The sequence below is a fragment of the Dietzia cercidiphylli genome (assembly GCF_039531545.1).
Classification (GTDB): Bacteria; Actinomycetota; Actinomycetes; order Mycobacteriales; family Mycobacteriaceae; genus Dietzia; species Dietzia natronolimnaea.
The window spans coordinates 84,152-129,611 of record NZ_BAAAQG010000013.1 but is presented as its reverse complement, the minus strand read 5'-3'; the positions used below and the strand labels follow the sequence as shown (position 1 = coordinate 129,611).

Genomic DNA, 45,460 nt, shown 5'->3' with positions numbered 1-45,460 from the left:
GGGCTCCGGGTCCGTTGACCGGACTACGGCGTCAGATGTTGGCGTGGATCTCGACAGCCTGCGCGACGCCGGCCACGGTGCCGGCGATCTTCACTGCCTCCCAGGCCTGCTCCTTGGTGATGCCCTCCTTGCGGATGACGTCATCATGGGCGGCGGTGCAGTTCTCGCACCCGTTGATCGTCGAGACGGCCATCGACCAGAGCTCGAAGTCGGCCTTCTCCACCCCCGGGTTCGCGATGATGTTCATCCGGAGGCCCATCCGGACCTGAGCGTAATCGTCGCCCAGGAACTCCTTGGCGCGGTAGGCCACGTTGTTCATGGCCATGATGGACGCAGCACCGAGGGCGGCGTTGAACGCCTCGTCGGACAGGTGCTCGCGCGCCTCGTCGGCGATCTCGGACAGCACGGTCTCGGACCGGGTCGCCGCGGCGGTGGCCAGGAAGGTCCCCCACAGCTGCTGCGGCGACAGCTCCGTCGAGCGCGCCAGGGAGCCGAGGTTCAGTTTGAGATCCTTCGCGAACTCAGGGAGCCCGGACTTCAGGTTCTCGATGGTCACTTGATGCCCTCCTGCAGCATGTCCATCTTGTTGATGTTCTTCGTCGGGTCGTTCTTCTGCCAGTTGCAGGCGCAGACCTCGGACGACTGGAGGGCGTCGAGGACACGGAGGACCTCGTCCACGTTGCGGCCGACGGCATCAGGCGTCACCGAGACGAACTGGATGACGTTGTCCGGGTCGACGATGAAGGTCGCGCGGTCGGCGACCCCGTCCGCGTTCTCGACACCGAGCGCGCGGATCAGCTCGTGCTTGATGTCCGACAGGAGCGGGAACGGGACACCCTTGAGCTCGTCGTTGGTCGCGCGCCAGTTGAAGTGCGCGAACTCGTTGTCGATCGAGCCACCGAGGACCTGCGTGTCGCGGTCCTGGAAGTCCTCGTCGAGCTTGCCGAACGCGGCGATCTCGGTGGGGCAGACGAAGGTGAAGTCCTTCGGGTAGAAGAAGATCACCCGCCACTTGCCGGCGTACGACTGGTTGGTGATCGTCTCGAAGTAGTCCTCGGGCTGCTGGGCGTTGACCTGCTGGAGGTCGCCGCCCTTGAGTGCGGTGAGCTCGAAGTCGGGAAACTGATCGCCGATGGTGAGAAGTGCCATGTGATCCTCCTGGGTTATGGGCCGTTCTTGAACGGGCAGGGGAGACTATGCCCGACGCGCAGTGAGAGGTAAAGCCTAATGAGGTGAAGATCACCCATAGGGGAGGGTGAATAATCATCGACGTGGGGCTATTGATCGTCCTACACTCATCGACATGGCCAATCAGCGGTTCGTTCCGAGCGTGACCCAGCTCAGGGTGTTCCTCGCTGTCGCGGAGCGTCTCCACTTCCGCAGTGCCGCTGAGGAGCTGGGAATGAGCCAGCCGTCGCTCTCCCAGGCCCTGGCGACTCTGGAGGAGGGACTCCGGGTTCACCTGGTCGAACGGAGTACCAGGACGGTGCTCGTCACACCGGTCGGGCACCAGCTCCTCCCGTTCGCACGGGCCGCGGTGGGCGCGATGGACGCGGTGGCCGACATCGCCGCCGATAGCGGGGGGCCGCTGTCGGGCGACGTCCGCATCGGTGTGATCCCCACGGCGGCGCCCTACCTCCTGCCGGGGCTGCTGCCCGCCCTGACCGAGCGTTTCCCGGATCTGCGGCCACGGATCGTCGAGGATCAGACCGCCAGACTGCTCGAGCAGTTGCGCTCGGGGGCGATCGACGTCGCGATCATGGCCCTTCCCACCGATGCCGCGGGTGCCATCGGTATGCCCCTGTACACCGAACCGTTCGCTCTCCTCGTCCCGGCCGACCACCCGCTCGCCGGGCAGGAGGGCCTCTCCCTCGAGGCCCTCGTGGATCTCCCACTGCTGATGCTCGACGAGGGGCACTGCCTCCGTGACCAGACCGTCGACCTGTGCCGGCGGGTCTCGGCTCCGATCCTGGGTCGTGGTGGGTCGCGGGCGGCGTCCCTGACCACCGCGGTGAGGTGCGTCGCCGGGGGGCTGGGGGTGATGATCGTGCCGGAGTCGGCCGTGGTGTCCGAGAGCCGCGACCCCGGCATCGGGGTCGCGAGGTTCGTCGAGCCCGCACCGGGCCGGACGATGGGTCTGGTGCTCCGCACGGCCACGGCCGGTGACGACGCCTACGCCGAGCTCGGGAGCGTCATCACCGAGGTGGCCCAGCGGCTGTTCGGGGCGGTTGCCGCCTGACCGGCGGTCGTCCGGCGCCGGCCGGGCAGGTGGGGTTCGTCGACTCCAGGGCCCGCGCCGCCTCCAGGTACCGGGCGCGGAGCCCCTGTGTCCGCGCGACCCATCCGCGCTGGTGGGCGACGAAGACCGCTCGTCCCTCGGGGGACTCCACCGGGATCGGGTCGAGTCCCCAGGCGGACAGGTCATAGGGCGAGGACCGCATGTCGACCTCGCGGGCGTCGAAGGCCGCGGCCAACGTGTCCACCAGGAGCTCGCCGGGGGCGCCGGCCTCCATGTCCACCACGTACGAGTAGAGATCCATACCGGCGTGCAGGCAGGCCGGTTGCTCGTTGCGGACCTGTTCGGCGCGGGTGAGGACGTCCTTGTTGAGGGGGACGGCGGCCTCGGTGAAGAACCGGAGGGCGTCGAAGTGGGTGCACCGCAGCCGGGATCCGTCGACGACGTCGTCGATCAGTGGCTGAGATACCCGGAGGGGCACCCGGGGATGACGAACGGCATCGTCGCCTCCCCGGTAGAGCATGGCCCACTCGTGAAGGCCGAAACAACCCAGTGCGCCCGGCCTGGACGCGGTGGCCTCGACGATCTCGCGCGCGCGGGACAGGCGGGGGCCGCATCGGGACAGGACGGACGTGGGATCCACGATCAGTCCGGACCGACCGCGCAGGGAGGTCCGCTCGTAGTGGCGCCACTGCGCCCGTTCGGTCAGGTGGGCGTTCTCCAGGATGATCCCCGGGCCGGGATGCCAGCGTCGGACGGTGGCGACGCTCGTCCGGTAGTAGGTGAACAGGAAGTCCGCGACCGGGTGCGGCTCGCCTCGTCGTCGACGCTCGAGGTGGTCGGTGGTCAGCGAGTCGACGGCCTCGGTGTGCCGGCGCTCCAGCGCCCGCCAGAGGCGCTCGGGCACCAGAACCGGGTCGGCGGGTTGGCGCCGCGGGCTCACGACCGTCGCTTCTTCTTGGGGCGGTGCACCCGGGACTGGGCGGGCCGTCGGGATCGCGCCGGGGGAGCGGACTCCCGCCGTCGCCGGGGTGGCGCGATCTCCGGCCCGAAGAGGTCGTCGAGGAGGCGCGCGGCCCGGGGGCCGGAGGGGTCGACGAGCTCGACGTCCATGCCGACCTCGCGTGCCAGCGCGCTGATCCGGGCGACCTCCGAGGGTCTGACAATCGCGGCCACCACGCCGGCGGTGTCGTCACCACGTCCGGTACGGCCGGAGCGGTGGACGAGGTCCTGGACCGAGTGGGGAGGCCCGACGTGGATGACGTGGCCGATCCCGTCGAGATCGAGGCCGCGTCCGGCGAGGTCGGTGCTCACGAGCACCCTGACGGCGCCCGAGGCGAGATCGGCGAATGCGCCGGCGCGCCTGGTCGGGGAGGCGGAACCCGCCACGCCGGCCGCCGTGACCCCGGTCGCCGCGATGGAGGCGCGCAACTCCTCGACCGCGTCGCGGCGGGGGACGAAGAACAATGCCCTGCGGCAGCGGGCGGCGAGTGCGATCGCGTACTCCTCCGGGTCCGGTGCGGAGACGACGATGAGCTGGCGGGGGGCGCCGGCGGCGACCGTCACCGGGGTCGGGTCGACGGGGGAGTCCACGCGGTGGACACACAGTCCGTGGCGTCGGCGGCGCAGATCGTCCTCGACGGCGGCGTCCGCCGTGGCCGTCGTCGACAGGAGCGTCGCGTCAGCACAGTCCGCGAGCAATGAGGCGGTCTGCTCGCCGAAGGAGAGCCCCATCAGGTGATCCGCCTCGTCCAGGACGAGGACCTGCACGTCGGTGGTGGACAGGGCCCCCGTCCGGATCAGATCGGTCAGGCGTCCAGGGGTGCCCACCGCGATGTCGACCGGCGCCACCAGGGTTCTGCGGTCCTTGGACAGCGGTTGACCGCCGACGAACGTGGCGACACGGAGCCCGGCGCCCGCGCCGACCTCGGCGAGGATCTCGGCGTTCTGCACCGCCAGCTCGCGGGTCGGGGCCACCACGACGGCACGCGGCCGGAGAGGCCGGCTCGGGGCCCCGGCCAGTCGGTGCGCCACGGCGATCGCGAACACCAGGGTCTTGCCGGAGCCGGTCGGCGCGACCGCGAGGAGGTCGCGGCCCGCGACGGCGTCGTCGAGCGCGGCGATCTGGATCGCGCTCGCCGGGCCGTCGACGACGGTGGAGACGGCGTGTCTGACCGGGACCGCGACGCCGAGCCCGGCGAGTAGACGGCCCAGATCGGTCCGAGCCGGCCCGGTCAGGCCCGCACCTCCGTACGGTCGCCGCTCCACTGAGTGTGGAAGCTGCCCTCGCGGTCGGTCCGCAGGTACGTGTGGGCGCCGAAGAAGTCGCGCTGTCCCTGGATGAGCGCGGCGGGCAGTCGTTCGGTCCGGAGCCCGTCGTAGTAGGCCAGGGCCGCCGAGAACCCGGGCGCCGGGATACCCGCGGTCACCGCCGTGGTGACGACGCGCCGCCAGCTGTCGACGCAGTCGGCGAGCGCCTCGGCGAAGTAGGGGGCGGCCAGGAGAGTGGGGAGATCGGCGTTCTCCGCATAGGCCTCGCGGATGCGGTCGAGGAAGGTGGCGCGGATGATGCATCCCCCACGCCAGATCGTGGCCAGGTCGCCCCTCGCCACATCCCACCCGTACTCGGCGGTGGCAGCGGTGATCTGGTCGAATCCCTGAGCGTAGGCGATGACCTTCGACGCGTAGAGCGCGCGCCGGACGTCCTCGATGAACTCTGGGCCGGTGCCGCTCGGGGTCGACACCGCGCCGGAGGGCAGCGCGCGGCCCGCCTCGCGCTGCGGTACCGAACTGGACAGGGCGCGGGCGAAGACGGCCTCGGCGATACCGGTCACCGGGACTCCCAGATCCAGTGCGGACTTGACCGTCCAGCGGCCGGTGCCCTTCTGGCCCGCGCGGTCGACGATCACGTCGACCAGGGGATACCCGGTCTCGGCGTCCACCTGGGCGAGCACCTCCGCGGTGATCTCGATCAGGTAGGAGTCGAGTTCGCCGGTGTTCCACTCGCGGAACACCTCGGCCATGGCCGCCGGCTCGATCCCCGCCACACCGCGGAGGAGGTGGTACGCCTCGCCGATGAGCTGCATGTCCGAGTACTCGATCCCGTTGTGCACCATCTTCACGAAGTGGCCGGAGCCGTCCTCGCCGATGTGGGTGCAGCACGCGGTCCCGTCGACCTTGGCGGAGATGTCCTCGAGCATGGGCCCGACGACCTCGTAGCTGGAGGCCGGGCCACCCGGCATGATGGACGGGCCCTCGAGGGCGCCCTCCTCGCCGCCGGAGATCCCGGCGCCGATGAACCGGATCCCGCGGTCGGCCATCGCCTTCTCCCGGCGGATGGTGTCGGTGTAGAGGGAATTGCCCCCGTCGATGATGATGTCGCCCTCGTCGAACGCCTCGGCGAGGGCGTCGATCACCGCGTCGGTGGGTGCTCCGGCCTGAACCATGACGAGCGCACGTCGCGGCGACCGGAGTGCGGCGGCGAACTCCTCGATGGTCTCGGTGCGGACGAAGTCCCCGTCCCGGCCGTGCTCGTCCAGGAGAGCGTCGGTCTTGCCGGCGGAGCGGTTGTGTACGGCGACCGTGTACCCGTGGCGGGCGAAGTTCCGTGCGATGTTCGAGCCCATCACGGCGAGTCCGGTGACTCCGATGTCGGCGGTCCCGTTGGTGTCTGAGGTCGGCTGCGCGTCCTCGCGCTCAGTACTCATGTGTCTCAGAGTAGTCCACGGGTTCCCGGGCAGTGGACCTGCATCGATGGGGGAGACGGGCCGTCCGGCGGGCATCCGCGAACCTGAGTGTTTGCTGACAGGTCAGTGGTGCACTGAGTGCAACGATTGCCGGAACCGGTCCGAAATCCTTGGTTGTACGAGGTGGTGTGTTGTATCACTTATTACCGGGCCGGGACACCGGTGCACCCGCGGAACGGGGGGAAACGCGCCGCGGTGTGGCGCCGGTGTGCAGGCGGCCCGAGTGAGAAGTGATCAGCGAGGGGGAAGCAGCAGACATGACCAGCTCCATGCTGCCCACACAGATCGTGGGTACGCGCACGGTGTTCGACGACACGGTCGAGATACTCGCCGGGTTCAGACCGGGATACCCGAAGTTCTACTCGATCGCGGATCTCGGTACCCAGTCCCGCCGCCGGTGGGTTCCGCTGGAGCGTGCGGTGGACGGCGGACGTGTCGAGACGATGTTCCGCAACTACTTCGCGGAGTCCGGGGACATCCGGTTCTCGACGTACCTCGTCGCCGACGCGTTCGCCCACGGGGTGATCGGCCGGGCGGTCGCGAGCTTCGTCACCATCGGCCGGGTGTGGGACACGGGTGCGGAGAACCTCGCGGTCCGCACCGACATCGAGGGAGGGCTCGACTGGGCGGGCGTCCGGGACACCACCTTGCGACTGCTCTGTGATGATCCGTCCGCGGGTTCGCCGGGGACCGTTGTCCTGCCGTGCGAGCAGGCCCTCGCGCAGTGGCTCGCCTGCCGGTCACGCATGACCCTGAGTCCGGTGTTCGACGATCTCTCCCGCGTGAGCAACTGCAGCGTCGACACCCTGTGGTCGGTGGTCGGGGAGTGCGTGCTGGGTGCCGCGACGATCGTCCCGACCTTCGCCGACACGAGTGCGGAGACCGGATACCGCCGCGGACAGCTGGTGCTGCAGGCGCTCCACGACTCCGGCCTGGCGGTACGGCGGCGCAGCGCCCTTCCGCGAACGCCCGGATCGGGACCGATCCCGGTGCGCGACAGGGGTTGGCGCTCGGTCCGCTGATCCCGCCTGACCCCGCCTGACCCCGCCTGACCCCGCATGGCTCGCCTCCGCGGACGCGCAGGCGCGGTAGCGTCTGTACCCGAATCGCCCGGACGGCCCGGGCCGGGAGAAGAGGTCCGATGTCCGACGCGGTCGAGAACGAGTTCATCCAACTGATCCGGGGACGGTCCGGAACCGGTTTCGGCGGCGGGATCGGCATCGACTACCGGGAGATCACTCCCGACAGGGTCGTGGTCTCGGTCGACATCGCGCCGCACCTGCACCAGCCCTACGGGATCGTCCACGGCGGCGTCTACTGTGCCATCGCCGAGGAGGTCGCGAGTGTGGCGGGCGCGGTGTGGCTCGGTGGTGAGGGCAAGGTGGTCGGGGTCAACAACTCGACCGACTTCCTGCGGGCCGTCACCGAGGGCACGCTCACGGCGACAGGTACCCCCGTGCACCGGGGACGCAGCCAGCAGCTGTGGCGTGTCGAGATCACCGATGACGAGGGGCGACTCGCTGCCGTGGGTCAGGTCCGGCTGGCGAACCTCCAGTAGGCCCGGTCGCCGGGCGAGAAGCCCTGTCCGGCCCGGGGCGCGCGGCGACAACCGGGGCAGAACTGCGAGAGCGCCCGGCGGGATGTCCCGCCGGGCGCTCGTCCCGGAACCGATCGACTCGCCGAACCGGCTGAGTCGTCGCGCCTCAGTCGCCGATCGACGTGGTCTCCACGGCCCGGTCGCGGGCCTCCTCCGCCGAGCGGGCCTTCTCATGGGCCGCCACGCGCTCGATGGCCTGTCGACCGTAGACCCACTGTTGCGTGGAGGTCAGCTGGGAGCGGTGGTCACCGCCCATGTGCATTCCCCAGGAGAACATGGTGGTCAGGCGGTTCTTGAACCCGATGAGGTACGCGAGGTGCACCACGAGCCACATCACCCAGGCGATGAAGCCGGAGATCTCCAGCCTGCCCACCTTCACCACCGCGCTGTAACGCGACACGGTGGCCATGGAGCCCTTGTCGAAGTACTTGAACGGCGGTCGCTCGGCGGGGGACCTGCCCTTCTCGACCTCGGCCATGATCTGTTTCGCGGCGTACTTGCCGCCCTGGATGGCGACCTGTGCGACGCCGGGGAGCTTGTCGAGACTCATCATGTCGCCGACGACGAAGATCTCGGGGTGCCCGGGCAGCGAGAGATCCTTCTGCACCAGGACCCGTCCCGCGCGATCGATCTCGGCCTCCGTCTGGTCGGCGAGCATCTTGCCGAGCGTGCTGGCCTGGACGCCCGCGGACCAGATCTTGCAGGTGGCGTCGATCCGGCGGACCGAACCGTCCGGGTCCTTCACCTCGATCCCGCGCTGGTCCACATCGGTGACCATGGCGTTGAGCTGGATCTCGACGCCCATCTTCTCGAGCCGGGCCCGAGCCGCGTTGCCCAGTTTGTTGCCGAACGGCGGGAGGACGGCGGGGGCCGCGTCCAGGAGGATCACCCGGGCGGAGGCGGGATCGATACGGCGGAAGGTGTTCTTCAGGGTGTGCTGGGCCAGCTCCGCGACCTGCCCGGCCATCTCGACACCGGTCGGTCCCGCGCCCACGATGATGAACGTGAGGAGGCGGCGGCGCTCCTCGTCGTCCTCGGTGACCTCCGCCTGCTCGAAGCAGCCGAGGATCCGGCTGCGCAGTTCGAGGGCGTCGTCGACGGTCTTCATGCCGGGGGCCCAGCGTTCGAAGTGGTCGTTGCCGAAGTACGACTGATTGGCGCCGGCGGCCACGATGAGGCTGTCGTACTCGAGGTCGAACTTGATGTGACCTGCCGAGGCGTAGACCGTCTTGGCGGCCACGTCGATCTTGTTGACGTCACCGAGGATGCAGGTGACGTTCTTCTGATCGCGCAGGATGAGCCGGGTGGGCGGGGCGATCTCGCCCACCGAGAGGATGCCGGTCGCGACCTGGTAGAGAAGCGGCTGGAAGAGGTGGTGCCCGGTCTTGGCGACCAGGGTCACGTCCACATCCGCCTTCTTCAGTTGCTGGGCCGCGAAGAGCCCGCCGAAGCCGGACCCGATGATGACGACTCGGTGCCGGCGTCCGGCCGGTGCGGTGGCGGTGACCTGGTCGTGTGCGGGCTCGGTCATGGCGGCTCCTGGTGAAGGTGAGACTGTCGTGGTGAGCGCGGGGCTCGCCGATCGGGTCCCCGGGCGGGTCACGCGCGGGAACGAGTCCCCAGGGTAGTGGTATGCGGTAGCCGGTGCACACGTAGTGGGCTCGCCGCGGTGAACGCTCCCCCCGTCGCGCCTGACCCGCCCGGGCGACGTGCGGCGGTACCGTCCCACTGACGACACCCCTGAGGAGGGACCCGGTGGTCAGACTCGAACCGCAGACCGTCGACCTCGATCGTTGGCCCGCGCTCGCGGAGCCGGACGGGATGGGCGGACAGGCCGCGGGGGAGGTCGCCCAGGCCCTGAGGAGGTCGACCAGGGACCTCGGTCTGAGGATCGACTACCCGGATTCGACGGCGGCGGGCGAGTACGACGCCCCCGTCCGAGTGGTCCTGCGGGAGCCCGAGCGCTTCTGGGCGCGCCTCGCGTCCGCCGGGGTGCTCGGCCTGGGAGAGTCCTACATGGCCGGTGAGTGGACGACCACCGACCTCGGCGCGGCCATAGGAACCCTCGGCCCGTGGATCGCGGGGAACTCCGACTGCGCCCACCCGGGTGAACGAGCCTACGGGCGCGATGGTCGCGGGAGCCCCGGTGGTGGGCGACGGCGCGGGGGACCGGTGGTGGTGGAGCTCGAGGATTCCGTTCCCGGTGCGCTCACCTCCCTCTACACCGACGAGACGATGTCGACGGCGGGCGCCGTGTTCGCCTCCGGTGCACGCACCCGTGCACGGATGGAGGACGGGACCGACGTGGTCCACCTCGAGGTCCCGGCGTCGCCCCCCCGGCGCAACGACCTGGGGGACGCCCAACGGCGGTCGGCCGACACGCTGCTCACCCTTGCCGGCGTCGGGGCCGGCACCCGGGCCCTCGTCGCCACTCCCGGGTGGGGTGAGTTGCCGATGCGGGCCGCCGAGCGCGGGGCCCACGTACGGACGATGACCGCGTCGACCGAGCGCCTGGCGGCCCTCGGGTCGAGATTCGCGGCGGCGGGGCTCGACGACGAGATCACGCTCTTCCTGGGCGGGCCGGCGGACGCGCGGGGGAAGGTCGACGCGGTGGTCGCGGTCGATCCCGGGGTCACGGCGGGTGTCGCCGGATACGCGGAGGTCCTGGACGCGGCTGAGAGGCTGCTGGTTGACGGCGGCAGGCTCGCGATCGCCGCGGTGGTGTCCCCGGAGCGCCCCCGACCGGCGGTCGTCGAACTCGCCGCGTGGGGCTCGAGGTACGTCTCCGAGGCGGGCCCCGTGGTGCCCTGGTCGGAACTGGTCTCGGCCATCGACCGCTCTCCGCGGCTGCGTCTGCTGGGGCGGATCGAGGCGACGTCGCACCACGCCGAGACGGTGAGGTTGTGGTCCGAGACGTTCGCCCTCCGGGGGCGGGACGCGGCGGCACTGGGGTTCGACGCCGTGTACCGGCGCATGTGGGCGTTCCATCTCGCGGCGCTCGAGGCCGGGCTGCGCAGGGGGTGGCTCGAGTCCGTCCAGGTGGTCGCCACGGCGAAAAGCACCCTGACCCACCGTGATGGTCCGCCCACGTCTTAGGGTTCGTTCATGAGCAACTTTCTCACCCCGATCGCGATCTGGTTCGGACGTCAGGACGCGACGCGGGAGAACTCCCACCTCGTGGTGACGGTCGACAAGTGGATGAACAGGATCTCCGGTGGCCGCGTCCCGCTGCTCCGGGTGGCGGGGCTGCCCACGCTCACGTTGCACGTCCCGGGCAGGAAGTCTGGTGAGCCGCGCGACACCCCGCTGCTGTTCGCATCGTGGCGCAACGGCCTGGTGGTCGTCGGCTCCAACTGGGGGGGCGAGAAGGCTCCTGCGTGGGTGCACAACCTCCGCGCGGCGGGGGAGGGCGAGGTCGACGTGTCGGTCTACGGCGCCAGGCTCACCGTGGACGTGCGGGAGGTGGCCGAGGACGAGCGGGCGTCGGCCTGGGACGCCGCCGTGAAGGTGTGGCCGAACTACGAGATCTACGCCACCCGCACGACCAGGCACCTGCCTCTCTTCCACCTCACGCCCAGGCTCTGAGACGGCTCAGCGGCGGGCGACCATATTGAGCGCCGTGGCGGTGAGGACCGGTTCGTCGTCCTGGTTGACCAGCGTCACATCCGTGGTGAGCACCCCGCGGTCAGGCTTGCTCCTGGAGGGGCGGACACCGGTCGTCTCGCAGATCAGGGTGAGACGGTCGCCGGGTCGCAGCGGCCGGACCCAGCGGAGCTCGTCGATCCCGGGGGACGCCAGGCTCGCGACAGCGGTGAGGTAGTTGTCGGCGAACAGGCGCATCATGAGCGCCGCGGTCTGCCAGCCGCTCGCGATCAGTCCTCCGAACGGGCCGTGAGCGGCCGCCTCGGGATCAGTGTGGATGCTCTGCGGGTCATACCTGCGGGCGAACTCCATGATCTCCTCGGCGTCCACCGACTCCTCACCGAAGCGGTACGTGCGTCCTTCCTGATAGTCGTCGAGGTACCTGTCGTCGACAGGGGTGTCGAAGGTGTCGTACTGCTCGGCGGTCATCTGTCACTCCTGGGCGCAGGGTCGGGCTCGTGCTTCCGGATCAGAGTCAACCGCACGCGGGTGACGGTGGGTGCCGATTCACGGTCGGTCCCCTCATCACGTGGTAGTCAGTTAGTGACAGTTCACTCGATGGGGGCATGCGTGGCGTACTTCGAGCGACTCGGTGACCGATGGTTCGACCCGACCTCACACACCACCGGGGCCTGGGATCCGGCGGTGCAGCACATCGGCCCGTCGTTCGGGTTGCTCGTGCACGAGGTGGAGGGTGATCTACGACGTCGGCGGGACGATCCCATGGTGATCTCGCGCCTGACCTACGAGATCCTCGGCACCGTGCCCATGGACCCGGTCGCGGTGGACGTGCAGGTGGTCAGACCGGGGCGCACCATCGAGCTCGTGGAGGCCACGTACGGACTCGCGGATCGCGTGGGAGTGCGCCTGCGCGCCTGGCTGCAGCAACCGAGAGACACCACGGAGCTCGAGGCCGTCGGCCTCGACCTGATCCCGGGACCGACCGACATGCCGCAGTGGGACCCCACCTCGGTCTGGCAGGGCGGGTACCTGGCGTCCGCGGAGGTCCGCCGGGACTCGGTCGGGCCGGGGAGGGCTCGCTACTGGGTGCGCACCGACGTCCCGCTGGTCGCAGGCGAGTCGGTGGGCGGGCTGGCCCGGTCGGCAGCACTGTTCGACATCGCCAACGGAATGGCGGTCCGCGCGGCTCCCGAGGACGTGCAGTTCCCCAACATCGACCTCACCGCCCACCTCTTCCGCGAGCCACGAGGGGAGTGGGTCGGGTTCGACACCCGGGTGAGCTTCGGTCCGGGCGGGCTCGGGCTCACCTCGAGCACCCTGCACGACGAGTCGGGCCCGATCGGTACCCTCGCGCAGACCCTCACCGTCCGCCCTGTCACCCCGGGACGGTGACCGCGGCCGGGGAGTCGTGGTCCCGGGGGGCGGATTGCGTCATACTCGGGGAGTCATCCACATCGACACACGAAACGGAGTGTGTGAGAAGCCCTGATGGGTACCCCCTCTGAAAGGACCGGGTCGGACGACGACCCGGGGCCTAGTCGCCCTCCTCGTTCTTCTCAGGTCCACGGCGCTCGAGTGCCGACACGGCGTCTCCCGAGGGGGGAGGTGGCCCCGTGGTCATGACCCTTCTGATGTTGTTGCTGGGAATCCTCGCGATCCTGGCCATCATCGCCGCGAACGGCTACTTCGTGGCACAGGAATTCGCCTACATGTCCGTGGACAGGAACAGGCTCAAGGCACTGTCCGAGGCCGGAGACGTCGCCGCCCAGCGGGCACTGAGGGTCACGCAACGGACGTCCTTCATGCTGTCGGGTGCCCAGTTGGGCATCACGGTCACCGGCCTGCTGGTCGGGTACGTGGCCGAACCACTGGTCGGCGAATCGCTGGGGACCCTCCTGGGCGGGGTCGGAGTCCCCGCGGCGGTGAGCGTCACGGTGGGCACCGTCCTGGCGTTGGTGGCCGCGACCGTCGTGCAGATGATCTTCGGCGAGTTGTATCCCAAGAACCTGGCGATCGCGAGTCCGGAGCCCCTGGCCCGCGGGCTGGCGCGGTCCACCACCCTCTACCTGACCGTGTTCGGCTGGCTCATCGTGGTGTTCGACCGGGCGGCGAACCTGCTGCTCAGGTTGGTCGGGGTCACACCGGTCCACGATCTGGACTCCACGGCGACCGCCGAGGATCTCGAGCGAATCGTGGCGGACGCCCGGGAGAGCGGCGATCTGCCCGAGAACCTGTCGGTCCTCATCGACCGGATCCTGGACTTCCCGGATCGCACCGTCGAGCACGCGATGATCCCGCGTCCCCAGACCAGCGTGGTGGGCCCGGATGACACCGTCGGAGAGGTCCGGACGTTGATGGCCTCGGGACACACGAGGTATCCGGTGGTCTCGGAGACTCTGGAGCCGCTGGGGGTCGTTCAGTTGGCCGACCTCCTCCGCGTGGGAGCGAAGGTCGACACCCCGGTCTCGGAGATCATGCGCCCACCGGTGGTCCTGCCCTCGTTGATGTCCCTGCCCCATGCGCTGTCGACGCTGACCCGGTCGAAGACGCAGCTCGCGGCGGTGGTCGACGAGTACGGGGGCTTCGCGGGCGTGTTGACGATCGAGGATCTGGCCGAGGAGTTGGTGGGGGAGCTGACCGACGAACACGACACGGAACCCGAGTCGGTCATCGCGGTCGTGGACGAGGGGATCTGGCGGATGGACGGTGACGTCCACGTCGACGAGGCCGAGAGATCGCTCGGTCATGAGCTTCCGCACGGAGATTACGAGACCATGGCGGGGTTGACCATCTCCGCTCACGGCGAATTCCCGGAAGTGGGTCAGACCGTGCGGGTCGAACTGCCGATCGAGCCCCGGGAACTGATCGCCGAGACACCGCTTCAGTTCGCCCTGGAGATCGAGGTCCTCGAGGTGACCCGGCTGGTCCCCGGCGAACTGCTGGTCCGGTTGGTGGACTCCCAGGAGGAGCACTCCGGGCGTCCCGGGGACGACGGACACCCCGCGACGGGACACGGGCTCGAGCCGGGACGGGGGGAGGAGCAGTGATGGACAATCCACTCGTCGTCGCCGCGATCACCGTGGCGTTGATCGTCCTGAGCGCCTTCTTCGTGGTGATCGAGTTCGCGCTTCTCGGGGCTCGTCAGCACCGGCTCGAGAAGGACGCGGAGAGGAGCGCCTCGGCGCGGGCCGCCCTGCGGGGGATCAACGAGCTGACCGTCATGCTCGCGGGCGCCCAGCTGGGGATCACCGCCTGCACCTTCGCACTGGGCGCGGTCACCAAGCCGGCCGTCGACGCCTGGCTCGGGCCTGTCCTCGCCTCCCTGGGCGCGCCGGTACAGGTGGCCGGGGGCGCCGCGTTCGCGCTGTCACTGCTGTTCGTGACGTTCCTCCACCTGGTGGTGGGGGAGATGGCCCCCAAGTCGTGGGCCATCGCGCATCCGGAGTTCTCCGCCAAGTTCATCGGGATTCCCTCCCGGGGCTTCATCTGGGTCTTCCGGCCGCTCCTGCGGTGGGTGAACGAGGTCGCCAACCGACTGGTCTCCGCCAGCGGTGTCACCCCGGTCGAGAGGGCCGCGGTGGGAGGTCAGGATGCCGCCACGATCCGGCAACTCGTCGAGCATTCGGCGTCGGTCGGCGCCCTGGACGAGACGTTCAGTTCCCCGCTGACCGGAGCGCTCGGCCTCGATCAACTGACGGTGGGGTCACTCGTCGACACCGACAGGGCACCTACCGCGGTGGCCGCGGAGGCCACCGTGGCGCAGGTCCAGGAGGCCGCGGCTCGGACGGGACACATGCGCATCCTCCTCCTCGACGGGGATTCCACTCCGGCGGTGGTGCATGTGCGCGACACGCTGATGGAGCAGGAGGGCCACCCGGCGCGGGACCTGGCCAGGCCGGTGATGCTGCTCGACACCCGGACGCCGGTGTACGAGGCGCTCGCGGTGTCGCGGGAGCGGAGCGAGCAACTCGCCGCGGTCATGGATCACGACCGGTTCGTCGGCGTGATCACGATCTCGGACATCCTGCGCCACATCCTTCCCGAGGAGTCCGGAACCGTCGGCTGACGCGGCGTGAACCCTCAGGGGTCAGAGCTGTCGCAGGTAGCACCGCATCCCGGAGCCGGTGTCCGGGTCGTGGTCGGAGAAGCCGTGACGTTCGTAGAACCGCCGGGCGCCGAGATCGTCCGAGTCCACGTTGATGAGTATCTCCTCGCAGCCGCGCCGTCGGGCCTCGGACACCGACCGGTGCAGGACCCCGGTTCCGATGCCGGCGGCCCTGAGGTCCGGACGAACGTAGAGGTCCTCGAGCTGGGCCAGGGGACCGTCCCAGTACGGGGTCGGGCGAAGGGTGAGAAAGGCGAAGCCGACATCGGTCCCGGCCTCGCGGCCCCGGGGGAGTCCGGCGACGACGGCGAGGACGTCCTCGCGCTCGAGGAGTCGCTCGAACCGTGTCGCCGCCTCTGCCGCGCTCGGGGTGGCGCAGTCGAACTCGGTGTTGAAGTCGTGGAGCATGCGCCCGAGTGAGGTCGCGTCCGCCGGACCCGCCACACGGATATCCGCCTGTGCGGCGGGACGCGCAGAAGACGGGGGGACCGGAATACGTTCCCCCTCGAGGAGGCCCTTGAGTCGATCCAGGTCGGCTGCCACGGTGGCAGCGTCCTGCTCGAACTCGTCGTCGTCGTCGGAGAGCTGACGGACGGTCATGACCACCTCCGCGCCGTCCGGATGGGGCAGGACCCGGAGCGGATTGTGGACCATCGCGCCGTCGGGCAGGGTGACCTCGTGGTCCAGGACCCCGAAGTCGTTCCTGGGGACGAATCGGACGCTCACCCTCCCCATGGGGGAGTCGACGACCAGGGTGTCGCCGTCCACGGAGGCCTGCGCGGTGGCCAGCCCAGACGCCCAGGTGGCGAGCTTCGTGTGGTCGGAGGCGAGGTCGTAGACGTCCGCCGGGGAGCGGTGGATCACCGTGCTGACGTGGCGCGTGCGCATCTCGTCAGTGTCCGTCACTCGCCGGCACTGCGCCAGGGGTACGGCGTCAGGGGTTCGGCGTCAGGGGTTCGGCGACAGAGCTCCCGCGTCGGGACACCGTCTCCGGGACACCGCGGTCGGGATCGGCTCAGGCAGAGGGCGGATCGGTGTGGCTGCCCGTTCCCTCGATGCCGGTGACGGTGGTGAGGAGGAAGACCGAGTCCTCCAGGGCCGTGACGGCGTGCCGGTGGTGGGTGAGGGCGTGGAGTTCGCCGGCGCCGATGTCGACCGTGGTCTCGCCGGTCACCCGCACCGCCCCCCGGAGCAGGTAGAGGCTCGCTGCCGGGGGAGAGTTGTGCTCCTCGAGTTCGGTGCCCGCCGTCAGGGCCAACAGCGACTGGCGGAGAGGTCCTTCGTGGACGATGATCTCGGCGTGTCGGCCGTGCGGGGCGTCGGCAGCTCGGGCGAGTATGCGATCGGCGGTGTCGTTGACAGTGTTCATGGGTCGATCTCCCAGCCTTGACGGGTGCGTGCCCCTGACGCTACGCGCATCCCCGGGGCCCGGACCCGTGGAGACGGAAGCGTGTGGCGCGGATCCCGCGCACGGCCACACCCGGTGGCGTCCGGCCCGTCGGCTCGGGCCGCCCATGCACCCGAGACGCTGCCCGCCAGGCGAAGGGATAGCATCCGAGCACGGCGCGCGGTGCCGAGGCGGCGTGAGGACGACCCTCGACGTCCGCCGGGTGGGGCCACCCTGTGCCACCCATGACTGCGGCCCGCCGCCGCCCGTTCACACCGTGGTCGGCGCCGGGATCATCGCTCTCGGCCTGATGGACGTGTTTCGCGCGCTGATGCACCCACGCAGCGAGGCGGCACTCAGCAAGGTGGTGTTCTCCGCACTGTGGGCGGTCTCCCGGCGGTTCGGGCACCGTCTGGGCTCGATCGTGGGCCCCGCGGGGATGGTGGTCACTGTTCTGGTCTGGGTGTTGCTGCAGGCAGTGGGGTGGGCGCTGGTCTACCTCCCGCACGTCCCGGACGGATTCGACTACTCCTCCGGAATCGACCCCGGTCGACACCCGGTCGCCGCCGAGGCGCTCTACGTGTCCCTCGTGACCCTGGCCACCCTGGGGTTCGGGGACGTGGTGGCCACGGAACCTCTCATCCGTTTTCTGGCCCCGGTGGAGGCACTGACGGGGTTCGCGCTGCTGACCGCGTCCCTCACCTGGTTCATGCAGATCTATCCGCCGCTCTCGCGTCGTAGCGCACTGGCCCTGCGGCTCCACGGATTGGCGGAAGCCGACTTCGCCGCGGCGGTTCGAGACCTCCCCCGGACACCATCTCGCGGGTGACGGAGGGCCTCGCCGCGGAGATCAACGTCGTGACCGTGGATCTGACACAGCATTCGGAGACCTACTATTTCCAGGAGGCCAATCCCTACCAGGCGTTGCCCCGCCAGGTGCACTACGCGCTGGAGCTGTGTGATGCCGTCGCGGAGGTCGACACCGTGGAGGCGCGTGTCGGGGCTCGTACCTTGTCGGCGTCGCTGGACCGCCTCGCGGTGCCACTCAGCCAATTCACCGGCCGGGAGGGGGACGCCGGAGTCCGAGAGGTCCTCGCCGCGTACACCGCGGATCACCAGCGGGCCGCGCGCGGCTGAAAGGCCGTCCCGAACGGTGACGACGCCCTAGCGCGGACGTGGCCCGTGCTTCAGATGCGGTCTCAGTCGAGGGGGAGCGGGGACTGTCCCTCGGCGGAGTTCGGTGATGAGGTCGTTTGCGTGGGTGACCAATCCGGCGGCATCGATCCCGTGGGGTGCCGGGCCGTCCCGGCCACCGATACGGTCGGCCGCACGCTCGAGCAGCGCCAGGGCCCCCGTGGTGTTGCCACGCTGGATGTGGGTGATGCCCACTGCCAGCTGGGCGAGGCCCTGCCAGAGCTCCCGCTCGTCGGCGGGGGAGCTCTTCCACGCGCCTTCCAGCACCTCGTGCGCGTGGAAGGCGAGGCCGCGGTCCAGCAGGTCCTGCGCCCACGCCAGCGATTCGTCGGGGGACAGGTCCAGGTCGTCGGGAATGCGCTCGACTCCGACGCTCCCCGGTGGCAGAGGTCGGCCGAGTTCGTCGCGGGGACGCGCGTTGCGCGCGCGGCCGTCCTCGTCACGATCGCGGTCGATGCCGTCCGGGGTGCGCATCTCTCGATCGTCCCATCCGTCGTCGCCGGTCTGCCACCTCGGACCCGGGCACCGGGCCCCGATCGTGGCACGTCGCACGCGACCTGTCCGCCGCGCACTCCGTAGGCTTGACTGATGACGTTGCATCATGTTCGACGCGGTCAGGGCAGTCCACTACTTCTCGTACACGGCCTCGGCGCGGGGTGGCGATCGTGGGAGCCCATCATCGACGACCTGGCCGCGAGCCGGGAGATCATCGCGGTCGACCTGCCGGGGTTCGGCGAGTCCCCTCCGCTCGACGGTGAGGTCTCCATAGCGACGTTGACCGACTCGGTCGCCCGGTTCATCGACGAGTCGGGTCTGCACGGGGTCTCCACGGCCGGGCAGTCGATGGGTGGGCGGATCGTGCTCGAGCTGGCCCGGCGCGGCGTCGGTGGTGACACCGTGGCGTTGGACCCCGGTGGATTCTGGAGCGATCGTGAGCTGGCGATCTTCAGCGCCACCCTGCGACCGTCGATCGCCCTGGTCAGCGCACTGCGCGGAGCGCTTCCGGTTCTGCTGGGTAATCCGGTGAGTCGGACCGCGCTGCTGGCGCAGCTCTCCGTGCGCCCCTGGGCCCTGCCGGCGCGGACCGTGCTGCCCGACGTGGCGGGACTGGCCGACGCGCCTGCGACGGGCGCGGCGATGGACGCGCTGACGAAGGGCCCGAAGCAGCAGGGCGCCCCCGCGGGCTCGGTCCCGGGACGGGTCACCATCGGTTGGGGTCGCCGCGATCTGGTGACGCTTCCGGCCCAGGCTCACCGAGCCGCGCGCGCGTTCCCCGACGCCACACTGCACTGGTTCGATCGGTGCGGCCACTTCCCGCAGTGGGACGCGCCCCGGGAAGCGGTTCGGCTCATCCTGGACCGGACCAGCTGACTCGGCGGGTTCCGCTGGGGTGTGGTGGTGACCACCGTCGACGGTTGCGCCTGCGCGGTGCTCTGCCACCATGGGATGATGATCCGTCGCGTCCGCGAACAGGGGAGTCCGCTGTCGCCGGGGTGGAGCGGCCCACCGCGAGGAGTTGGCGGACAGGGCCGGGAGCTGGGGGGCCGGGCCGGACGATGACACACCTCGCATCCGCCACGTGGCTGAGTTCGATGATCAGAGTCCGCACGACGCTTCGGCGCGGGATGTGGACGACCGAACTGCGGATGAACGTGGACCCGGAGACCGTGTGGACGGTCATCACCGATGTGCGGTGTTGGCCGCGATGGGGGCCCACCGTCTCGGATGCCCGGGTCGACGGCGACTCCGGCTTGACGGCCGGTGCGCGGGGGACGGTCACGACCGTGGCGGGCCTGTCCCTGCCGTTCGAGATCACCGACTTCGTTGATCGGCGACTGTGGGCGTGGAGGGTGGCCGGTGTGAATGCGACCCGGCACGAGGTCATCGGAGTGCCGGGCGGGTGTGTCGTCAGCTTCGGGGCCCCGGTCTGGGCGGCGGGATACCTACCGGTGCTGGCTCTCGCGTTGCCGCGGATCGAACGGATCGCGGTCGAACGAGCTCACTGAGACGGGTCGGCGTCGGTGGGGGCGTGACGTGAGCACGAGGCCGTGAGCATCTGACCCATGGGCTGCAGAGATTCTCCCGCAGCAGGTCGGGGCTCTTACTGGTCAGGTGCCGGGTTCTGTGGTGTCGGGTTCCTGGCGGAGTTCGGGGTAGGCGCTCCAGTTGGTACCGCTGATGAATGCGTGTCGCTCGGTTGTCTGAGCTCTGTATCCGAATTGGGTTGCCGCGATCGCTGGAGGAATGGCGCGGACCAGTTCGCGCATCGCGCTGTTGCGTGCGCCTTGGAGGTCGATTCCGTTGGCGCGGAGCTTTCCCATCAGGGTCTGCGGGTTGATGTGATGGCCTGCAGTGACTCCGGGAAATAGCCATTGGGATGTCTGGTTGGCGGCGGTGTTCATGTTGGGCCGCTGTGCGATGAGCTCAGTCACGGGGTCGGCGAGAGGAGGTGGGAGTTCTACCTCGGCGTCGGCGAATCGGATCCACAGGCTGCCGCTGTCGTCGGTCCGCAGTGCGTCCAGTTTGATGGCGGCGATGCGCGAAACTGGTTGCGCGCAGATCAGCAGCAGGACGGTGGCGGCTTTAACCCACACCGGGGTGTCACGGTGTCCCAGGATCGTCGTCAATCGGGCGTAGCGCTCATCGTCGCTGGTCATGGGGTGGGTTCGAGCACGTCGGTAGGGGAACTCCAGGTGGGCGGTTATGTGTTGATGCGTGATGCACCATCTGACGAACATTCTGGCGATGCTGCGGGTGGTCGGCCCGGTGGCGAGCCAGGCGTCGATGTCGGATTGTGTCGCTTGCGCCAGTGGCGTGTTACGGGTGTAGAGCCAGTTGGTGAAGTCGATCGCGGCGGTGATCTCCTGCTTGGCGTTGGCGATCGGCCCGTTCTCCAGGGGTTGGCGCTGGGAGCGGGCGCGGAGTTTGCGCAGGTGATGCCAGGTGGCGAATCCGGTGATGACCTGCTGCGATTGGTGAATTGGTGTGGAGGCGAGCTTCTTTTTGAGCCAGCTGGTGAAGCGGTCGAGGTTGCGGTCGTAGGGTGCGAGGATTCCGCAGCTGATGAACAGGTCCCGGAGATGGCGTGCGGTGCGTTCGGCGGGGTAGTGGGCGAAGGTGTCGTGACTGATGGTCAAGCGGTGTTGCGCGAACCCGTCCAGGAGCTGGCGAACGTCGGGGTTGCGTAGCCAGATGAGTGCACTTCGCGGGTGGTCTTGGCTGGTCAGCGCATCGAGTAGGGGCTGCAGCTCGGTGGAAATGTGGCCGGTGTCGGCGGTGGTGAGCAGGGCGGTCAGGTCGTCGGTGAGGCAGCATCGGGCGCAGAGTCCTCGGCGGTGGGGTTCGTCTTGGTCGCCGCAGCGGGTGCAGGTCAGCCGGGGGTCGTCGATTCCGGCGCAGTCGGTGCAGATGGCCTGGGTGTCGTCCAGGCCGGGTAGGAGCCGGTCTGGGCGCTGGCAGCTGGGGCAGGTCCCGCGTCGGCGGGTGGCCTGTTGGTAGCAGCGGCGGCAGACGAAGCCCTCGGGCCAGCGCACGCCGCGATGCTGCCGCTCGTCGTGGCACCGTGTGCAGTGGTACTTCGATGTGTCAGCCATGTGCTCGCCGCCGCGGATTGTCTAGTCCGGTGGGCCGGGTCGGTGAATATGAGCCCGCTTCGGCCGCAGCGGACCATCAGCTGCGGGGGAGACGTCCGTGGCCGTGGCGGTGCGTCGTGAGGGGGCGGTGTCGACGCGGAAGCCGCAGAGGTCCTCGACGGTGCAGTCCAGGACGTGGCACAGGGCGCCGAGCAGGGTCAGGGGCAGCCGGTCCGGGGTGCGTCCGAGGAGTCGGTAGAGCTGGGAGGCGGAGAGTTCGATGCCGACCTCGTGCAGCGGGGTGATCAGGTCGGACAGGTTGTGCATGTCTCGGTCGGTCATGATTTGGCGTAGTCGCCACTGGTAGGCGATCCGGTGCTTCATGTCCTGTTGGTCCTTTCGGGCAGGTGGCCGGCTGCGGCGCGGAGCGCGGCGGCCACGACGCGGCTGCGGTAGTCGGGGGAGACGAAGGTGTAGAGCGAGGTGGTCGAGGCGTACTCGTGTCCGACCTGCTCTTGGATGAAGCGGGTGTCGTAGCCGCACTCGACCAGCAGCGTGACGTAGCTGCGGCGCAGGGAGTGAAAGTCCAGTCCGGGGTCGGTCAGGCCGGCTGTGTCACAGAGGTCAGAGAAGCTGTGGGACAGTGCCCCGTTCGAGATCCGATCGGATCGCTCGGTCGGAAACAATGCTGTCCCGGTGGCCTGGTCAAAGCCTGGGCGTCCCTGGTCGATCCACTGCTCGAGGCAGTCGATCACCCATGCGGTCTCCGGGACGGTCAGGACGCCGCGCCGTTTGGTGGGGGATCCTTTGCTGGGCTTGCCGTAGCGGACGTAGCAGACCCCGAAGCGGCCGAACTGCCGTGCACGCGGGTTTGGTCCGAAGTCGGTCAGGTCCAGCATGCGCACTTCGTTGCGCCGTAGGCCCCAGGCGTAGGCGACCTTGGTGATCGTCGCGGTGCGCAGCGCCACCATCGCCCCTTTCGCGCCGACCTGAAAGCGGTGGGTGACCTGCGCGTCTGCGGTATCGCACAGGTCCTGCAGCTCGTCGGTGCTGTACGCGCGTTTGCGCGGGTCGCCGGGGCTCTCGTGTGCGTGGCGGGCCGAGTTGGCCTCGGTGATGATCTGTACGGGATGGGTGGCGAACCGGTCCTGGCATTGCTGGGCCCACTCGTAGGCCGGGTCGAGCAGGTAGTCCATGAAGTGCCGCAGCGCACCCTGGTAACTCAGGATCGTGCTGTGTGCGAGGCCGTGGATCCCGCGCAGTTCGGTGATCCAGTCATCGGCCATCGCGGGCGTCCAGGCCCACGGTCCCTCGACCTCACAGAAGTCCTGGAACCGCCGGATCGTTGCTACCTGCGCCGAGATCGTGCCGGCAGAGAGGTTCCGTGCCATTTGTTGGTGGGACCATCCGGTGACCATCGCCTCGAACACTGCGGTTTCCGGCCGCAGGACAGCGATACCGTCGGCCAGCTGCAGCCGCGCCGATCCCGGAGGCAGATCCTGCTTCGACATCTCGCACCGTCCAATAATGGTTCGCGATATGTGCGAAATTATCGCACTTAATGCGAAACTCGGCAAGAGGTCGCTGGTGGCAGGGTTGCCCGACGCTTCGCTATGGCCCAGCGGCCAAGGCGCACCAAGGGCTCAAGCGACAGCCTGGCACCTGAGGGTGTGCAGGTCACGTGGGCTGTTGGGCAATGTGGGCGAGGGGCGATTCGGTGGAGGTGTCGAGTTCGCAGGATCTACAACTCAGCAGCTTTGACTTTACATAATGTAGATTATCGGCACTTAACCAGAAGGCTGATAGCAGTGGGCCCTGCAGCGATGCTGTCGATCGTGCCGCCCGGTTGTCGGGCCCGGCGCCGCGTGCTTCTGTCGGGCTGTTCCGGGTCGCCCCGCTCATCGGCTGAGGTCGCCACCATATCGACGCTGTCTCCGCCCATGTCGTTCGCGACGGCCGACTCCGTCGTGGGGTGACGCCCTGTGGGTGGCCTGGCCCCGAGGTGTCACCCGGTACCGCCGGGCGTGGACTCTGGCGGGCGGAACCAGTCAGACGGGTGGAACCCGACCTGACGGGTTAATCGCCGGCTCTTCGGGGCGGCACCGGGGCGGCTGGCTGGCTGCGCTCACAACGTCACAGTGACGTTTCCAGGGGCACTCCCCGTGTTGCCGGGTGACGTTCCCCGAGCTATCGAGGTCGCCCCGCGCCGGCGGGTACGGGCGGCCGCCGGTGATCCCACGGCACCGCCTGCTCGAGCTGACCGGCGAGGCGCAGGAGCATGGATTCACCCCCGAGCTGTGAGATGAACTGCACCCCCATGGGCACGCCCTCCGGGGTCCGGTGCAGAGGCAGCGAGAGCGCCGGTCGGCCGGTGAGATTGGCCAGCTGGGTGTACGGGATCCAGTTGAGGTTGTTGTCGATCATCGATTCCACGAGCCCCGAGCGTCGCAGCAGGCCGGCTGTCCGGGTCTTGAGTAGCCCGGTCGCCGCACGGTGTGCCAGTCGAGGGGTGTCCAGCGCGCCGATATGCGGCGGCAGGTCGGCCAGCGTGGGCGTGACCAGGAGGTCGTAGCCGTCGAAGAAGGCCGACAACCGCCGCACGTGCTCGTGTCGACGCATCACCGTGTCGACGTACTCGACACTGCTGTGCGCTCGTCCGAGGGCCGCCATGATCTGCGTGTCGAGCTCGAAGTCACCGTCCCGGCACCCCGTGCGCCGCTTGGCGTCGTCGACCTGCCACGCCAGGACCACGAACCAGGTGGCGAGGAAGTCGCGGGCCAACGCCAGGTCGTCGACCGGTTGCTCGGTGAGCATCTCCACGTCATGACCGAGGTCGGACAGCGTCCGTGCGGCCGCCTCCACCGACGCCAAGGCCTCCGGGTGGGGCTCGGAGTTGATCGAGGATGCGGTGCACACACCGATCCGCAGCCGTCCCGGATCCTGACCGACCTGGGAGAGGAAGCTCTCGGTGGGCACCCCGGGAAGGTAGGGTCCGCTCGGCTCCCCGCCCGCCAACACATCGAGCATCGCCGCGGAGTCGCGGACGGAGCGCGAGATCACGCCGTTCGTCGCAGCACCGTGCATCGCCTCTCCGACCGACGGCCCCATGGGGACCAGGCCGCGGCCCGGTTTGAGCCCGACCAGGCCGCAGCAGGCGGCCGGGATGCGGATCGAACCGCCGCCGTCGCTGGCCCCCGCCACGGGGACGACACCGGCCGCGACCGCCGCGGCTGACCCTCCCGAGGAACCTCCGGGCGTCCTGCTCGCATCCCACGGGTTGCGGGCGGGACCGAAGAGGTCCGGTTCGGTGATGCCCTTCGCGCCGAACTCCGGGGTGTTGGTCTTGCCGAAGATGACGAGGCCCGAGTCGAGCCAGCGCTGTACCACTGTCGAATGCTCGGCCGCCGGGATACGGGACAGGGGCCGCGAGCCTCCGCTGGTCGGCACCCCGCGGTAGTCCTGACCGAGGTCCTTGATGAGGAAGGGAACGCCGGCGAAGGGGCCGTCGAGCGGCCCCGCCACCCGTTCCCGGGCCCGGTCGTCCATCCGCTGGACGATGGCGTTGAGGTGCGGATTGACGGCGTCCGCCCGGTGCAACGCGACCTCGAGCAACTCGCCCGCCGTCACCTCTCCCGACCTGACCGCGTCGGCCAGGCCCAGGGCGTCGTGGCGACGATACTCATCGATGTCCATGGGTTGTGAGTGTATCCAGAGGCCGTCCGCCGGGACGGGTGAGCGCGAGATGCGCCAGACTCGGGGTATGACAGAGTCGACGTTCCCCCGACCCCTCCGGGCCGCGGTATGCCTCGTGCTCGCGATCGCGACGGGCGCGTGTGCAGGGCAGTCCGGCGATCGCTCCCCGTCCGCGTCGATCCCCACAGATGGGTCGCGGAACCTGACCAGCCACTCGACGGTGATGGACGACCTGACCCGGACGTGGACGGTCTACCGTCCCCCGGCGGCGGAGGGCGATCCCTCGGCGCCGGTGCTGCTCGTCATCCACGGGACCGGGGACACCGGCTCGGGGATCCGCAACGGGATAGGCCCCGACCTGGAGCGCCTGGCCGACGAAGAGGGCTTCGCGATCGTCTACGTCGACGGCCACGAGAACAACTGGAACGAGTGTCGGAGGGAGGGCGACTGGCCTGCGAAGGAAGAGGACCTCGACGACGTGGGGCTCTTCCGGGAGGCCGCCGGGTCGCTCGGGACGACCGGTCCGGTCTACGCGGTGGGCTTCTCCGCCGGCGGGCACATGGCCATGCGACTCGCCCTCGAGGCGCCGGACCTCGTCGACGGCGTCGCGGCGGTGGCCGCCAATCCCCCGACCCGGGAGAACCTGGACTGCGGGGTCGGTGGCGAGCCGGTTCCGATCATGTTTGTCCAGGGGCGGCAGGACCCGATCAACCCGATCGACGGTGGCGAGGTCCGCGTGGGATCGGGCCTCGCCGCGCAGTCGCGGGGTGAGGTGTTGTCCGCCGTGGACGGCGCCGAGTGGTTCGCCCGACACAACGGGGTCGCCGCTGCCGGGTCGTCCCCGTCGGTCAGTCGGGACGGGGACGCCGAGACGATCACCTGGGAGGGCCCGGATCCGGTGCGCCTGGTGATGGTGGACCGGGTGGGGCACTCCTTCCCCACCCTGTCCGGCAGGTGGGGCCGCGACGGTGGGGCCCGGTACGACGCGCCCGGCGAGATCTGGCGGTTCTTCTCCCCCGGCCCGCCGTGAGGACGCCCGGTCGACCCGCCTCACCCGGGCCGCCCTGACCGCACCGGTGCCGGTGGTCAGCCGCGCCGGCCGCGCCACGCTCTCCATGCCCCGGTGGACCACAGTGCCCACGCCACCAGGAGGGGCTGGAAGAACAGTCGGATGAGGCGGGCGCGGTCGGTGTCCAGTCCGAAGGCGGCCGTGCCGGTGACGTACTGCGAGATGTTGCCGGGGAAGATCGCCACGACGAAGCCGGCGGTGACCCACCCCACGGCGGGCCGGAACCTCGTCGGCGCCAGGATGAGGGCGGCGCCCAGTCCTATCTCGACGACACCGGAGGCCAGCACCACGAAGTCCGGGTCCAGGGGCACCCAGGTGGGCACCTGGGCCTGGAACTCCTGCCGCATGGTGGTCAGGTGTCCCACGCCGGCGCCCAGCAGTGCGGCGCCGAGGGTCCAGCGTCCCAGGTGACGGATCACCTCGCCGGCCCGGCCCGGGCGTCGTGTCATCCGGGTGCCGGTGCGTCCGGCCGGTCGCGTACCTGGGGTGTGCTCCATGACAGAAGTATTGCGCACAACTCAATTGTGCGCAATCGAATTCTGCGGGACAATGGGGAGATGGACGCCGATCTCCGCCTCGACCAGCAGGTCTGCTTTGCCCTCTACGCCGCTTCCAGGGCGTCGACAGCGGCCTATCGGGAGGCCCTGGCCTCGGCCGGGCTCACCTATCCCCAGTATCTGGTGATGCTCGCCCTGTGGGAGGAGGACGGTCTGACGATCCGACAGCTGGGCGACCGGATGCTCCTGGACTCCGGCACCCTCTCCCCGCTGATCTCGCGGATGGAGGCCGCCGGACTGGTGTCGCGTCACCGGGCGGGAGGGGACGCCCGGAGTGTGACCGTCGTGCTGACCGACGCCGGGCACGCCCTCCGCGACGAGGCGGGCCGCATCCAGTGCTCCCTGTTGGAGAAGCTGGACCTGCCGGCGGAGGACCTCCTCGAGCTGCGTCGACTGGCGCGGAATGTCGTGGCGGCGCTGGAGCGTGCCGACGCGACGTGAGTCCGGGGCGCCGCCGGGCCCCGGGTGGGGTCAGCTGTGCCGAGCCGGATCCGGCCGCGGAACGTTCTGCAGCCTGAGTTGGCCCCTCGCGAGTACCGTGCCGCTCTCGGACTGGCGGATCACCACGTCCCACAGCTGCTGACCGCGCCCCTGGAACAACGCTTCCGCGCTCACGTCGACCCGCCCGCCGGTCGACGCCCGCAGGAAGTCGGTGCCGTTGTGGACGCCGACCGCGATCTGGCCCCGGTCGGCCACGGCGGCTCCGGCGCCCGCGCCGCCCGCGGACTCGACGATGCTGGCGTAGACACCCCCGTGGACGGTCCCCCACGCGGTGAGGTGGTCCTCGCCCAGAAGCGCATGGCCCCTTAGGCTCGTCGCGGTCACCTCGTCGATGACGAGCCCTGAGGCTCGGACGAACCTGCTCGCGTCATCGGAAGAGGCATCGGGGAATCCGTCGGAGGTGGTCATGAGTTCTTTCTACCCGCACCCGATCACTGCTCCGCGGCGCTCGCCACGGGTTGGCGCAGTATCGTCCGCAGCCGAGCCGGTTCGGTCTTGCGCGCGTCGGAGAGATAGATCTCGTGGTGGTGCCCCGAGGCGATCAGGCCGCGACCGGTGATGGCCTCCTCGTGCATCCGGGCGATGACCGGACCCTCCGCGTCGTACGGTCCGACGTGCAGGGTCTGGACGGCCGGGCCCTCCGCGAACTCCTCGAGGCGGACCCGGTCCACCGCGACGTGAGGCTTCCTCCGGGTCACCGTCTCCACGGCGGAGGCCACCATGTCCTCGGTGACCCAGTCCGGCTGCCAGATCATCATGGTCCACGCCCAGGCGTCCTTGTCCCGCGCGGTGAACACCCCGAGGTCGTCGGCGTACCAGAGACCCTCGAGCGGGCCGACGGTGTGGACTCGCCCGAGTTCGACCCTGGCCACCGCCCGCACCGCATAGGAGCACGTGTACAGCGCCTCGAGCACCTTGCCGTAGTCCGCGGAGGTGTTGGGGTTCCCCGAGCCGTCGGCCGTGAGGAATCGCATCGGTGGTACCTCGACCAGGTCGAACCTCGCGACTGTGCCGTTGTAGAGGTCCCTGCGCTCCCGTTTGATGTCGAAGGTTCCCACGTCTCACCCTTCCCGCAGTTCGTCGATCTGCCGGCGGTACACCTCGGTGAGGTCATCGATGTACGCGCGATCCCACCTCGGCGTGATGTGCTTGCTGCAGTTGGCGTCGGCGGCCACGAGATCCACGACGATCGCCCTCTCGACATGCCCGGTGTAGGTCCTCTCCCCCATCGAACGCAGGCGCCCGATCAGGTCCGGGTCCCGGTCCGGTTCGATGACCCGGGCGTGACCGAAAACCTTGAGCCTGGCCCGGGTGGGATAGTCCACGAAGAGCAGACAGACGCGCCCGTCGTGGTCCATGTTCCCCACGGAGACGTACTGACGGTTTCCGCGGAACTCCAGCCACGCGAGAGAGGTGTGCGTCAGGACGTGGACGAACCCGGTGGGTCCCCCGCGGTGCTGGACGTACGGCCACCCGGACTCGGTGACGCTCGAGAGGAGGAAGTGGTCGGCGCGCCGGATCAGCGCGGAGTCCGTGCCCTCCAGGGCGAATTCGCCGGTCTCCGTCGGCCTGGTGACGCCCGTCGACTCCTGCCGTGCACGGGCGGCGGGACCGAACGCGATCTCGGGATATCGGTTGGTGGGCATGACCACGACCCTAGTCCGCCGTACCGGACCGTCAACTCTGATTGACGCGCCCGGTGCTGTCAACGTAGGTTGACGAACGAGGTGAGAAATGTGAACACGACCTATGACGACGCCGACGACCACGAGGAAGACACGCCGAACCCGGTCGCCCGCCTGGCCGCGATCGCGGAGGCGAGGGCGGCGCTCGCCCGGGAGGAGTCGGCGGCGGTCCGACACGCTCGGCTGCACGGGTTGAGCTGGGCGGAGATCGGAGTCGTCCTCGGAGTGAGCAAGCAGGCACTGCACAAGCGGTTCGGTAAGGCGGGGTGATCGCCGGTACCCCTCACCCGATCGCGGGCTCGACACCCTCCGCCACGTACCGCGCGAGGTGCTCACCGGTGAGCGTGGACCGGGCTGCCACGAGCTCGGCGGGCGTGCCCTCGAACACGACGCGGCCGCCACCGTGGCCGGCCCCGGGACCGAGGTCGATGATCCAGTCCGCGTGGGCCATGACGGCCTGGTGGTGCTCGATGACGACGACGGACCTGCCCGCGTCCACCAGCCGGTCGAGCATGCCCAGCAGGTTCCGGACGTCGGCCAGATGCAGGCCGGTGGTCGGTTCGTCGAGCACGTAGACCTCCGCTTTGTCCGCCATCTGCGCGGCCAGCTTGAGACGTTGCCGCTCCCCTCCCGACAGCGTGGTCAGCGGTTGTCCCAGCCGGACGTAGCCCAGTCCCACGTCGCGGAGCCGGAGCAGGATCTTGTGCGCGGCCGGAATCCGCGCCGGTCCCTCGCGGAAGAACTCCTCTGCCGTGGCCACCGACATCGCCAGGACCTCACCGATGTTGCGCTCCCCCAACCGGTACTCCAGGACCTCGGCCTGGAAGCGCCGGCCCTCGCAGTCGTCGCACGTCGTGGCGACCCCCGCCATCAGACCGAGATCGCTGTAGATCACGCCCGCCCCCTTGCACGTGGGGCACGCGCCCTCGGAGTTGGGGCTGAACAGGGCGGGTTTGACCCCGTTTGCCTTGGCGAAGGCCTTCCGGATGGGCTCGAGCAGCCCGGTGTAGGTGGCCGGGTTGCTGCGGCGGGACCCGCGGATCGCGGCCTGGTCGATCGCGACCACACCGGGACGTGGGGAGACCGACCCGTGGATGAGCGAGCTCTTCCCGGAGCCGGCCACGCCGGTCACCACGCACAGCACGCCCAGCGGGATGTCGACGTCCACGTCCCGGACATTGTGGGCGGTCGCGCCCCGCACCTCGAGGTGGCCGGTCGCCCTGCGGACCCCGTCCTTGAGCGTCGCGCGGTCGTCGAGGTGGCGGCCGGTGACCGTGTCGCTTCCCCGGAGGCCGGCGACCGACCCCTCGTAGCAGATCTCGCCACCGGTGGACCCGGCACCGGGCCCCAGGTCCACCACGTGATCGGCGATGGCGATGATCTCCGGCTTGTGCTCCACCACGAGGACGGTGTTCCCCTTGTCACGCAGCCGCAACAGCAGGTCGTTCATCCGCTGGATGTCGTGCGGGTGCAGACCGATCGACGGCTCGTCGAACACATAGGTCACGTCGGTCAGCGCCGACCCCAGGTGTCTGATCATCTTGACGCGCTGCGACTCACCACCGGAGAGCGTGCCGGCCGGCCGGTCCAGGGAGAGGTAGCCCAATCCGATCTCCACGAAGGAGTCCAGGGTGTGCTGCAGCGCGGCGAGCAGCGGGGCGACCGATGGTTCGGAGACCCCGCGAAGCCACTCGGCCAGGTCGGTGATCTGCATGGCGGAGGCATCGGCGATGTTCAGTGCGCCGATCCGCGACGATCGTGCGCCCTCGTTCAGGCGGGTGCCGTCACACTCCGGACAGGTGGTGAACACCACGGCTCGCTCCACGAATGCCCGGATGTGCGGCTGCATCGCCTCGACGTCCTTGGCCAGCATCGACTTCTGGATCTTCGGGATGAGCCCCTCGAAGGTCACGTTGATCCCGTCGGCCTTGATCTTGACCGGTTCCCTCCGGAGCAGGTCGTGCATCTCCTGTTCGGTGAAATCGCGGACTGGCTTGTCCATGTCGAAGAAGCCGGACCCCGCGTAGATGCGTCCGTACCACCCGTCCATCGAGTACCCGGGTACCGTGATGGCCCCCTCGGCGAGGGACCTGGACCGGTCGACCAGAGCGTCGACGTCGAAGTCGGACACCGACCCACGCCCCTCGCACCTGGCGCACATCCCGCCGGTGATGGAGAACTCCGCCTTCTGCCGGGTGCCGTCCGCCTTCGTCAGGATGCCCACCCCGCTGGCGGACGCGACGTTGAACGAATACGCCTTGGGTCCGCCGATGTGCGGCTCCGCCAGTCTGCTGAACAGGATGCGCAGCAGGGCTCCGGTGTCGGTGGCCGTGCAGACCGTCGAACGTGGGTCGGACCCCATGCGCTCCTGATCCACCACGATGGCGGTGGTGAGGCCGTCGAGGAGGTCCACGTCGGGGCGCGCGAGGGTGGGCATGAAGCCCTGGAGGAACGCGCTGTAGGTCTCGTTGATCATCCGCTGGGACTCGGCGGCGATCGTGGCGAAGACCAGTGAGCTCTTGCCGGAACCGGACACCCCGGTGAAGACCGTGAGCCGTCGTTTGGGCAGGTCGACGTTGATCGACTTCAGGTTGTTCTCCCGCGCCCCCCGGACGCGGATGACGTCATGGGAATCGGCGATGTGCTCACTCACGGGGCGTCTCCTCGCTGGGGTGTCTGCGGACAACCGTAGGTGCCGGACACCCCGCCGGGGAGGGATACCTCAGTCGCGGTTCACCTCAGTCGTTCGGCGCGCCGGGCAGCGTCCACCAGGTCACCGGACATCCGGGCCAACTCGGTGGCGTCCTCTCCCTCGAGGATCGCGGTGCGCAGGTCCTCGCACGCGCACCTGAGCTGGAACATCCGGTCCATGAGGTCCGTCGACTCGGCTTCCGAGAGCACCACGGTCCCCTCCGGCAGTTCGCGGACCCGCAGAGACTGCCGTTGCTCGTAGGCGCGCTGACGACACGACCGGCGGCAGTACCGTCGTCGTCGGCCCGTGTCGCCCTCGTCCACCGGACGCCCGCACCACGCGCACGAGGCCTCGCCCCGCCGAGGCGGGGGTTGAGCGGCGGGGGCGTCGGTGTCCACGGAGGTCAGGGTACCGAGACGGTCCCCGGCTGGCCTGCTGCCCTATCCCGTGGGAACATTTGGGGGGTCACCTGGCGTTACATCACCAGGAACACGGCAGCGTCGTGTCGCAGGCAGCTGGACAGACGGACGAACACGGTAGAAGGAGTTCGCATGGCAGATCGAGTCCTCAGAGGCAGCCGCCTCGGTGCGGTGAGCTACGAGACCGACCGGGACACCGATCTCGCGCCCCGGCGGATGGCCAAGTACCAGACGGAGAACGGCGAGGTGTACGAGGTCCCGTTCGCCGATGACGCCGAGATCCCCGGGACCTGGATGTGCAAGAACGGCCAGGAGGGCCAGCTCATCGACGGTCCGGCGGTCGAGGTCAAGAAGGGCAAGCCGCCGCGTACCCACTGGGACATGCTCCTCGAGCGTCGCTCGCTCGACGACCTCGAGGACCTGCTCAAGGAGCGGATGGACATCCTCAAGAAGCGTCGGCGCGCCGGCGCCCGCTGAGCATCCTGACGCCGGGCATCACGACCCGGCAAGGACGCCCCGGCCCCCTCACGGGGCCGGGGCGTCCTGCGTCCAGGGGTGCCAGGTCGGCTCCGGAGGGCGCCGGCTCAGCGCCGGACGAGTGACGTCAGTTGACGGCGCCGCTTCTCCCAGCCCCAGCGGGCCACGTTCACGGCGGCCTCCCGGAAGATCGACTCGCTCATCTTGGACTGCCCGACGGTGCGCTCGGTGAAGGTGATCGGGACCTCGACGACCGTGCCCCCGGAGTTCAGCAGCCGCCAGGTCATGTCGATCTGGAAGCAGTAGCCCTTCGACTCGATGGCCTCCAGGTCCAGGCGCATCAGTGACTCGCTGCGATAGGCCCGGAAGCCGGCCGTGATGTCCCTGATGCCCACGCCCAGCATGATCCGGGAGTAGACGTTGCCTCCGCGGGAGATCACGTGGCGCTGCCACGGCCAGTTCTCCACGCTGCCGCCGGGCACGTAGCGCGACCCGATCACCAGGTCCGCGCCGGCGTCGACCGCCGCGAGCATCGCGGGCAGCCGCTCGGGCGGGTGGCTGCCGTCCGCGTCCATCTCCACCAGCACGGTGTAGCCGCGCTCCAGGCCCCAGCGGAATCCGGCGATGTAGGCGGCCCCGAGTCCCTGCTTGCCCGGGCGGTGCAGGACGGTGATCCGCCCCCGCGCGTCCTGCGCGGCGAGCCGGTCGGCGACCTCCCCCGTGCCGTCAGGGCTGTTGTCGTCGGCGATGAGGACCGCCACGTCGGGAGACGACGCGAGCAGACGCTCGACGACGCCCGGCAGGCTGTCTCGCTCGTCGTAGGTGGGGATGATCACCAGGGTCCGCGCGGACGCAGCGGCGGGCGGAGGCGCCATCGGATCGGTCACTTACGTCTCCTCGTGCTCGGTCGCGGGTCGCTGCCTGGTGCGGATCAACGCCCATCCCAGGCCGACGAGCCCGATGAGACAGCTCACCATCTGCGGAATGCCGCCCAGTCGGGTTGCCATCGTACCGGCGGTCCCCAACTCGACCTGCGCCGCCAGTGTCGCGGGCTCGAAGATCCCGGTCTCCTGGCGCACCTCACCGTCGGGGCCGATCACCGCGCTGACCCCGCTCGTGGCGGCGATGAGGACGGGGACGTGGTGCTCGACGGCCCGGACCCGCGACATCGCGAGTTGCTGGTAGGTCATCGGGGATCTGCCGAAGGTCGCGTTGTTGGTGGGCACGGTGAGGATCTGCGCGCCGCGGGCGATCGGTTCACGGGCCGCGGCGTCGAAGGCGATCTCGAAACAGATGGCCACACCGAGGTCGATCCCGGCCGCGGTGATCAGCCCGGTGCCGTCACCCGGGACGAAGTGCCCCGCGGTCCGGGCGATCGGGAACAGCGCTTCCAGCGGCGCGCGGAGGGGCAACCACTCCCCGAACGGCTGGATGTACTTCTTGTCGTGACGGTCGACCACCGGACCGGCGGCGGAGTCGGACGATCGTCCGTCCCAGACCAGGTAGGAGTTGGTGGCCTCGGGGCCGTCCCCGACCGGCAGGACGGTGCCCACGAGGATCGGGGCGTCCAGGCGCCGGGACAGGGAGGTGATCTGGGCGCCGGCCAGACGGTCGGCCAGGGGCGAGATGTCGGAGGCGTTCTCCGGCCACAGCACCAGGTCGGGCCGGGCCGCCGTGCCGGCCTCGATGTCGTCGGCGAGCTCCGAGGTCACCCGGAGATGGTTCTCCAGGACCGCGCGACGCTGGGCGTTGAAGTCCAACCCGAGGCGGGGGACGTTGCCCTGGATGACGGCGACGTCGGCCGTCTCCCCCGGTGACCCGGTCGTGGTGTCGACCGCGGCGACCGCGACGAGTCCGACGGTGACCAGCGGGACGGCCAGCAGCCCCGTGGCGGCGCGCAACGGCTGGCGGCGGCGCGCGACCAGCAGGACCGTGAGCCCGATCGCGGTGCCCGTGGCCGCGACCGCGAATCCGAGCAGCGGCGTCCCGCCGAGTGCGGCCAACGGCAGCAACGGGCCGTCGGCCTGGCCGAACGCCAGCCGACCCCACGGGAAACCACCCCACGGCCAGGAGGATCGGACCCACTCCCACACCGACCACCAGCCGGCCACGCCGAGCGCCGCACCCACCGCGCGCAGACCGGGACGCCGCCCGGGCGCGAGCCCTGCCCGGAGGATCACCACGGCCCCGGCACCGAACGCGGCGAGGTAGAGCGCCTCGACCAGTGCCAGTGCCCACGCGGCGTACGCGCCGACGTACAAGCCCACCCAGGGGACGAGCAGCAGGAAGAAGACCATGCCGGCGACCAACCCGAGGAGCGCGCCTGTCCGCGCACGGGGCGCCGGCCCACGGGACGGGGACAGGACGACGACGAGCAGGGCGATGGCGGGAAGTGCGGCCCACCACAGGCCGACAGGGGGGAACGACGCGGCCAACAGCGCTCCGGCCGCGGCCGCCCCCACCGCGCGTAGCAGGACGGGGATCACCGCGTGTGCACCGTGGACCCGCCGTCGACGACCAGCCCGCGCAGTACCGGGTCCGGTCCCGAGAGGTCGGGCATCGGAGGGACACCGGACCTCGGATCGGTGGACCAGCGTTGGACGGCGTCGTCGGCCGCGACCACCGCCAACTCTCCCGTCCGCCACCTCGCGTAGGTCGCCGACGCCCCGGGGGTGAGGGTCCCCGCCGTCCCGTCGCGTGCCCCGGCGGCGCGGCGGGCGCCCCGGGTCAGGGCGGTGAACGCGGCGCGTGGTGACAGACCCCGTCCGTCGGGCACCGAGGTGAGCGCCCGCAGGGTGTCCCACGGCCGTACCGCGTCATCGACCCGCATCGATGCGGCCAGCGCGACCCCGGAGCCGGCGATCCGCACGAGGTCGCACCCCGCGAGGTCGTCCACGAGGGGCCGGAGCAGGAGAACCGTGCCGACCGTCGCGAGGGCCGCCAGTGTCCCGTCGTCGATCCGTGTGGTCATCCCGATGATCACCGGGGTGCACCGCGCCACCGCCGGACCGCCGAGATCCCCGGCCAGCCGGGTGAGCTCGTCCGCGATCCGCGCCGGGCCCTCATGGGTGTCCAGGACCACCCGCTCCCCCGCCCGGATCCGGTCGCCCACGGCGTCGAGCGGGTGCGATCCGGGAACGGGGGCGGCGACCACTCCGTCGCCGGCGGCTGCATCGAGGTCCAGGCCGGTGGAGAGGCACTCGACGAACGCGGGCGCGACCCAGTCCCCGTCGAGATCGACGCGTTCGGCGCCGGGGAACAGCGCGGGTCCCGGCGCGTCGGAGCCGGCCCACACGACCAGGCCGTTCTCGTGGGCCAGGGCGGTGGCGTCACGTGAGGAGGGGGTGAGGACGCGGCCTCCGGTGGCCAGCAGTGCGGTCATGTCCCCGATTATCCCTGAGTCGCCAGACGGGGGTCCGGTCCCCCGCCTGCCGGGCGCCTAAGCTGGCACCCCATGACCGACTCTCCCCCCGACGCCGTCGCCCGCTTCCCGGGCGGCCGGCTGCGTCCCGCCGACTGGACGACCCTGGCGGGCGTGGCCGCCGAGCACGGCGGTGACATCGGACTCGTACCGAAGGGCGGCGTCGTGGTCAGGCGCGCGGGCGGTGAGCCGCTGTCCCGGTCCGACCTCGTCGCGGCCGGACTGCCCCCGATCGTCGGGGACCGGCGTCTCCCCCACGTCATCGCCTCGCCCATGGCCGGTCGTCTCCACGGCCACCACGACCTGGCCGACCTGGCCGAGCGGCTGTGCGCGGAGATGGTCGGGCGTACCGGCATGCCCGTGCCGCGTCGTTCGCTGCTGGTGGGCCTCGACGACGGGTCCGGGGACGTCCTGGCCCACTCGCCCGATCTCGCGGTGGTCGGCGGGGGCCCCGACGGGAACGTCCGGGTGCACCTCCCCGGACAGCGGGAGGGGTCGGAGATCGCGGCGACCGACGCCCCGCGGGTCCTCGCGGATCTCGCCGACGCGCTCCTCTGGAGCCCGGACGCGGTGAGGGCTGTCGGCGATCCGGACGCGCCGGACCACCTCGTCGTCGTCGCCACCGACGCAGACCTGACGCCCTCCCCCCGTCCCGCCGCCACTACCGCCGTAGAGGTGCCCCCCGTGGGGTGGGTAGACACCATCGACGGGCTCGTGAGCCTCCTCGCGGTGGTACCCCACGGGATCGTCCCGGCGCGTCTGGCCGAGTTCCTGGGCGCCGTCGACCGCCCGAGCACGGTCTCCGCGGACCGGGTGATCGGCCTCCACGAACTCACCGAGGACATGGCCGAACAGGTCGTGCGGGTGCTGGCGCCGATGGGGATGGTCTTCGACGCCTCGTCGCCCTGGGTGACCGGGTCAGCGTGAGCCGAAGCGCCGGACCAGCCAGCGGGCCGCGTCATCCACGGAGTGCACGGTCTCGATGAGAGGTCCGGAGTCGCCGACGCCGACGGGGTCGGGCTGTGCGCCGGCCGGCCGGTCCACCATGACGATCGGGATCCTCAGGTCGCGCGCAGCATGGAGCGTGGCGACCGACGCCTGCCCCCCGGTGTTGCGGGTGACCAGGACGTCGATCCGGTGTCGGGACATGATGGTCCGCTCGGACTCGAGACCGAACGGCCCCCGGTCCAGCACGAGCAGGTAGCGGTGCGGGAGCGGCCCGGGTGGCGGCTCGGCGCAGCGGATCAGGTAGGACCCCCGGGTGTCGCCCGCGAAGGCGGTCGGGCCCCGTCGTCCCACCGTGAGCATCGGGCGCCGGAAACGCTCCCGGACCAGCCGTGCGGCCGCCTCGGTGTCGGTGACGTGGATCCAGTGGTCGCCGTCCTCCGGCGTCCACGGCGGGCGATGCACCCGGAGCAGGGGGGTGCCGGTGGCGTGGGCGGCGCCGGTCGCGGTGGCCGAGATCCGGGTGGCGAACGGGTCGGTCGCGTCGATGATCGCGCTGACGTCGTTCCCGCGGAGCCAGTGGGCCAGGCCGTCGGCCCCCCCGAACCCCCCGATCCGTACCTCTCCCCGGGGCAACCGCGGGCGGGACGTCGCGCCGGACAGAGCGGTCACCACGTCGAGCCCGGCCGTCACCATGAGGTCGGTCAGACCGCGGGCCTCGCCGGTCCCGCCCAGGACGAGGATCCGGCCCGGGGTGTCCGAGGGCATCCGGGCGGTCGACGTCGTCACGACGGACCGCGGCACCGATGCAGGGGTGGGCTCGGGCGACCGGCTCGCCACCGGGGCCGGTCCGCGGCCGGCCACGGAGACGTCGCCGTCCTCCCGGGGCCCGAGGGGCCGTGCGTCGTTGTCCTTCCGGTGCCCGAGGGGCCGTCCCACGATCACGACCATCTCCGCAGGGAGATCGGTACCCACCAGGCGGTCGGTGATGTCCCCGAGCGTCCCGATGACCGTGGTCTCGTCCTCCCGGCCCGCGGACATCACGATCCCGGCGGGGCACCCGGATCCGTGGGCGTGCGCGAGCCCCCGGATCACCTCGGCGAGCTGCGGGGCACCCACGTGGGTCACCACGGTGAGGTCCGAACGCCCGGTCAGAAGGGTCGATCCCGGCTCCCCGCCCGATTGGGCCGGCAGGGTCTGGTCGCCCACCGGCGTGTTGTGGACCGACCCGGTGTTGTGGACCGACCCGGTGTTGTGGACCGACCCCGTGTGGTGGACCGACCCCGTGATGTGGACCGATCCCGTTCCTCCGGGTGCGGACAGGTCGACCCCGACAGCGGCGGCCGCCGCGGCGAACACGGGGACACCGGGGACGATCTGCCACCCGATTCCCGCCGCATCGAGAGCGCGGAGTTCCCGGTCCACCTCGTGGTGCGACGACGGATCCCCCGGGATGAGCCGGACGACCCGGTCGCCCCGCTCGCACGCCGACCGGATCTCGACGACGACGTCCGGGAGGGGCATTCCTGTCGTGTCCACCAGACGGGCCGTCGGCGGACAGAGGGCCAGCACCTCGCCGGGCACGTGACCGCCCTCGAACAGACAGGTCCCGCAGCGGGCGAGCAACCGGGAGGCGCGGACGGTGAGCAGATCCGCGGCGCCGGGTCCGACGCCGATGAACCGGGCGGTCACCGGGCGCGGTCATCCGCGGCGGGGGCGCTCACCGCGGCATCCGTCGCCACAGCGGCTGCGGCACGAGCCGGGCCACGGCGAACATCACCCGCAGCTGCCACGGGATCCACACCACCCCGGCCCGACGGGCCCGCACCCGATCGACGACCGCGTCGGCCACCTGGTCGGGAGTGGAGGAGAACGGGGCGGGGTCCATCCCCTCGGTCATCCGGCCGATCACGAACCCCGGGCGGGGGATCACCAGCGTCACGCCCGTGCCGTGGAGGGCGTCGGCCATCCCCGAGGCGAAACCGTCGAGACCGGCCTTGGCGGAGCCGTACACGTAGTTCGCCCGCCTGACCCGTTGGCCGGCGACGGACGAGAACGCCACCAGCACCCCGCGCCCCCGGGACTTCATCCGCTCCGCCAGAACCGTGAGCAGGGCGGCCTGGGCCACGAAGTCGGTGTGCAGGATCCTGGCCGCAGTCGCCGCGTCTCTCTCGGCCACCTCCTGATCGCCCAGGATCCCGAACGCCAGCACGGCGATCGAGATCTCACCGATCCGGGACTCGACATCCTCCACGACCCGGGCGTGAGAGTCGAGGTCGTCGGCGTCGAAGTCCATGATCTCGACGGCCACCGCCCCGGCCGCCGTGAGGGGGGCTGCCAGCGCGGAGACGTCCCGTCCGGGGCGAGTGGCGAGGACGACCGTGCATCCGTCTGCGAGACGCCGGGCGACGGCCAGACCGATCTCGCTCCGGCCACCGAAGATCACGACGACCTCGCCACCCGGTGCGCGCCGGGGCGAGGGGGCTGCTGGGGTGGACATGAGGGAATTGTCCCACGCACGTCGTCGCGGTCCGCGTCGGCTCGCTGTGGCAGGCTCGCCGCTATGTCCCGCACACTGGCAGACCTCTCCCCCGACGCCCACGAGTTCCTCGCCGAGTACCACCTGGGCACGCTCACCACCCTCCGCCGCGACGGTTCACCGCACGTGGTGGCGGTGGGCTTCACCATCGACCCCGAGTCGGGGCTGGCCCGCGTGATCACCCGGCGGGGATCGCAGAAGGCGCGCAACGCCGCGCGCGGCGGGCGGGCAGCGGTCTCCCACGTCGACCGCGGCCGCTGGTTGACCTTCGAGGGGCACGCGCGGCTGCTCACCGACGAGGCCTCGGTCCGCGAGGGCGAGCGCCGATACGGGTTGCGCTACCGCGAACCGAAGCCCAATCCCGAGCGCGTCGTGGTGGCGATCGAGGTGGACCGGGTCCTGGGCTCCGCCCAGATGTTCACCGGGACCGGGCTCGGACGCTAGAGCTTCCCCGGGGATCGCCGGCCGAGGACACGGACCGGGGCGCGAGATCAGAGGACCCGGAGACCCCGGTCACCGGTGTTCAGGTCACGCCGGCCGTCCTCCGTCACCGCGACGATGTCCTCGAGACGGGCACCCCACCCGCCCGCCGTGTAGATCCCGGGCTCGACGGAGAACACCATGCCCTCCGCCAGCACGGTGTCGGCCCCGGGCGCGACGAACGGGGGCTCGTGCAGCCCCAGACCGATCCCGTGTCCGGTGCGGTGGAGGAACAACTCCCCGAGCCCCGCGGCCGCGAGGTGTTCGCGGGCCGCGGCGTCGACCTCGCCGATCGCGACGCCCGGGCGCACCGCCTCCCGGGCCAGACGCTGCGCCTCCTGCAGCACCGCGTACGCCTCGGCGATCCCGGGGTCGGGCGCCCCCATCGAGTACGTGCGGGTGCAATCCGAGTGGTACCCGCTCTCGAGTGGCCCGCCGATGTCCACCACGACGATGTCCCCCGGTTCGATCACGCGGTCTGAGACCCCGTGGTGCGGGTCGGCGCCGTTGGGCCCCGAGCCGACGATCACGAACTCGGCGTGTGTGAGCCCCTCCTGCACGATCGCGGCGGAGATCAGCTCACCCACCTGCTCCTCGCTACGACCGACCTCGAGGAACTCACCCATCCGCGCGTGGACCGCGTCGATACGGCGGGCGGCCTCGGCGAGCTGGTCGAGCTCGTGCGGCGTCTTGACGGCCCGCACGTGGTCGATCACCTCCGAGGCCAGGATCACCTCACCGTCGACACCCAGCTGGAGTGGGACGAGATGGAGCGCGGGCAGCGCGGTCGAGACGGCGATCCGGCCCCACACCGTGCCCGCGACCAGAGGGACCGCGTCCGTACCGTCCGCCCAGGGATGGATGTCCGCGCCCACCCGGGCGGCGGCCCGGCGGGTGACACCGGTGAGCTCGAGCGCAGGGAGCACGAGGAGGGGCGTTCCGTCCCCGACGGGCACGACGAGGGCCGTGAGCCGCTCGTGGGACTCCATGCGTTCGCCGGTGAGGTAGTCCATGTCCTCGCCCGAGTACACCACCACGTGATCGATCCCGAGCTCGCGCGCTCGATCACGCACCGCCGTCAGTCGCCGGGCGTGGGTGTCCGAGGGGCCGGTGCTCATCCCCCCACCCTAGGTCGTCGGGCGTCGCGGGCGCCCGCCGTCCGCTCCCGGCGGACCACTGTCACCTCGCCCTCTCACGGGGAGGACTATTCTGACGCCAGGTCGATACCCGGCCCACACTCGACCCGAGGAGGCGCGGTGTCCCAGGGCCCGCTCATGGTTCTCGACAGTGCCGGCCTGTGGTTCCGCGCGTTCCACTCGGTACCGGAGAAGATCACCGGACCCGACGGCGCACCGGCCAACGCGGTGCGTGGATTCTGCGACATGGTGTCGGTGCTCCTCGAGGAGTACTCGCCGGCCGGACTGGTGGCGGCCCTGGACCGCGAGTGGCGCCCCGACTGGCGTGTGGGGTTGGTTCCGTCGTACAAGGCCCACCGTGTCGGGGACGACGGCGGGGAGGACGCGCCCGCCTCACTCCACCCGCAGGTCGGCGCGATACGGGAGATCCTCACCGCCGCTGGTATCACGCAGGCGTCCGCCGCCGACGCCGAAGCCGACGACGTCCTGGCGGAACTTGCCGCGCGTGATCGCGAGGTGCTGGTGGTGACCGGCGACCGCGACCTGTTCCAGCTGGCGTCGGCGAGCACCACGGTCGTGTACGTGGGGGCGGGGATGAAGAAGCGACTCGCGTACACCCCCGAGGTCGTCGCGGAGCGCTTCGATCTTCCCCTCGGCGACGACGCGCGCGTGTACGCCGACTACGCGGTACTCGTCGGTGACGCCTCCGACGGCCTGCCGGGGGTGGCGGGGATCGGCACCAAGACCGCGGCCTCCCTCGTGCGGGAGTACGGGGGCCTCGACGGCATCGTGGAGGCCGCTGAGGACGACGGATCTGGTCTCACCGCCCGGCAGCGGAAGGCGGTTCTCGAGGCCACCGACTATCTGACCGCCGCCCGCGGAGTGGTCCGTCTGCGGGGTCGCGGGTTCGAGTTCGAGTTCGAGGGTGATACCGACGGCCGGCGCGGACACGTGGACCGGGCGCGGTTGGACGCCCTCGGTGAGGCCACGGGACAGGCGCGTGCGATCGGGCGTCTGGAGAAGGCGGCCTCGGTCCTGGACCCGGCCTGAGAGCCGTCGCCGGTCCCCTGCAGGCCCGGGGCCGGTCATCTCCCGCGCCGGAAATCACCAGCGCCAGTCATCGATAAGAGCGTTCCGCACACCCTCTTCTCGCACGATGTGTGCGGAACGCTCTTCGCGATGGAGGGATGGCGCGACTGCGCGGTGGAGGGATGGCGCGACTGCGCGGTGGAGGGATGGCGCGACGGGGGTCAGACCGTGTGGTCGAGCACGACCCCGCGACGTAGGGACCCCACGGCCGACCGTGCCGTCCGCGCGAGATCGGGCTCGGCGACCTGCCCGACCTGGGCCAGGACGTCCACGACCAGCCGCGCGGAGCGAACGAAGTCCCCGGCGGTGAGTTCCACGCCCTCCTGCCACGAGGCGGCGAGGATCGACGACAGCGCGCCACCCGACACCCAGTGGTGCAGGACCGGTGCGAGCCCCGCGTCCAGATCCGGGGTCGAGGGCAGGTGGTGAGCCTTCTCGGTCGCGGCGACGTCGGCGGCGACGAGTTCGGTCTCGGCGAGGGCCGCGCGCAGCAGTTCGTCGGAGGGTTCGCGGACCACCGCGTCACTGCGGGGGTGGGCCACGACGGTGGCGATCACCGCCGCCAACCCGGCCGGGTCCAGCCCGGCCCACACGCCGCGTCGGAGACACTCGGCCACGAACAGGTCCTGCTCGGTGTGCACACCCGCGAGAAGGCGGCCGGCGTCCGTGGCGCGGATCTCGCCCTCCCGGTCCTCCAGGTAACCCAGGTGCTCCAGCAGACCGACGATCCTCCGGAAACGGCGGGCCAGGGAGTCGGAGTCGGATTCCACCTCGGCGGTGAGCTCGGCCACGTCCGCCGCTGCCCGGGCCCAGCGTTCGTGGAGACGTGCCAGCGAGTCGACCAGCGGGTCGTCGTGGAGGGGGTGTTGGCGCACGGCGCGGCGCGCCGCGGCGATCCGCGGGTCCTTGCGGACGGGCTTGCCGCCGGCGTTCTTCATCCGACCCCGGGCTTTACCCCGGAGTCCCTCCATCCGATGGACCAGCGCCCGCTTGGCCCGCCCGTCGAGCTTGCGTCGGCCGCGGGGCAGATCGACCCTCCCCACCGGGACGGGGGGTGCCGCGAAGTCCTGCTGGCGCAGCCAGCCGGTCCAGCCGGTGTCGGTCAGGCACAGCAGTGCCGGGTCGGCGGGGATATCGGTGCGGACCTGCAGCACCGTGGCGACCATGCCGAACCGTTTGCGGCCCACGGTGATCACCGAACCCGCGGTCTGTTTGAGCATCGCCGCGCGGACGGAGTCCAGCCGGTCGTCCCGGGTCGCCTTCTCGGTGGACTTCTCCAGTCGGCCGAGGTCCGCACGGAGCGACATGTACTCGTCGAGCTGCCGGTCTCCGCCGGCGTCCTCGAGATCGGCCCGGATTCGGTCCCTCTCATCGGTCCTGCGTTCCACCGCCCGGGACCGGGACACCAGCGTGCGGTCGGTCTGGAACTGCGCGAACGACCTGCCGATCAGCGAGGTGGCCTCCGCCACGCCGAGTTGCTCCACGAGGTTGACGGCCATGGAGTAGTCGGGTGTGAACGCACTGCGCAGTGGGAATCGCGGGGTGTCGACCAGTGCGGACAGTGCGTCCAGGTCGAGGTCGGGCTGGTCCAGCACCACCGCGGTGCCCTTGGTGTCGATCCCCCGCCTCCCGGCGCGCCCGGTGATCTGCGAGTACTCCGCGGAGGTGAGCATGGCGTGGGTGTCGCCGTTGAACTTGGTGGTCTTCTCCAGGACGACCGCGCGGGCCGGCATGTGGATTCCCAGGGCGAGGGTCTCGGTGGCGAACACCACCTTGATCAGACCCGCCGAGAACAACTCCTCCACGATGGTCCGGAACAGCGGCAGCATCCCCGCGTGGTGGGCCGCGATGCCGCTGACCAGCCCGGCCCGGAAGGCGGTGAAGTCGAGCGCGTCCAGGTCGTGTCGGGGCACCTGTGCGCATGCGGCGTCGACGTGCGAGGCGATCCGCCGGGACTCCTCCCCGGTGGTCAGCCGCAACCGGGCCCGCCGCATCTGCGAGACCGCCCCGTCGCAGCCCGCCCGGGAGAACACGAAGTAGATCGCGGGCAGCAGATGGTCGTCGTCGAGCTTCTCGATGACGTCCTGGCGCCGCGCCCATTGCGCTCGGGGCCGGGCCGCGACCCGCTCGTCGTGATATCCGCCTCGGGTGCGCCGCCGTTGGTCGGCCGCCGCGCGGACCGGGATCAGATCCCCGTCCGTGTAGAGCATGTGTGCGAGCGGAACGGGCCTCAGCTCGGAGAGCACCACGGCGGTGTCCCCCCGGATCTCGCTGATCCAGTCCCCCAGCTCGTCGGTGTTGCTCAGCGTCGCCGACAGGCCCACCAGTCGAACCGCCGGATCGAGGGTGAGGATGATCTCCTCCCACACCACCCCTCGCGACCGATCACCCAGGTAGTGGATCTCGTCCATGACCACACAGTCCAGGTCGTGCAGGGCGGAGGAGCCGGAATAGATCATGTTCCGGAGGACCTCGGTGGTCATCACCACCACCGGGGCGTCGGCGTCGATCGAGTGGTCCCCGGTGAGCAACCCCACGTTCTCGGGCCCGAACCGATGACGGAACTGCCGGAACTTCTGATTGCTCAGCGCTTTGACGGGCGTGGTGTAGAAGCACCTGCCGCCGCCGGACAACGCCCGGTGGGCCGCGTACTCCCCGATGAGCGTCTTGCCCGAGCCGGTGGGCGCCGAGACGAGCAGATTGCGGCCGGCGTCGAGCGCGGTGAACGCCTCCAGCTGGAACGGGTCCGGGTCGAAGCCCTCCGTCTGCAGGAACGATTCGAGCAGCGTGCCCGAATCGTGGGGCTCAGAGCGTGTCGTCATACATCGCCCCACCCGACGGCGCCTGGAGGGGCCGGGCACCACCGAGTGGCTCGGGTGCGGACAGCGGGCCGGTGGACCGGACCGCACCGGAGCCGTCGAGGCGCTCGGACGGGCCCAGCGGCGACGCGGACTCGTCGTCGACCTCGAGCCACTCCTCGCGGTTCCTGCTCTTGCGCTTGTCGTGGATGCGGGCGAACTGGATGGACATCTCCACCAGGATGCACACCGCCCCGGCGAGGGCCAGCATCGAGAACGGGTCCTGCCCGGGCGAGGCCACGGCGGCGAAGACGAAGATCCCCATGATGATCCCGCGGCGGGACCTGGCGAGCACCTCGTACCGGAGCACTCCGGCGACGTTGAGCATCGCGATGAGCAACGGGATCTCGAAGCTCACCCCGAAGATCAGGATCAGCTGGATGAGGAAGGTGAAGTACTGCGTACCTGAGAGGGCGGTGGTCTGGACGTTGTCGCCGATCGAGAGCAGGAACTCGAGGG

The 45,460-nt window shown here is 70.3% G+C and carries 47 protein-coding genes; 19 read left to right on the top strand and 28 right to left on the bottom strand.

The genetic code is table 11. From position 1 onward, the window contains the following. Nucleotides 1-31: 31 nt before the first annotated feature. Nucleotides 32-556, bottom strand: coding sequence for an alkylhydroperoxidase, AhpD family (gene ahpD / locus ABD250_RS13680; RefSeq protein WP_179525224.1), 525 nt, complete (start codon nucleotides 554-556; stop codon nucleotides 32-34). Further along, nucleotides 553-1,149, bottom strand: coding sequence for a peroxiredoxin (locus ABD250_RS13675; RefSeq protein WP_179525225.1), 597 nt, complete (start codon nucleotides 1,147-1,149; stop codon nucleotides 553-555). Before ABD250_RS13675 ends, ahpD begins: the two co-directional genes overlap by 4 nt. Before the next feature lie 154 nt (nucleotides 1,150-1,303). Between ABD250_RS13675 and ABD250_RS13670 the strand changes: the two genes are divergently transcribed. Beyond that, nucleotides 1,304-2,239 carry a hydrogen peroxide-inducible genes activator gene (locus tag ABD250_RS13670; RefSeq protein WP_182658421.1) on the top strand — a complete coding sequence of 312 codons (936 nt, stop codon included), beginning with the start codon at nucleotides 1,304-1,306 and terminating at the stop codon, nucleotides 2,237-2,239. Here ABD250_RS13670 and ABD250_RS13665 read toward each other — a convergent pair. From ABD250_RS13665 to gndA, 3 genes are read right to left on the bottom strand one after another with little or no spacing between them, the layout of a single operon-like run. Further along, nucleotides 2,196-3,179, bottom strand: coding sequence for a hypothetical protein (locus ABD250_RS13665; protein WP_338404164.1), 984 nt, complete (start codon nucleotides 3,177-3,179; stop codon nucleotides 2,196-2,198). The two genes, ABD250_RS13670 and ABD250_RS13665, sit on opposite strands and share 44 nt — an antisense overlap. Further along, nucleotides 3,176-4,504, bottom strand: a complete 1,329-nt coding sequence (locus ABD250_RS13660; RefSeq protein WP_344392802.1) for a DEAD/DEAH box helicase — start codon at nucleotides 4,502-4,504, stop codon at nucleotides 3,176-3,178. Before ABD250_RS13660 ends, ABD250_RS13665 begins: the two co-directional genes overlap by 4 nt. Beyond that, a complete protein-coding gene (gene gndA / locus ABD250_RS13655) occupies nucleotides 4,471-5,943 on the bottom strand; it encodes an NADP-dependent phosphogluconate dehydrogenase (RefSeq protein ID WP_179525228.1) in 1,473 nt (490 codons plus the stop codon). The genes ABD250_RS13660 and gndA overlap by 34 nt, the downstream gene beginning before the upstream one ends. Nucleotides 5,944-6,239: 296 nt before the next feature. On the opposite strand from gndA, the gene ABD250_RS13650 reads away from it, so the two are divergent. Then, nucleotides 6,240-7,004: a hypothetical protein gene (locus ABD250_RS13650; protein ID WP_182616261.1), complete on the top strand. Its 765-nt coding sequence runs from the start codon at nucleotides 6,240-6,242 to the stop codon at nucleotides 7,002-7,004. 119 nt (nucleotides 7,005-7,123) lie between these two features. Next, nucleotides 7,124-7,540, top strand: a complete 417-nt coding sequence (locus tag ABD250_RS13645) for a PaaI family thioesterase (protein ID WP_179525230.1) — start codon at nucleotides 7,124-7,126, stop codon at nucleotides 7,538-7,540. A gap of 145 nt (nucleotides 7,541-7,685) precedes the next feature. Here the strand turns inward: ABD250_RS13645 and ABD250_RS13640 are convergent, their stop codons facing one another. After that, complete coding sequence (locus tag ABD250_RS13640; RefSeq protein ID WP_179525231.1) at nucleotides 7,686-9,110, bottom strand: NAD(P)/FAD-dependent oxidoreductase; 1,425 nt, start codon at nucleotides 9,108-9,110, stop codon at nucleotides 7,686-7,688. Between the two features lie 224 nt (nucleotides 9,111-9,334). On the opposite strand from ABD250_RS13640, the gene ABD250_RS13635 reads away from it, so the two are divergent. Together ABD250_RS13635 and ABD250_RS13630 are read left to right on the top strand one after the other, a co-directional pair. Beyond that, nucleotides 9,335-10,675 carry a class I SAM-dependent methyltransferase gene (locus ABD250_RS13635; RefSeq protein ID WP_344392798.1) on the top strand — a complete coding sequence of 447 codons (1,341 nt, stop codon included), beginning with the start codon at nucleotides 9,335-9,337 and terminating at the stop codon, nucleotides 10,673-10,675. Nucleotides 10,676-10,684: 9 nt separating this feature from the next. Continuing rightward, complete coding sequence (locus ABD250_RS13630) at nucleotides 10,685-11,164, top strand: nitroreductase family deazaflavin-dependent oxidoreductase (protein WP_182609972.1); 480 nt, start codon at nucleotides 10,685-10,687, stop codon at nucleotides 11,162-11,164. Nucleotides 11,165-11,170: 6 nt separating this feature from the next. Here ABD250_RS13630 and ABD250_RS13625 read toward each other — a convergent pair whose 3' ends face one another. Then, a complete protein-coding gene (locus tag ABD250_RS13625) occupies nucleotides 11,171-11,650 on the bottom strand; it encodes a MaoC family dehydratase (RefSeq protein WP_179525234.1) in 480 nt (159 codons plus the stop codon). Between the two features lie 141 nt (nucleotides 11,651-11,791). On the opposite strand from ABD250_RS13625, the gene ABD250_RS13620 reads away from it, so the two are divergent. The 3 genes from ABD250_RS13620 (at nucleotide 11,792) to ABD250_RS13610 (ending at nucleotide 15,248) form a co-directional block, all read left to right on the top strand. Next, entirely contained in the window at nucleotides 11,792-12,574 is a 783-nt protein-coding gene (locus ABD250_RS13620; RefSeq protein WP_182658907.1) for an acyl-CoA thioesterase domain-containing protein, read from the top strand. Between the two features lie 227 nt (nucleotides 12,575-12,801). Further along, nucleotides 12,802-14,229, top strand: a complete 1,428-nt coding sequence (locus tag ABD250_RS13615; protein ID WP_194306975.1) for a hemolysin family protein — start codon at nucleotides 12,802-12,804, stop codon at nucleotides 14,227-14,229. Next, on the top strand, nucleotides 14,229-15,248 hold the full coding sequence (locus tag ABD250_RS13610; RefSeq protein WP_182644097.1) for a CNNM domain-containing protein: 1,020 nt from the start codon (nucleotides 14,229-14,231) through the stop codon (nucleotides 15,246-15,248). The genes ABD250_RS13615 and ABD250_RS13610 overlap by 1 nt, the downstream gene beginning before the upstream one ends. A 21-nt stretch (nucleotides 15,249-15,269) precedes the next feature. Here the strand turns inward: ABD250_RS13610 and ABD250_RS13605 are convergent, their stop codons facing one another. Together ABD250_RS13605 and ABD250_RS13600 are read right to left on the bottom strand one after the other, a co-directional pair. Further along, entirely contained in the window at nucleotides 15,270-16,175 is a 906-nt protein-coding gene (locus tag ABD250_RS13605; RefSeq protein WP_182658904.1) for a GNAT family N-acetyltransferase, read from the bottom strand. A 127-nt stretch (nucleotides 16,176-16,302) separates the two neighbouring features. After that, entirely contained in the window at nucleotides 16,303-16,656 is a 354-nt protein-coding gene (locus ABD250_RS13600; protein ID WP_182616271.1) for a cupin domain-containing protein, read from the bottom strand. A gap of 214 nt (nucleotides 16,657-16,870) precedes the next feature. On the opposite strand from ABD250_RS13600, the gene ABD250_RS13595 reads away from it, so the two are divergent. After that, nucleotides 16,871-17,503, top strand: a complete 633-nt coding sequence (locus tag ABD250_RS13595; RefSeq protein ID WP_344392791.1) for a potassium channel family protein — start codon at nucleotides 16,871-16,873, stop codon at nucleotides 17,501-17,503. Beyond that, on the top strand, nucleotides 17,500-17,811 hold the full coding sequence (locus ABD250_RS13590) for a hypothetical protein (RefSeq protein ID WP_206685747.1): 312 nt from the start codon (nucleotides 17,500-17,502) through the stop codon (nucleotides 17,809-17,811). Before ABD250_RS13595 ends, ABD250_RS13590 begins: the two co-directional genes overlap by 4 nt. A gap of 27 nt (nucleotides 17,812-17,838) precedes the next feature. Here ABD250_RS13590 and ABD250_RS13585 read toward each other — a convergent pair whose 3' ends face one another. After that, complete coding sequence (locus tag ABD250_RS13585) at nucleotides 17,839-18,342, bottom strand: DUF309 domain-containing protein (RefSeq protein ID WP_182658903.1); 504 nt, start codon at nucleotides 18,340-18,342, stop codon at nucleotides 17,839-17,841. Between the two features lie 114 nt (nucleotides 18,343-18,456). On the opposite strand from ABD250_RS13585, the gene ABD250_RS13580 reads away from it, so the two are divergent. Together ABD250_RS13580 and ABD250_RS13575 are read left to right on the top strand one after the other, a co-directional pair. Then, nucleotides 18,457-19,239 (top strand): alpha/beta fold hydrolase, encoded by a 783-nt coding sequence (locus ABD250_RS13580; protein ID WP_182658902.1) that lies wholly within the window; start codon nucleotides 18,457-18,459, stop codon nucleotides 19,237-19,239. Nucleotides 19,240-19,493: 254 nt separating this feature from the next. Then, a complete protein-coding gene (locus ABD250_RS13575; protein WP_182658900.1) occupies nucleotides 19,494-19,874 on the top strand; it encodes an SRPBCC family protein in 381 nt (126 codons plus the stop codon). 102 nt (nucleotides 19,875-19,976) lie between these two features. Here ABD250_RS13575 and ABD250_RS13570 read toward each other — a convergent pair whose 3' ends face one another. From ABD250_RS13570 to ABD250_RS13555, 4 genes are all read right to left on the bottom strand, one after another. After that, on the bottom strand, nucleotides 19,977-21,401 hold the full coding sequence (locus ABD250_RS13570; RefSeq protein ID WP_131886529.1) for a hypothetical protein: 1,425 nt from the start codon (nucleotides 21,399-21,401) through the stop codon (nucleotides 19,977-19,979). An 81-nt stretch (nucleotides 21,402-21,482) separates the two neighbouring features. Beyond that, nucleotides 21,483-21,824, bottom strand: a complete 342-nt coding sequence (locus ABD250_RS13565; protein WP_131886530.1) for a helix-turn-helix domain-containing protein — start codon at nucleotides 21,822-21,824, stop codon at nucleotides 21,483-21,485. Further along, nucleotides 21,821-22,951, bottom strand: coding sequence for a tyrosine-type recombinase/integrase (locus ABD250_RS13560; protein WP_344392784.1), 1,131 nt, complete (start codon nucleotides 22,949-22,951; stop codon nucleotides 21,821-21,823). The genes ABD250_RS13565 and ABD250_RS13560 overlap by 4 nt, the downstream gene beginning before the upstream one ends. Nucleotides 22,952-23,627: 676 nt before the next feature. Next, the gene (locus ABD250_RS13555) at nucleotides 23,628-25,133 is read right to left on the bottom strand and encodes an amidase (RefSeq protein WP_182658409.1); all 1,506 of its coding nucleotides are present in this window, start codon (nucleotides 25,131-25,133) and stop codon (nucleotides 23,628-23,630) included. Between the two features lie 67 nt (nucleotides 25,134-25,200). Here ABD250_RS13555 and ABD250_RS13550 point away from each other — a divergent pair, with 67 nt between their 5' ends. Next, a complete protein-coding gene (locus ABD250_RS13550; protein WP_182658408.1) occupies nucleotides 25,201-26,163 on the top strand; it encodes a CE1 family esterase in 963 nt (320 codons plus the stop codon). A 56-nt stretch (nucleotides 26,164-26,219) separates the two neighbouring features. Here the strand turns inward: ABD250_RS13550 and ABD250_RS13545 are convergent, their stop codons facing one another. Beyond that, on the bottom strand, nucleotides 26,220-26,651 hold the full coding sequence (locus tag ABD250_RS13545; protein ID WP_182658411.1) for a DoxX family protein: 432 nt from the start codon (nucleotides 26,649-26,651) through the stop codon (nucleotides 26,220-26,222). 108 nt (nucleotides 26,652-26,759) lie between these two features. Between ABD250_RS13545 and ABD250_RS13540 the strand changes: the two genes are divergently transcribed. Continuing rightward, nucleotides 26,760-27,200, top strand: coding sequence for a MarR family winged helix-turn-helix transcriptional regulator (locus ABD250_RS13540; protein ID WP_179525244.1), 441 nt, complete (start codon nucleotides 26,760-26,762; stop codon nucleotides 27,198-27,200). A gap of 30 nt (nucleotides 27,201-27,230) precedes the next feature. On the opposite strand, the gene ABD250_RS13535 is transcribed toward ABD250_RS13540, so the two are convergent. Genes ABD250_RS13535 through ABD250_RS13525 form a run of 3 tightly spaced genes read right to left on the bottom strand, consistent with a single transcriptional unit; the run spans nucleotide 27,231 to nucleotide 28,906 of the window. Continuing rightward, nucleotides 27,231-27,668 (bottom strand): PaaI family thioesterase, encoded by a 438-nt coding sequence (locus tag ABD250_RS13535; RefSeq protein WP_182652349.1) that lies wholly within the window; start codon nucleotides 27,666-27,668, stop codon nucleotides 27,231-27,233. A 23-nt stretch (nucleotides 27,669-27,691) separates the two neighbouring features. Continuing rightward, nucleotides 27,692-28,318 (bottom strand): GyrI-like domain-containing protein, encoded by a 627-nt coding sequence (locus ABD250_RS13530; protein ID WP_182658407.1) that lies wholly within the window; start codon nucleotides 28,316-28,318, stop codon nucleotides 27,692-27,694. A gap of 3 nt (nucleotides 28,319-28,321) precedes the next feature. After that, nucleotides 28,322-28,906, bottom strand: coding sequence for a pyridoxamine 5'-phosphate oxidase family protein (locus ABD250_RS13525; protein WP_179525247.1), 585 nt, complete (start codon nucleotides 28,904-28,906; stop codon nucleotides 28,322-28,324). Nucleotides 28,907-28,996: 90 nt separating this feature from the next. On the opposite strand from ABD250_RS13525, the gene ABD250_RS13520 reads away from it, so the two are divergent. Further along, complete coding sequence (locus ABD250_RS13520; RefSeq protein ID WP_182658406.1) at nucleotides 28,997-29,215, top strand: sigma factor-like helix-turn-helix DNA-binding protein; 219 nt, start codon at nucleotides 28,997-28,999, stop codon at nucleotides 29,213-29,215. 13 nt (nucleotides 29,216-29,228) lie between these two features. Here the strand turns inward: ABD250_RS13520 and ABD250_RS13515 are convergent, their stop codons facing one another. Continuing rightward, nucleotides 29,229-31,598, bottom strand: coding sequence for an ATP-binding cassette domain-containing protein (locus ABD250_RS13515; RefSeq protein ID WP_182658405.1), 2,370 nt, complete (start codon nucleotides 31,596-31,598; stop codon nucleotides 29,229-29,231). Nucleotides 31,599-31,678: 80 nt separating this feature from the next. After that, the gene (locus tag ABD250_RS13510) at nucleotides 31,679-32,035 is read right to left on the bottom strand and encodes a hypothetical protein (RefSeq protein ID WP_179525250.1); all 357 of its coding nucleotides are present in this window, start codon (nucleotides 32,033-32,035) and stop codon (nucleotides 31,679-31,681) included. 153 nt (nucleotides 32,036-32,188) lie between these two features. Here ABD250_RS13510 and ABD250_RS13505 point away from each other — a divergent pair, with 153 nt between their 5' ends. After that, nucleotides 32,189-32,533 (top strand): RNA polymerase-binding protein RbpA, encoded by a 345-nt coding sequence (locus tag ABD250_RS13505; RefSeq protein ID WP_179525251.1) that lies wholly within the window; start codon nucleotides 32,189-32,191, stop codon nucleotides 32,531-32,533. A gap of 107 nt (nucleotides 32,534-32,640) precedes the next feature. On the opposite strand, the gene ABD250_RS13500 is transcribed toward ABD250_RS13505, so the two are convergent. From ABD250_RS13500 to ABD250_RS13490, 3 genes are read right to left on the bottom strand one after another with little or no spacing between them, the layout of a single operon-like run. Beyond that, nucleotides 32,641-33,408: a polyprenol monophosphomannose synthase gene (locus tag ABD250_RS13500; protein WP_182658410.1), complete on the bottom strand. Its 768-nt coding sequence runs from the start codon at nucleotides 33,406-33,408 to the stop codon at nucleotides 32,641-32,643. Between the two features lie 12 nt (nucleotides 33,409-33,420). Then, on the bottom strand, nucleotides 33,421-35,019 hold the full coding sequence (gene lnt, locus ABD250_RS13495; protein WP_344392778.1) for an apolipoprotein N-acyltransferase: 1,599 nt from the start codon (nucleotides 35,017-35,019) through the stop codon (nucleotides 33,421-33,423). Then, on the bottom strand, nucleotides 35,016-35,915 hold the full coding sequence (locus tag ABD250_RS13490) for an amidohydrolase (protein ID WP_344392776.1): 900 nt from the start codon (nucleotides 35,913-35,915) through the stop codon (nucleotides 35,016-35,018). The genes lnt and ABD250_RS13490 overlap by 4 nt, the downstream gene beginning before the upstream one ends. 72 nt (nucleotides 35,916-35,987) lie before the next feature. On the opposite strand from ABD250_RS13490, the gene ABD250_RS13485 reads away from it, so the two are divergent. Then, nucleotides 35,988-36,881, top strand: a complete 894-nt coding sequence (locus ABD250_RS13485) for a precorrin-3B synthase (protein WP_344392774.1) — start codon at nucleotides 35,988-35,990, stop codon at nucleotides 36,879-36,881. Here ABD250_RS13485 and ABD250_RS13480 read toward each other — a convergent pair. Then, nucleotides 36,873-38,591 (bottom strand): cobalt-precorrin-6A reductase, encoded by a 1,719-nt coding sequence (locus tag ABD250_RS13480; protein ID WP_344392773.1) that lies wholly within the window; start codon nucleotides 38,589-38,591, stop codon nucleotides 36,873-36,875. The two genes, ABD250_RS13485 and ABD250_RS13480, sit on opposite strands and share 9 nt — an antisense overlap. A gap of 28 nt (nucleotides 38,592-38,619) precedes the next feature. Beyond that, nucleotides 38,620-39,399 (bottom strand): decaprenylphospho-beta-D-erythro-pentofuranosid-2-ulose 2-reductase, encoded by a 780-nt coding sequence (gene dprE2, locus ABD250_RS13475; protein WP_182657957.1) that lies wholly within the window; start codon nucleotides 39,397-39,399, stop codon nucleotides 38,620-38,622. A 63-nt stretch (nucleotides 39,400-39,462) separates the two neighbouring features. Here dprE2 and ABD250_RS13470 point away from each other — a divergent pair, with 63 nt between their 5' ends. Next, nucleotides 39,463-39,882: a pyridoxamine 5'-phosphate oxidase family protein gene (locus tag ABD250_RS13470; protein WP_182643907.1), complete on the top strand. Its 420-nt coding sequence runs from the start codon at nucleotides 39,463-39,465 to the stop codon at nucleotides 39,880-39,882. Nucleotides 39,883-39,929: 47 nt separating this feature from the next. Here the strand turns inward: ABD250_RS13470 and ABD250_RS13465 are convergent, their stop codons facing one another. Then, nucleotides 39,930-41,036: a M24 family metallopeptidase gene (locus ABD250_RS13465; protein WP_182657956.1), complete on the bottom strand. Its 1,107-nt coding sequence runs from the start codon at nucleotides 41,034-41,036 to the stop codon at nucleotides 39,930-39,932. 138 nt (nucleotides 41,037-41,174) lie between these two features. On the opposite strand from ABD250_RS13465, the gene ABD250_RS13460 reads away from it, so the two are divergent. Further along, on the top strand, nucleotides 41,175-42,104 hold the full coding sequence (locus ABD250_RS13460) for a 5'-3' exonuclease H3TH domain-containing protein (RefSeq protein ID WP_182657955.1): 930 nt from the start codon (nucleotides 41,175-41,177) through the stop codon (nucleotides 42,102-42,104). A gap of 200 nt (nucleotides 42,105-42,304) precedes the next feature. On the opposite strand, the gene ABD250_RS13455 is transcribed toward ABD250_RS13460, so the two are convergent. Further along, nucleotides 42,305-44,965 carry a DEAD/DEAH box helicase gene (locus ABD250_RS13455; protein ID WP_182657954.1) on the bottom strand — a complete coding sequence of 887 codons (2,661 nt, stop codon included), beginning with the start codon at nucleotides 44,963-44,965 and terminating at the stop codon, nucleotides 42,305-42,307. After that, nucleotides 44,949-45,460 (bottom strand): twin-arginine translocase subunit TatC (tatC, locus tag ABD250_RS13450; RefSeq protein ID WP_344392772.1); only part of this gene is annotated, 512 nt, incomplete at its 5' end. The genes tatC and ABD250_RS13455, both read right to left, overlap by 17 nt.

What these genes read in the sequence shown, in the direction of transcription:
- ABD250_RS13675 (WP_179525225.1), bottom strand. Translation starts at nt 1,149, where the DNA reads ATGGCACTTCTCACCATCGGCGATCAGTTTCCCGACTTCGAGCTCACC.
- ABD250_RS13670 (WP_182658421.1), top strand. Translation starts at nt 1,304, where the DNA reads ATGGCCAATCAGCGGTTCGTTCCGAGCGTGACCCAGCTCAGGGTGTTC.
- gndA (WP_179525228.1), bottom strand. Translation starts at nt 5,943, where the DNA reads ATGAGTACTGAGCGCGAGGACGCGCAGCCGACCTCAGACACCAACGGG.
- ABD250_RS13650 (WP_182616261.1), top strand. Translation starts at nt 6,240, where the DNA reads ATGACCAGCTCCATGCTGCCCACACAGATCGTGGGTACGCGCACGGTG.
- ABD250_RS13645 (WP_179525230.1), top strand. Translation starts at nt 7,124, where the DNA reads ATGTCCGACGCGGTCGAGAACGAGTTCATCCAACTGATCCGGGGACGG.
- ABD250_RS13640 (WP_179525231.1), bottom strand. Translation starts at nt 9,110, where the DNA reads ATGACCGAGCCCGCACACGACCAGGTCACCGCCACCGCACCGGCCGGA.
- ABD250_RS13630 (WP_182609972.1), top strand. Translation starts at nt 10,685, where the DNA reads ATGAGCAACTTTCTCACCCCGATCGCGATCTGGTTCGGACGTCAGGAC.
- ABD250_RS13625 (WP_179525234.1), bottom strand. Translation starts at nt 11,650, where the DNA reads ATGACCGCCGAGCAGTACGACACCTTCGACACCCCTGTCGACGACAGG.
- ABD250_RS13615 (WP_194306975.1), top strand. Translation starts at nt 12,802, where the DNA reads ATGACCCTTCTGATGTTGTTGCTGGGAATCCTCGCGATCCTGGCCATC.
- ABD250_RS13610 (WP_182644097.1), top strand. Translation starts at nt 14,229, where the DNA reads ATGGACAATCCACTCGTCGTCGCCGCGATCACCGTGGCGTTGATCGTC.
- ABD250_RS13605 (WP_182658904.1), bottom strand. Translation starts at nt 16,175, where the DNA reads ATGCGCACGCGCCACGTCAGCACGGTGATCCACCGCTCCCCGGCGGAC.
- ABD250_RS13600 (WP_182616271.1), bottom strand. Translation starts at nt 16,656, where the DNA reads ATGAACACTGTCAACGACACCGCCGATCGCATACTCGCCCGAGCTGCC.
- ABD250_RS13585 (WP_182658903.1), bottom strand. Translation starts at nt 18,342, where the DNA reads ATGCGCACCCCGGACGGCATCGACCGCGATCGTGACGAGGACGGCCGC.
- ABD250_RS13580 (WP_182658902.1), top strand. Translation starts at nt 18,457, where the DNA reads ATGACGTTGCATCATGTTCGACGCGGTCAGGGCAGTCCACTACTTCTC.
- ABD250_RS13575 (WP_182658900.1), top strand. Translation starts at nt 19,494, where the DNA reads ATGTGGACGACCGAACTGCGGATGAACGTGGACCCGGAGACCGTGTGG.
- ABD250_RS13565 (WP_131886530.1), bottom strand. Translation starts at nt 21,824, where the DNA reads ATGAAGCACCGGATCGCCTACCAGTGGCGACTACGCCAAATCATGACC.
- ABD250_RS13560 (WP_344392784.1), bottom strand. Translation starts at nt 22,951, where the DNA reads ATGTCGAAGCAGGATCTGCCTCCGGGATCGGCGCGGCTGCAGCTGGCC.
- ABD250_RS13555 (WP_182658409.1), bottom strand. Translation starts at nt 25,133, where the DNA reads ATGGACATCGATGAGTATCGTCGCCACGACGCCCTGGGCCTGGCCGAC.
- ABD250_RS13550 (WP_182658408.1), top strand. Translation starts at nt 25,201, where the DNA reads ATGACAGAGTCGACGTTCCCCCGACCCCTCCGGGCCGCGGTATGCCTC.
- ABD250_RS13545 (WP_182658411.1), bottom strand. Translation starts at nt 26,651, where the DNA reads ATGACACGACGCCCGGGCCGGGCCGGCGAGGTGATCCGTCACCTGGGA.
- ABD250_RS13540 (WP_179525244.1), top strand. Translation starts at nt 26,760, where the DNA reads ATGGACGCCGATCTCCGCCTCGACCAGCAGGTCTGCTTTGCCCTCTAC.
- ABD250_RS13535 (WP_182652349.1), bottom strand. Translation starts at nt 27,668, where the DNA reads ATGACCACCTCCGACGGATTCCCCGATGCCTCTTCCGATGACGCGAGC.
- ABD250_RS13525 (WP_179525247.1), bottom strand. Translation starts at nt 28,906, where the DNA reads ATGCCCACCAACCGATATCCCGAGATCGCGTTCGGTCCCGCCGCCCGT.
- ABD250_RS13505 (WP_179525251.1), top strand. Translation starts at nt 32,189, where the DNA reads ATGGCAGATCGAGTCCTCAGAGGCAGCCGCCTCGGTGCGGTGAGCTAC.
- ABD250_RS13500 (WP_182658410.1), bottom strand. Translation starts at nt 33,408, where the DNA reads ATGGCGCCTCCGCCCGCCGCTGCGTCCGCGCGGACCCTGGTGATCATC.
- ABD250_RS13490 (WP_344392776.1), bottom strand. Translation starts at nt 35,915, where the DNA reads ATGACCGCACTGCTGGCCACCGGAGGCCGCGTCCTCACCCCCTCCTCA.
- ABD250_RS13485 (WP_344392774.1), top strand. Translation starts at nt 35,988, where the DNA reads ATGACCGACTCTCCCCCCGACGCCGTCGCCCGCTTCCCGGGCGGCCGG.
- dprE2 (WP_182657957.1), bottom strand. Translation starts at nt 39,399, where the DNA reads ATGTCCACCCCAGCAGCCCCCTCGCCCCGGCGCGCACCGGGTGGCGAG.
- ABD250_RS13470 (WP_182643907.1), top strand. Translation starts at nt 39,463, where the DNA reads ATGTCCCGCACACTGGCAGACCTCTCCCCCGACGCCCACGAGTTCCTC.
- ABD250_RS13465 (WP_182657956.1), bottom strand. Translation starts at nt 41,036, where the DNA reads ATGAGCACCGGCCCCTCGGACACCCACGCCCGGCGACTGACGGCGGTG.
- ABD250_RS13455 (WP_182657954.1), bottom strand. Translation starts at nt 44,965, where the DNA reads ATGACGACACGCTCTGAGCCCCACGATTCGGGCACGCTGCTCGAATCG.